Annotated in this window: 47 protein-coding genes, 1 pseudogene and 1 riboswitch (1 of these 49 cut by a window edge); of the genes and pseudogenes, 14 read left to right on the plus strand and 34 right to left on the minus strand. The window is 71.8% G+C overall.

Going from position 1 to position 48669, the window contains the following annotated elements:
- Positions 1–370, minus strand: partial view of a winged helix-turn-helix transcriptional regulator gene (locus AC5WRL_RS18535; protein ID WP_496089685.1) — the 5' portion only. The gene continues 14 nt to the left of window position 1, outside the view; only the first 370 of its 384 coding nucleotides appear in the window; its start codon is at positions 368–370; its stop codon lies off the left edge, out of view.
- 98 nt (positions 371–468) lie between these two features.
- Between AC5WRL_RS18535 and AC5WRL_RS18540 the strand changes: the two genes are divergently transcribed.
- Together AC5WRL_RS18540 and AC5WRL_RS18545 are read left to right on the plus strand one after the other, a co-directional pair.
- Complete coding sequence (locus AC5WRL_RS18540; RefSeq protein WP_496089686.1) at positions 469–1323, plus strand: SDR family oxidoreductase; 855 nt, start codon at positions 469–471, stop codon at positions 1321–1323.
- A gap of 219 nt (positions 1324–1542) precedes the next feature.
- Positions 1543–1959 carry an ATP-binding protein gene (locus tag AC5WRL_RS18545; RefSeq protein ID WP_496089687.1) on the plus strand — a complete coding sequence of 139 codons (417 nt, stop codon included), beginning with the start codon at positions 1543–1545 and terminating at the stop codon, positions 1957–1959.
- A 9-nt stretch (positions 1960–1968) separates the two neighbouring features.
- Here AC5WRL_RS18545 and AC5WRL_RS18550 read toward each other — a convergent pair whose 3' ends face one another.
- The 3 genes from AC5WRL_RS18550 to AC5WRL_RS18560 are packed head-to-tail and all read right to left on the minus strand — an operon-like array spanning position 1969 to position 5499.
- On the minus strand, positions 1969–2640 hold the full coding sequence (locus tag AC5WRL_RS18550) for a DUF1707 SHOCT-like domain-containing protein (protein WP_496089688.1): 672 nt from the start codon (positions 2638–2640) through the stop codon (positions 1969–1971).
- 9 nt (positions 2641–2649) lie between these two features.
- On the minus strand, positions 2650–4710 hold the full coding sequence (locus AC5WRL_RS18555; RefSeq protein ID WP_496089689.1) for an ABC transporter substrate-binding protein: 2061 nt from the start codon (positions 4708–4710) through the stop codon (positions 2650–2652).
- Positions 4711–4740: 30 nt separating this feature from the next.
- Complete coding sequence (locus AC5WRL_RS18560) at positions 4741–5499, minus strand: hypothetical protein (protein WP_496089690.1); 759 nt, start codon at positions 5497–5499, stop codon at positions 4741–4743.
- Positions 5500–5636: 137 nt separating this feature from the next.
- Between AC5WRL_RS18560 and AC5WRL_RS18565 the strand changes: the two genes are divergently transcribed.
- Complete coding sequence (locus AC5WRL_RS18565; protein WP_496089691.1) at positions 5637–6686, plus strand: aminotransferase class V-fold PLP-dependent enzyme; 1050 nt, start codon at positions 5637–5639, stop codon at positions 6684–6686.
- Between the two features lie 94 nt (positions 6687–6780).
- Here the strand turns inward: AC5WRL_RS18565 and AC5WRL_RS18570 are convergent, their stop codons facing one another.
- A complete protein-coding gene (locus AC5WRL_RS18570; RefSeq protein ID WP_496089692.1) occupies positions 6781–7470 on the minus strand; it encodes an endonuclease V in 690 nt (229 codons plus the stop codon).
- 19 nt (positions 7471–7489) lie between these two features.
- Complete coding sequence (locus AC5WRL_RS18575) at positions 7490–8932, minus strand: glycine hydroxymethyltransferase (RefSeq protein WP_496089693.1); 1443 nt, start codon at positions 8930–8932, stop codon at positions 7490–7492.
- Between the two features lie 22 nt (positions 8933–8954).
- Positions 8955–9051, minus strand: a riboswitch (ZMP/ZTP riboswitch).
- An 81-nt stretch (positions 9052–9132) separates the two neighbouring features.
- Between AC5WRL_RS18575 and AC5WRL_RS18580 the strand changes: the two genes are divergently transcribed.
- Positions 9133–9363, plus strand: coding sequence for a dodecin (locus tag AC5WRL_RS18580; protein WP_496089694.1), 231 nt, complete (start codon positions 9133–9135; stop codon positions 9361–9363).
- 26 nt (positions 9364–9389) lie between these two features.
- Here the strand turns inward: AC5WRL_RS18580 and AC5WRL_RS18585 are convergent, their stop codons facing one another.
- The 14 genes from AC5WRL_RS18585 to AC5WRL_RS18650 form a co-directional block, all read right to left on the minus strand.
- Positions 9390–10172 carry an enoyl-CoA hydratase/isomerase family protein gene (locus tag AC5WRL_RS18585; RefSeq protein ID WP_496089695.1) on the minus strand — a complete coding sequence of 261 codons (783 nt, stop codon included), beginning with the start codon at positions 10170–10172 and terminating at the stop codon, positions 9390–9392.
- 20 nt (positions 10173–10192) lie between these two features.
- Positions 10193–11341 (minus strand): cytochrome P450, encoded by a 1149-nt coding sequence (locus tag AC5WRL_RS18590; protein WP_496089696.1) that lies wholly within the window; start codon positions 11339–11341, stop codon positions 10193–10195.
- A gap of 267 nt (positions 11342–11608) precedes the next feature.
- The gene (locus AC5WRL_RS18595) at positions 11609–12982 is read right to left on the minus strand and encodes a cytochrome P450 family protein (protein WP_496089697.1); all 1374 of its coding nucleotides are present in this window, start codon (positions 12980–12982) and stop codon (positions 11609–11611) included.
- A gap of 8 nt (positions 12983–12990) precedes the next feature.
- The gene (locus AC5WRL_RS18600) at positions 12991–13581 is read right to left on the minus strand and encodes a GTP-binding protein (protein WP_496089698.1); all 591 of its coding nucleotides are present in this window, start codon (positions 13579–13581) and stop codon (positions 12991–12993) included.
- Positions 13556–13933, minus strand: a complete 378-nt coding sequence (locus tag AC5WRL_RS18605; RefSeq protein ID WP_496089699.1) for a DUF742 domain-containing protein — start codon at positions 13931–13933, stop codon at positions 13556–13558. Before AC5WRL_RS18605 ends, AC5WRL_RS18600 begins: the two co-directional genes overlap by 26 nt.
- Positions 13930–14331, minus strand: coding sequence for a roadblock/LC7 domain-containing protein (locus AC5WRL_RS18610; protein WP_496089700.1), 402 nt, complete (start codon positions 14329–14331; stop codon positions 13930–13932). The genes AC5WRL_RS18605 and AC5WRL_RS18610 overlap by 4 nt, the downstream gene beginning before the upstream one ends.
- Entirely contained in the window at positions 14328–15440 is a 1113-nt protein-coding gene (locus AC5WRL_RS18615; RefSeq protein ID WP_496089701.1) for an ATP-binding protein, read from the minus strand. Before AC5WRL_RS18615 ends, AC5WRL_RS18610 begins: the two co-directional genes overlap by 4 nt.
- Before the next feature lie 194 nt (positions 15441–15634).
- Complete coding sequence (locus AC5WRL_RS18620) at positions 15635–15868, minus strand: hypothetical protein (RefSeq protein ID WP_496089702.1); 234 nt, start codon at positions 15866–15868, stop codon at positions 15635–15637.
- 27 nt (positions 15869–15895) lie between these two features.
- Positions 15896–16813 (minus strand): carbohydrate kinase family protein, encoded by a 918-nt coding sequence (locus AC5WRL_RS18625; RefSeq protein ID WP_496089703.1) that lies wholly within the window; start codon positions 16811–16813, stop codon positions 15896–15898.
- Positions 16810–18243 (minus strand): glycoside hydrolase family 32 protein, encoded by a 1434-nt coding sequence (locus tag AC5WRL_RS18630; RefSeq protein WP_496089704.1) that lies wholly within the window; start codon positions 18241–18243, stop codon positions 16810–16812. Before AC5WRL_RS18630 ends, AC5WRL_RS18625 begins: the two co-directional genes overlap by 4 nt.
- Before the next feature lie 8 nt (positions 18244–18251).
- Positions 18252–19076, minus strand: a complete 825-nt coding sequence (locus tag AC5WRL_RS18635) for a carbohydrate ABC transporter permease (protein WP_496089705.1) — start codon at positions 19074–19076, stop codon at positions 18252–18254.
- Positions 19073–20017: a carbohydrate ABC transporter permease gene (locus tag AC5WRL_RS18640; RefSeq protein WP_496089706.1), complete on the minus strand. Its 945-nt coding sequence runs from the start codon at positions 20015–20017 to the stop codon at positions 19073–19075. The genes AC5WRL_RS18635 and AC5WRL_RS18640 overlap by 4 nt, the downstream gene beginning before the upstream one ends.
- Positions 20018–20113: 96 nt before the next feature.
- Positions 20114–21436, minus strand: coding sequence for an ABC transporter substrate-binding protein (locus tag AC5WRL_RS18645; RefSeq protein WP_496089707.1), 1323 nt, complete (start codon positions 21434–21436; stop codon positions 20114–20116).
- Positions 21437–21549: 113 nt separating this feature from the next.
- Positions 21550–22593 (minus strand): LacI family DNA-binding transcriptional regulator, encoded by a 1044-nt coding sequence (locus AC5WRL_RS18650; protein ID WP_496089708.1) that lies wholly within the window; start codon positions 22591–22593, stop codon positions 21550–21552.
- 197 nt (positions 22594–22790) lie between these two features.
- Between AC5WRL_RS18650 and AC5WRL_RS18655 the strand changes: the two genes are divergently transcribed.
- Both AC5WRL_RS18655 and AC5WRL_RS18660 read left to right on the plus strand, forming a co-directional pair.
- Positions 22791–23576: a hypothetical protein gene (locus tag AC5WRL_RS18655; RefSeq protein WP_496089709.1), complete on the plus strand. Its 786-nt coding sequence runs from the start codon at positions 22791–22793 to the stop codon at positions 23574–23576.
- 34 nt (positions 23577–23610) lie between these two features.
- A complete protein-coding gene (locus AC5WRL_RS18660; protein ID WP_496089710.1) occupies positions 23611–24549 on the plus strand; it encodes an alpha/beta fold hydrolase in 939 nt (312 codons plus the stop codon).
- Positions 24550–24635: 86 nt separating this feature from the next.
- Here AC5WRL_RS18660 and AC5WRL_RS18665 read toward each other — a convergent pair whose 3' ends face one another.
- The 3 genes from AC5WRL_RS18665 to AC5WRL_RS18675 form a co-directional block, all read right to left on the minus strand.
- Positions 24636–25343: a lytic polysaccharide monooxygenase auxiliary activity family 9 protein gene (locus tag AC5WRL_RS18665; RefSeq protein WP_496089711.1), complete on the minus strand. Its 708-nt coding sequence runs from the start codon at positions 25341–25343 to the stop codon at positions 24636–24638.
- 90 nt (positions 25344–25433) lie between these two features.
- Entirely contained in the window at positions 25434–26366 is a 933-nt protein-coding gene (locus AC5WRL_RS18670; RefSeq protein WP_496089712.1) for a Sco1979 family transcriptional regulator, read from the minus strand.
- Positions 26367–26484: 118 nt separating this feature from the next.
- The gene (locus tag AC5WRL_RS18675; protein ID WP_496089713.1) at positions 26485–26730 is read right to left on the minus strand and encodes a DUF397 domain-containing protein; all 246 of its coding nucleotides are present in this window, start codon (positions 26728–26730) and stop codon (positions 26485–26487) included.
- A 228-nt stretch (positions 26731–26958) separates the two neighbouring features.
- Between AC5WRL_RS18675 and AC5WRL_RS18680 the strand changes: the two genes are divergently transcribed.
- Positions 26959–27750, plus strand: coding sequence for an ATP-binding protein (locus tag AC5WRL_RS18680; protein WP_496089714.1), 792 nt, complete (start codon positions 26959–26961; stop codon positions 27748–27750).
- 296 nt (positions 27751–28046) lie between these two features.
- Here AC5WRL_RS18680 and AC5WRL_RS18685 read toward each other — a convergent pair whose 3' ends face one another.
- The 3 genes from AC5WRL_RS18685 to AC5WRL_RS18695 form a co-directional block, all read right to left on the minus strand.
- The gene (locus AC5WRL_RS18685; protein ID WP_496089715.1) at positions 28047–28748 is read right to left on the minus strand and encodes an SDR family oxidoreductase; all 702 of its coding nucleotides are present in this window, start codon (positions 28746–28748) and stop codon (positions 28047–28049) included.
- Between the two features lie 64 nt (positions 28749–28812).
- Positions 28813–29388 carry a TetR/AcrR family transcriptional regulator gene (locus AC5WRL_RS18690; RefSeq protein ID WP_496089716.1) on the minus strand — a complete coding sequence of 192 codons (576 nt, stop codon included), beginning with the start codon at positions 29386–29388 and terminating at the stop codon, positions 28813–28815.
- Positions 29389–29866: 478 nt separating this feature from the next.
- Entirely contained in the window at positions 29867–30748 is an 882-nt protein-coding gene (locus AC5WRL_RS18695) for a glycoside hydrolase family 19 protein (RefSeq protein ID WP_496089741.1), read from the minus strand.
- 285 nt (positions 30749–31033) lie between these two features.
- On the opposite strand from AC5WRL_RS18695, the gene AC5WRL_RS18700 reads away from it, so the two are divergent.
- A complete protein-coding gene (locus AC5WRL_RS18700; RefSeq protein WP_496089717.1) occupies positions 31034–31831 on the plus strand; it encodes an SGNH/GDSL hydrolase family protein in 798 nt (265 codons plus the stop codon).
- Positions 31832–31897: 66 nt separating this feature from the next.
- Here the strand turns inward: AC5WRL_RS18700 and AC5WRL_RS18705 are convergent, their stop codons facing one another.
- Positions 31898–33631 carry a cellulase family glycosylhydrolase gene (locus tag AC5WRL_RS18705; RefSeq protein ID WP_496089718.1) on the minus strand — a complete coding sequence of 578 codons (1734 nt, stop codon included), beginning with the start codon at positions 33629–33631 and terminating at the stop codon, positions 31898–31900.
- Positions 33632–33742: 111 nt separating this feature from the next.
- Between AC5WRL_RS18705 and AC5WRL_RS18710 the strand changes: the two genes are divergently transcribed.
- Positions 33743–34009: a hypothetical protein gene (locus tag AC5WRL_RS18710; RefSeq protein ID WP_496089744.1), complete on the plus strand. Its 267-nt coding sequence runs from the start codon at positions 33743–33745 to the stop codon at positions 34007–34009.
- Here AC5WRL_RS18710 and AC5WRL_RS18715 read toward each other — a convergent pair.
- Positions 33946–34941: pseudogene (locus AC5WRL_RS18715) on the minus strand (RNA-guided endonuclease InsQ/TnpB family protein). The gene AC5WRL_RS18710 and the pseudogene AC5WRL_RS18715 sit on opposite strands and share 64 nt — an antisense overlap.
- 252 nt (positions 34942–35193) lie before the next feature.
- Positions 35194–36123 carry a LysR family transcriptional regulator gene (locus AC5WRL_RS18720; protein WP_496089742.1) on the minus strand — a complete coding sequence of 310 codons (930 nt, stop codon included), beginning with the start codon at positions 36121–36123 and terminating at the stop codon, positions 35194–35196.
- Between the two features lie 114 nt (positions 36124–36237).
- Here AC5WRL_RS18720 and AC5WRL_RS18725 point away from each other — a divergent pair, with 114 nt between their 5' ends.
- From AC5WRL_RS18725 to AC5WRL_RS18735, 3 genes are read left to right on the plus strand one after another with little or no spacing between them, the layout of a single operon-like run.
- Entirely contained in the window at positions 36238–37680 is a 1443-nt protein-coding gene (locus AC5WRL_RS18725) for a CitMHS family transporter (RefSeq protein ID WP_496089719.1), read from the plus strand.
- A complete protein-coding gene (locus tag AC5WRL_RS18730) occupies positions 37668–39020 on the plus strand; it encodes an acyclic terpene utilization AtuA family protein (RefSeq protein WP_496089720.1) in 1353 nt (450 codons plus the stop codon). The genes AC5WRL_RS18725 and AC5WRL_RS18730 overlap by 13 nt, the downstream gene beginning before the upstream one ends.
- The gene (locus tag AC5WRL_RS18735; RefSeq protein ID WP_496089721.1) at positions 39017–39421 is read left to right on the plus strand and encodes an AtuA-related protein; all 405 of its coding nucleotides are present in this window, start codon (positions 39017–39019) and stop codon (positions 39419–39421) included. The genes AC5WRL_RS18730 and AC5WRL_RS18735 overlap by 4 nt, the downstream gene beginning before the upstream one ends.
- Before the next feature lie 644 nt (positions 39422–40065).
- On the opposite strand, the gene AC5WRL_RS18740 is transcribed toward AC5WRL_RS18735, so the two are convergent.
- Entirely contained in the window at positions 40066–40977 is a 912-nt protein-coding gene (locus tag AC5WRL_RS18740) for a ribokinase (RefSeq protein WP_496089722.1), read from the minus strand.
- Between the two features lie 211 nt (positions 40978–41188).
- On the opposite strand from AC5WRL_RS18740, the gene AC5WRL_RS18745 reads away from it, so the two are divergent.
- Positions 41189–42166 carry an aldo/keto reductase gene (locus AC5WRL_RS18745; RefSeq protein ID WP_496089723.1) on the plus strand — a complete coding sequence of 326 codons (978 nt, stop codon included), beginning with the start codon at positions 41189–41191 and terminating at the stop codon, positions 42164–42166.
- Between the two features lie 155 nt (positions 42167–42321).
- Here AC5WRL_RS18745 and AC5WRL_RS18750 read toward each other — a convergent pair whose 3' ends face one another.
- Genes AC5WRL_RS18750 through AC5WRL_RS18765 form a run of 4 tightly spaced genes read right to left on the minus strand, consistent with a single transcriptional unit; the run spans position 42322 to position 46892 of the window.
- Positions 42322–43758 (minus strand): glycoside hydrolase family 30 protein, encoded by a 1437-nt coding sequence (locus AC5WRL_RS18750; RefSeq protein WP_496089724.1) that lies wholly within the window; start codon positions 43756–43758, stop codon positions 42322–42324.
- Positions 43759–43789: 31 nt separating this feature from the next.
- Positions 43790–44680: a carbohydrate ABC transporter permease gene (locus AC5WRL_RS18755; protein WP_496089725.1), complete on the minus strand. Its 891-nt coding sequence runs from the start codon at positions 44678–44680 to the stop codon at positions 43790–43792.
- Entirely contained in the window at positions 44677–45576 is a 900-nt protein-coding gene (locus AC5WRL_RS18760) for a carbohydrate ABC transporter permease (protein ID WP_496089726.1), read from the minus strand. The genes AC5WRL_RS18755 and AC5WRL_RS18760 overlap by 4 nt, the downstream gene beginning before the upstream one ends.
- Positions 45573–46892: an ABC transporter substrate-binding protein gene (locus tag AC5WRL_RS18765; protein ID WP_496089727.1), complete on the minus strand. Its 1320-nt coding sequence runs from the start codon at positions 46890–46892 to the stop codon at positions 45573–45575. Before AC5WRL_RS18765 ends, AC5WRL_RS18760 begins: the two co-directional genes overlap by 4 nt.
- 317 nt (positions 46893–47209) lie before the next feature.
- Here AC5WRL_RS18765 and AC5WRL_RS18770 point away from each other — a divergent pair, with 317 nt between their 5' ends.
- Positions 47210–48562, plus strand: coding sequence for an SGNH/GDSL hydrolase family protein (locus AC5WRL_RS18770; protein WP_496089743.1), 1353 nt, complete (start codon positions 47210–47212; stop codon positions 48560–48562).
- Positions 48563–48669: the final 107 nt, after the last annotated feature.

Genomic DNA, 48669 nt, shown 5'->3' on the forward strand with positions numbered 1-48669 from the left:
CGCGGGCCCGGTCGTACCGCTGCTGGCCCTCCCGCACCTGCGGCAGCCGCTCCTCGACCCAGCGGGCGAGCCCCCACACATGGCCGGCCGCCTCCCGCCCCAGCTCGGTGAGCGAATAGTCCACCCGGGGCGGGATCACCGGCTGCGCCGCCCGGTGCACAAAGCCGTCCCGCTCCAGGGTCTGGAGGGTCTGGGCGAGCATCTTCTCGCTGATGCCGGCTATCGCCCGGCGCAGCTCACTGAACCGCAGCGACCCCTCGTCGAGCAGCAGCGCCAGCACCAGGACGCCCCAGCGGCTGGTGACGTGCTCCAGCACCGCGCGAGAGGGGCAGTCGGCGGCGTTCACATTGGGGGGGCAGCTCACATCCATGCCAGTAGCTTACTTCAAAGTGGGTACTTTCCCCAGGTTAGTTCCCTGCTTAGGGTGGGTTCCGGACGAGCAAGAACCCTCCCCAAGGAGTAGCGAGCATGTTGGTAGTCACGGGAGCCACCGGTCAGCTGGGACGGCTGGTCATCGAGGCCCTGCTGGAGTCCGTACCGGCGAACCAGGTCGCGGCGGTGGTGCGCGACGAGGCCAGGGCGGCGGACCTCGCGGCCCGGGGCGTCGAGCTGCGGATCGCCGACTACGACGACCCCGCCGCCCTGCGCGGCGCCTTCGCCGCCGGCGACCGGGTACTGCTGATCTCCGGCAGCGAGGTCGGCCGCCGGATCGCCCAGCACAACGCCGTCATCGACGCCGCCAAGACGGCGGGCGTGGCACTGCTCGCCTACACCGGCGTACTCGGCGGCCCGGCCGCCGACTTCACGCTGGCCGACGAGCACAAGGCCACCGAGGAGGCGATCCTCGCCTCCGGCCTGCCCCACACCTTCCTGCGCAACGGCTGGTACCACGAGAACTACACCGCCCAGCTCGCCCCGGTCATCGAGCACGGCCAGGTGGTGGCCGCCGCCGGCGCCGGACGGGTGTCCTCCGCCGCCCGCGCCGACTACGCCGCCGCCGCCGCTGTCGTGCTGACCGGCGAGGGGCACGAGGGCCGGGCGTACGAGCTGAGCGGCGACACCGCCTGGAGCTTCGCCGAGTACGCGGCCGAGGTCGCCCGCCGGACCGGCAAGGAGATCGGCTACACCGCCGTCACCCCCGAGCAGCAGCTGGCGAACCTGACCGCCGCCGGGCTGCCCGAGCCGTACGCCGCGATCCTGGTGGACGTGGACCTGGCCATCGAGCGCGGACTCCTGGCCGCCACCCCCGGTGACCTGGCCCGCCTCATCGGCCGCCCCACCACGCCGATCGCCGACGCCATCGCGGCGGCCCTCACCCACTGAGCGGTCGATTCCCGGTCAACTGACCGGCAGGCAGTGGCGTAATCCCGCCCCCGGGCATTCGCCACTGCCTTCGCCACTCATTCGAGTGATATGAACTCCACATGTGCGGCTGAATTCCTTGCGGACTGCCGGGAGTCAGGGTCTGTCGGACCGGGGCAGGGTGCGAGATCGTACGCAGCGCACGCGCTCACCGACCCGCCCTGAGCACATGGAGGCATCATGACGCTCACCAGCCGGAGCACCGACGCCGCCCGGCCCCTTTCCTACAGCTGGCTGCTGACGGCCAGACGCTCGGACCTCGCGCACTTCCGGCGACTGGCCAAGCTGGCGATGCGCGAATGGCAGCAGGACGACGCGGTGACCGAGGTGGTGCTGCACGGCGTCACCGAGCTGCTGTCCAACGTGGCCCGCCATGTGCCCGATCCCCGCTGTCGGCTGGAGCTGTCCCTGGAGGACGACGCGGTACGGGTCACCGTGCGGGACAGCTCCGCGACCCTGCCCAGGATCACCCTCCCCGACTGGACCGCCGAGGAGGGCCGGGGACTGTGGCTGCTGCGCGAGATGGCCGACAGCATCGGCTTCGAGCCCACCCCCGACGGCAAACAGGTGTGGGTACGGATCAGCGGCGGCCACTGACCGGCGGGGTCAGTCGCCCTTGCCGCCCTGCTCGCTCGTGTTCTCCTGGTCGCCCTTGCCCAGTTCGGGCCGCTTCTCGCCCTTGACCCGCTTGCGCTCCACCCCCACGCCGCCCCACAGGGCGAAGCCGGTGATCACCACCCGCGGCGCGTCGGGGCTCTCGGCCCGGCTGGTGCTCCGGTCGAAGCCGCCCATGATGCCGAACCCGCGTACCTCCACCTCGACCCCCGGCGGCACGGTGACCGATACGCCGCCCATGATGGTGATGGCCTGGACGGTGACCTCGCGCTCCTCGAAGTCGGCTTCGCGCAGATCGATGTTGCCGCCGCCCATGATGGCCAGGGCCCGGAAGCGGCGCGGCATGGTCCAGGCGCCCCGGCGGACGAAGCCGCCCATGATGGCGACGGCGCCCCGGGTGGTGGCGGGGCGGCCGATCCGCGCGGCCCAGCCGCCGGTGACGGGGGCGGCGGACGCCGGGGCGGGCGGTTGATCCACCCGGCCCGGCAGATCGCGGATGAGCGGCTCCAGTTCGCCACGGGTACGGGCCTCGTACACGGCGGTGAGCCGCTCCTCGAACTCCTCCATGACCAGCCGGCCCTCGGCCAGCCCCTGCCGCAGGATCTCGGCGTACTGCTCCCGTTCGGCGTCGGAGGCGCGGACTTCGGGCAACTCGCTCGTCATGGCGGCAGCTTACTCATCAGGGCTGGTCCGTGGGGCCGGCGCGGGACCCAGGAACCGGAACCGTCCGGCCTGCACCTCGTAGCGGTACCCGGCGGGGCCGGTGCCCGCGTAGTCGCCGGCGGTGTCGAAGGCGAGTGGGCGGGCGACCCCGTTGTAGGTCAGGGCGCGCAGCCGGGTCAGCAGGCCGGACCGGCTCAGGCTCTCGCCCTCCTCGACGGTGCGCTGCATGGCGGTGACCACCATCCGGGCGGCGTCGTAGCCCTCGGCGGCGTACGGTTCGGGGTCCTGGCCGAACCGGCGCCGGTGTACGGGGGCGAAGCCGCCGGTACGGGCGTCGGTGGCCGGGTCGGTGTAGCCGGCCACGAACTGCCAGCCCTCGGCGGCTTCTCCGGCGTCGGCGAGGAAGAGCGGGTCCATGGCGGCCTCGGTGCCGAGCGCGGTGCCGGACCAGCCGGCGGCGCGCAGGGCCAGGGCGAGCCGGGCGGCGCCGTCCGGGTAGCCGCCGTAGACGATGGCGTCGACGCCGTGCTCCAGCAGTTCGGCGGCGACGGGCGCGAAGTCCTCGGTGCCGGCGGGCAGCACCTTGGGCACGAGTGCGGTACGGGTACGGTCCACGGCGCCGCTGACGGCGCGGGTGGTGAGCCAGCTGTCGGCGTCGGCGGTGCGGTCGTCGATGAGGCCGATCCGGGTGGGCGGGGTGTCCGCCAGGTCCAGGCAGCCGGGGATGGTGAGGGCGGTGAGGGCGGTGCCGGGGCGGCCGTGCAGGAGGACGGGGTAGTCGGCCCGGTGGCTGAGGCTGCCGACGGAGAGGGTGAGCACCGGCAGCCCCGCGTCCTGGTAGACCCGGGCGGCGGTGTCGGCCACGGCGTCGCCGGTGGGGCCGATGACGGCGAGCACGGCGGGGTCGGCGGCCAGTTCGGCGGCGGCGCGGGCGGCGCTGGGCGGGTCGCCGACGTCGTCGTGGAGGGCGAGGGCCAGCTGGAAGGGGAGGTTGCCGTGCTCGTTCAGCTCCTCGACGGCCATGGTGATGCCGTTGTGCTGGCCCCGGCCGTAGCGGGCCTGCGAGCCGGACAGGTCGACGTGCAGGCCGATCGTCCAGCGCAGGCCCGCCGGGTCCGCGGCGGCGGGGGCGGCGCCGGCGCGCCGCAGCAGCCAGGCCCCGAGGCCGGCGGACCCGGCGAGCAGCAGGCCGCCCCCGGCGAGCGCGAGTAACCGCCGCCGTGAGGTGGCGGCCGGTCCCCGCGCGGGCGCGTCCGCCTCGGCATCACCCGTGGGGCCGTCCGGCGACGGCGCCGCGTCGTGGTGGTGGGGCGGGCCGGGTGGATGCTGCCGGCGGTGCTGGGCAGCGCGGGTCGCCACGTCGGTGGCCAGCGGGCCCGGGAGCCAGTTGCCGGACGCTCCTTCGCCCCGTTCCTCGCCGAGTTCTTCGCTCAGTTCGCGCGCCGTGGGGCGCAGCACCGGGTCCTCGTCCAGGCATGCCTGGACGACCTCAAGCAGGCTGCGCGGCACATCCGCCAGGTCGGCCGGGTCGTACGGTTCCCGGCCGGTCGCCGCGTACACCAGGAGCCGGCCCAGCGCATGGACATCGGCTGCCTCGCCGCCCGGGCGGCCGGCCGCCGGCCCCGCCGTGTCGGTGAGCCGGGGGCCGTCCGCCGCCAGCAGGACATTGCCCGGGTGCAGCGCACCGTGGGTGTGGCCGGCCGTGTGCAGCGCGTCCAGGGCCGCGGCCAGCATGCCGCCGAGCGCCCGTACCGTCTCCTTGGGCAGCGGCCCGTGCGCCGCGACCGCCTCCGTCAGGTCGGGTCCCGGCTCGTAGGCGTACGCCAGCCAGGTGCCGTCCTGATCCGTTCCGCCGCCCACCATCCGTACCAGGGCGGGATGATGGACCTGCCGGTCCGGGCGGCCGGTCCGCCGGTGCCGGTGGTGCCGGTGGTGCAGCACTTTGAGGGCCAGTGGCGTGCCGCCGACCGAGCGGGCCAGATAGACCAGGCCCGTGCTGCCTTCGCCGAGCCGCCCCAGCAGGCGGTTGCCGCCGATGCGCGGCGGGTCGGACGGTTGAAGCGGCTCCATCGGCCGCGGCCCCTTTCGATGTGTGCGCCCTCAGCGCAGCGCGCTCTCCACCCTGGCCAGCATGAGTTCCTGGGCGTCCGTCACGATCCGTTCGACGGCGGCCTCGTCGTACCCCTGGGTGCCCTTGACGGCGAGCGCCACGGTGACCGGGCCGCGCCGGGTGACGACCCACAGGTAGGGGTACGGGCCGCCGTACCGGTCGCTGATGAACTCCCCGCCCTCGTGGATCAGATCGTCGGCGCGCAGCCGGCTGTGTGCCCCGTCCCGCTCCACGGTGGAGAGCAGTCCGGTGACGCGCTCGTCGGATCGCAGTTGCTGTCCCGGGCAGCGCAGCACCTCTTCGAGGATGCCGGCCATCCGGGCGTCGGCGGCGGTGACCGAGTCGTGGACGGTGACCGAGGACATCACCTGGAGCGGCCCGGCGCCGGTGCGCTCGGCGGGCAGTTCACTGTTGCGGGTGAGGTTGGCCAGGACGTGCTCGGGCAGCGGCTCGCGGGTCCATACGCAGTTCTCGCCGAGTACCGCCCAGGTGGCCGGGTCCGCTTCGTAGGGGTCCTGCGGCCGGTAGCCGGGCCCGTAGTCGTCCGGGTCGGCGGTGATGGCGCGGGCCAGTGCCAGGGCGGCATCGGGCCCGGTGGGGAGGCGGGCCGGGTCGGGTTCCCAGCCGGCGGGTTCCTCGATGACCGTGGTGGGGACGGTGGGCGGGGTGGGCGCCGGGCCCGTACCGCCGTCCTTCTCGCCCGGGCCGCAGCCGGCCAGCAGTGGGGCGATGACCGCCACCAGTGCCACGGCACACGGTGCCGTCCCGCGGTGCTGCCGCAATCCCTCGCCCTCCCACACTCCGCCGATCGGGGCGGCATCACCCTAGCGTTTCCGGGCGGCGACCGGGAGTGGCCAGGAGGGACGAGCGGCGGCACACTGTCGCCATGGAGACCACACTGCGTGCCGAGTACGCGCTGCGGACGGTGTATCTGGACACGGCGAGCCACGGGGTGCTGCCGGCCCGTACGGTGCGGGCGCTGGAGGCGGCCGTCGCCGAGATGGCGGACGGCAGGACCGATCAGGCGGCCGGCTTCGAGCTGGTGGAGGAGGCCCGGCGGGCGTACGGGCGGATCGCGGGGATCGATCCGGGGCGGGTGGCGGTGGGGGCGAGTGTGGCCGGTCATGTCGGCACGGTGGCCAGGTCGTTGCCGGCCGGGGCCGAAGTGCTGTGTGCGGAGGATGAGTTCTCCTCGCTGGTCAACCCGTTCCATGCCCGCCGTGAGCTGACGGTGCGTGAGGTGCCGCTGGAGAAGCTGGCGGAGGCGGTGACGGCCGGTACGGCGCTGGTGGCGGTGAGCGCGGCGCAGTCGATCGACGGGCGGGTGGTGGATCTGCGGGCGGTGCGGGAGGCGGCGCGGGGGTACGGGGCGCGGGTGCTGGTGGACGGCACGCAGGCGGTGGGGTGGCTGCCGCTGTCGGCGGCGGACTTCGATTACACGGTGTGCGATACGTACAAGTGGCTGCTGGGGCCGCGCGGGGTGAGTTTCCTGACGATGCCGGTGGACGGGGGCGGCCTGGTGCCGGCCGGTCCCGGCTGGCTGACGGCGCGGGATCCGTGGGCGACGTGCTACGGGCGGGTGCGGGACCCGGCCGCCGACGCGCGGCGGTTCGACGACAGTTGCCCGCTGCTGCCGGGGATCGGGACGGCCGCCTCGCTGTCGCTGGTGGAGGAGGTGGGGACGGCGGCGATCGCGGCCCACGACCGGGGGCTGGCGCGGCGGTTCCGTACCGGGCTGGCCGCTCTGGGGTACGAGCCGGTGCCGGGTGACGCGCCGATCGTGTCGGTGCCGGGCCTTGAGGAGGTGGCGCGGGGGCTGGCCGAGCGGGGCATCCGGGTCTCGGCGCGGGGCGGCCATCTGCGGGCGTCGTTCCATCTGTACAACACCGAGGCCGATGTGGACCGGTTGCTGGACGCCCTGTCGGCGCATCGCTGAGCGGCGCGGCGGCACTCCGATGGACGGCGGGCGGACCGTCCTGGCCGGATGCGCGACCCGCGCAACGGGAGCCCGTACCGGTAGTGGTGTCCCGTCAGCCGCCGACCGCGGCCCTCAGGGCTGCCCGGCACAGCTGGTCGGCCGCCCTGGTGGTTTCGGGGAGGCGGTAGCGGCGGGCCAGCGACAGCACGTGGGCGCAGGCGGTGGGCAGGGTGACGCGGTGGCCGGTGGAGACGAAGACGGGTTTGACGCCGGGCTGGGTGCGCAGCGCGCGGCCGACCTCTTCGCCGTCGTCGTCCAGCAGAGGTGCGGAGGCTCCGCGTTCGGGGGCGGGCGGGTCGTGGTGGAAGGTGAAGGGGTTCTTGGCGACGCCGATGGACGGCAGGCCGGTGAGCACCCCCAGGTGGGCGGCGAGGCCGAAACGGCGGGGGTGGGCGGTGCCGTAGCCGTCGCACACCACCAGGTCGGGCGGGTGCCGCAGCCGGTCCAGGGCGTCGAGGACGGCGGGCAGTTCGCGGTAGGCGAGCAGTCCGGGGCGGTAGGGGAAGGCGACCGGTCCGGTGGCGGTGGCGCTCTCGCGGATCTCCAGGGTTTCCGCGTCGAGGGTGACGGCCGCGGCGGCGACGATGCCTCGGTCGTCGTCGTACGCCACATCCACCCCGGCGACCGTGCCGGGCGCGCCGGGGGCGGGTCCGGTGTCCTCGGGGCTGACCTGCTCGCGCAGCGTCAGCTGGCGGGCGATCGCCTCGGTCTCGGTGGCCGGGGTGGTGTGGTGGAGGTGCACGGTGGCCGCTGTCGCCGGGTCAGCCGAGGTCGACGCTGGGGTAGAGCGGGTGCTTGGCGAGCAGATCGGCGGACCGCTCGCGCACCTGCTCGGCGATCCCGTCGCCCAGGGTGTAGGCGGCCTTGGAGGGCTTGCCGTTCTTGGCGGTGCCGGGGGTGGTGGCGGCCAGCACGGTGTGGATCAGCTCGGCGACCTCGTCCATGCCGGCGGTGTCCACGCCACGGGTGGTGAGGGCGGGGGTGCCGACCCGGATGCCGGAGGTGTACCAGGCGCCGTTGGGGTCGCGCGGGATGGCGTTGCGGTTGGTGACGATGCCGGCGTCCAGCAGGGCGGCCTCGGCCTGACGGCCGGTCAGTCCGTAGCCGGAGACGTCGATGAGCGCCAGGTGGTTGTCGGTGCCGCCGGTGACCAGGGCACCGCCGCGCCGCAGCAGGCCCTCGGCGAGGGCATCGGCGTTGTCGACGACGCGCTGGGCGTAGTCGCGGAATTCGGGCTGCCGGGCCTCGGCGAGGGCGACGGCCTTGGCGGCCATGACGTGCGGCAGCGGACCGCCCAGGACCATGGGGCAGCCGCGGTCGACCTGGTCGGCGAGGGAGTCGTCGCACAGCACCATGCCGCCGCGCGGGCCGCGCAGCGACTTGTGGGTGGTGGTGGTGACGATCTGGGCGTGCGGCACCGGGTCGAAGTCGCCGGTGAGGACCTTGCCGGCGACGAGCCCGGCGAAGTGTGCCATGTCGACCATGAGGGTGGCGCCGACCTCGTCGGCGATCTCGCGCATGGTGGCGAAGTTGACCAGCCGGGGGTAGGCGGAGTAGCCGGCGATGAGGATGAGCGGGCGGAAGGCGCGGGCGGCCTCCCGTACGGCGGCGTAGTCGAGCAGGCCGGTCTCGGGGTCGGTGCCGTAGCTGCGCTGTTCGAACATCTTGCCGGAGATGTTGGGGCGGAAGCCGTGGGTGAGGTGGCCGCCGGCGTCCAGGGACATGCCGAGCATCCGCTGGTTGCCCAGTTCCTGGCGCAGGGCGGCCCAGTCGGCCTCGCTGAGGTCGTTGACCTGCCGGGCGCGGGCGCGCTCCAGGGCGGGGGCCTCGACGCGGGCGGCGAGGACGGCCCAGAAGGCGACGAGGTTGGCGTCGATGCCGGAGTGCGGCTGGACGTAGGCGTGGCGGGCGCCGAAGAGTTCGCGGGCGTGTTCGGCGGCGATGGACTCGACGGTGTCGACGTTCTTGCAGCCGGCATAGAAGCGGCGGCCGATGGTGCCCTCGGCGTACTTGTCGCTGAACCAGTTGCCCATGGCGAGCAGGGTGGCCGGCGAGGCGTAGTTCTCGGAGGCGATGAGCTTGAGCGAGGAGCGCTGGTCCTCGATCTCGGCTCCGATGGCGTCGGCGATGCGGGGCTCGACGCCGCGCACCACGTCGATGGCGGTGCGGAAGGCGGTGGATTCGGTGCTGGGCTGTGCGGTCATGCGGGGCCTCCTGGACGGATGTCGCGATGGCCCAGGCGCACGGCTCCCGATATCGCGCGACGGCGAAGGCCGCTCCCCGATGGTTGGTCCATCCCGACGCGCCAGTCACGGCCCGCGACGAGCCTAGCACTCGCGGATCGGGGCGGGCTGGGGCACGGTGGTAGGGGGGATCGTGCCCGCTGCGCCCCAGGGAGACGGTTATGTCGGATCACACTTACCGGGTGACGGAGATCGTGGGTTCGTCGCCCGAGGGCCTGGACGCGGCGATCCGCAATGGGATCGGCCGCGCGTCCAGGACCTTGCGCCATCTGGACTGGTTCGAGGTGACCCAGGTGCGCGGTCATATCGTCGATGGCGTTATCGAGCACTATCAGGTCGGTCTGAAGGTGGGCTTCCGGATGGATGAGTCCGATACGGACGCGGCCGGCTGAGGCCGCCGCTGGGGCCGGTCAGCCGCTCACAGGTGGCCCGGGGCACCGCCGTCCGTCTGCGCGCGGCCGGCGGCGAGCGCGCCGGAGAGCAGGTCGCCCTCCAGGAGGGTGGCGTCGGTGAGCCGGGCGACGGAGGCGTGCGCGTTCAGTACGGCCTTGGTGGTGCGCAGGGCACCACCGGGTCTGCGCAGCAGGGGGCGGATCCAGGCGTCGATGACGCCGTCGAGTTCCGCCTCGGGGGCGACCTTGTGCAGGACGGACAGTTCGCGGGCGGTGGCGGCGTCGAAGCTTTCGCCGGTGAGGATGAGTTCCCGGGTTCTGGCGGCGCCGGATTCGTGGAGCATGCGGGGCAGCGCGCCGCCCCAGGCCACGGGCAGTCCGACGGCGAGTTCGGGGAGCCGGAAGCGGGCGGTGTCGGCGCCGGCCCGCAGGTCACAGAAGACGGCGAGCGCGACGCCCGCGCCGATGACGCGGCCGTGGAGCCGGGCGATGGTGATGGCACTGGTGGTGGCGAGGGAGTCGCACACTCGGCGGGCCTTGCCACTGAGGGCGCGCATTCCGGAGCCGGTGGGGTCCTGGGCCATCAGCCGGTCGAATTCGGTGCGATCGGCGCCGACGCAGAAGTCGTCGCCGGCGGCGGAGAGCGTGAGGACCCGGACCTCGGGGTGGTCGTGTGTGAACTCCAGGACCGACAGCAGTTCGTCGAGCACCTCTTCGGTCACGAGGTTGCCGTTCTCGGGGGTGTTGAGGCTGACGCTCACCACCGACCCATCGCGCTTGACCAGCAGGCTGGTGAATTCACTGGACATGGGTAAGAGGTTCCTGTTCATCAACCGGTGGTCACGGGCAGAGCGGTGTAGTGCCGGAAGGCCACGCGGGACTCCCACTGGGGCGGGGCGCTGACGCGCAGCGTCGGGAAGCGGCGGATGACGGCGGAGAGCAGCAGTTGGGCCTCCATCCTGGCCAGGCCGGCTCCGATGCAGTAGTGGACGCCGCCGCCGAAGGCGAGGTGGGAGACGTGGCCGCCGCCCTCGCGGCGGATGTCGAAGGTGTCGGGGTCCTCGGTGCGCGCCGGGTCGTGGTTGGCGGAGGCGATCACCGTGTGGATGAGTTCGTCCTTGGCGATGGGGACGCCGGCGACGACCATGTCGTGGGCCGCGGCGCGGGTGGTCACATGGACCGGGGGGTCGTAGCGCAGCACCTCTTCGACGGCCGCCGGGACCTCGTACGGGTTCTCCAGCAGCAGGCGTCGCTGGTCGGGGTTCTGGTCGAGGGTCCAGATCAGGTTGGACAGCAGGGTGGAGGTGGTCTCCAGGGCCGCGCCGACGATGAACATCACCAGCAGATAGACGGCGTGGTCGGCGGCCTCGGGGTCGGGTTCCAACTGGTCCCAGCCCCTGATCCAGCTGGATATGACGTCATCGCCGGGGTTTTTCCGGCGGTCCTTCACGAGGTTGGTGAAATACTCGCGCATCCCCAGCATTCCGACATTCGCGGTCGCCAGCTGACTGGGGGTGGGGAGCAGTTCCTGCGCGTAGATATGGGCGTGACTCAGGGAGCGTACGAGGTCGTAGTCCGCCCGGGGAATTCCCAGCCAGTGGCCCATCGCGGCGATGGTGAGTTCTTCACTGACCAGAACGGAGAAATCGGCCTCACCCTCCTCGCGTATTCGCTCGGCAAGGTTGTCGAGAAGCTGCTCGATGGTGGCCTGTATCGGCCCGTTCAGCTTTTCCAGGGTGCGCCGGTCGAAGATATTGCCGATGGAGCGGCGGGCTTTGGTGTGCTCGGGCGGATTGAGCCCTTGCAGTACGGCGCCGAGCTCCGCGGCGGAGGGCGCCCCCCAGCGCCCGTCCGCCCGCCGGGTCCGCCATGCGTCATCGAGGGCCCGCCAGGACTTGGTGTCACGGAGTATCCGGTCGCACAATTCGTAGGAGGTGATCAACTGCGCCCCCCAGGGCGAGGGAACCACCTCGCCCATTTCCCTGATCTCCTTGAATATGGGATAGGGATCCGCCTGTCCACGCGCGTTGCGCAGACGTGAGAGCAGTGAGACAACTGAGCGTGGATTGATTACCGCATTGCGCTCGGAAAGTGCCACGAACACTCCTATGAGGTGCACTAATGGGGTCGCGTCATTCATGTCAGCCGCACTCGTCACGAGGCGGCCGACATGACCGCTGACACCATTACCCCCACCCTTGGCCATCTACGCATATGTCACATGAATAGTCCTCTGTTGCTTGCGTCACACCCGCCACCAGGACAGGAAGGAACTCCACAGACCTCCCTTGGCGGCCTGTGCTCCGGACTGTTTGCGCTGCGCGGCGGCCTCCTGCTCGGTCGGCGCCGCCTGCCGCTGCCGGCGTACCGGGGTGAACCGGGTGGGCAGCGTGCTCAGCGCCCGGTGAACGGCGCCCTGACGGAATTGCAGGCTCTCGGCGGGAACGGCCAGTTCGATGTCGGGAAGCTGGTTGAGCAGCCGCTCTATCGCGCCGACTGCGATCAGCGAGGCCGAGTCCTTGGCCGGGCAGGCGTGCGGCCCGGCGCCCCAGGCGAGGTGGGCGCGCCGGCTGACCACCTGGGAGGAGGCCAGGGCCGGGTCGGCGTTGGCAGCCGCGAAGCTGATCACCACCGGATCGTTGGCCCGCAGCGGAACACCGCCCAGATCGGTGTCGCGAACCGGGTAGTGGGTGGCGTAGTTGGCGATCGGCGGATCGTTCCACAGCACCTCGGTGAGGGCGTCCTCGACCAGGAGCCCGCCGCCACCGATGTCGCCGAAATAGCGCTCGTCGGAGAGCATCAGCATCAGGCCGGCGGCTATCAGGTTGCGTTCGGCCTCGATGCCGGCGCCGAGGGTGACGGCCAGTTGGTGGGCGATCTCCTCGTCGGTGAGCTGCGAGGGGTGTTCGATCATCCAGGAGGTGACGTCGTCGCCCGGCCTCTTGCGCTTCTCGACGGACAGCGCGTACAGCGTCTGGGACAGCACCTCGTTGGCGGCCACCGCGTCACCGGTGCCGTCGAACATGGCGGTGAAGCCGTGGATGATGTTGTCGCCGATCTCCGGCGGGCAGCCGAAGAACTCGTTGAACACCAGGAAGGTGAGTTCCTTGGCGTACTCGTTGAGGAGATCGACGCTGCCCCGGTGGCTGAACTGGTTCACCAGGTAGGTGGAGACCTTCTCCACGGTGCGGTTGACCCGGAAGGCGTCCAGCCGGGCGAGGCTGTCGGCGACCGGGGGCCGCAGCCGCAGATGCTGGGCACCGTCGGCGAACAGCGTGTTGGGCCGGTAGCCCATCAGCGCCATGATCGGGTGGTCCGGGGAGACCGTGCCCTCGTTCAGGGCACGCCAGCGGCGGGCGTCCCGCACGTAGGCGTCGGGGTTCTGCAGTACGTGCAGCGCGGCCGAGTAGTCGGTGACCAAGGTGGCGTCCACCCCGGGCGCCAGCTCGACCGGTCCGGCCGGACCGTACTCCCTCAGATAGTCATAAAAGGCGTGCGGGTTGGCGGCGAACTCGGGCCCGTACAGGGGCACCCGTTCCACGCCCTGCTGCTCGCCACCACCCCCCTGGTGGGCGGGGCAGCCGGGCGGGGGGCCGTCAAATCTGGGCTGGGGTTCCATTGATACTCCTAGCTGGAACGATTCTGTAGATAACGCACCAGGGCCACCAGCGCGTTGGCCGATGACTTCTCATCACGTGCGTCACAGGTGACGATCGGGGTGTCGGGCAACAGGTCGAGCGCTTCGCGGAGTTCGCTGTCGGGACGGTTCGGCTGGTCGTCGAATCGGTTGACCGCGATGGCGAACGGGATCCCGTACTTCTCCACCAGGTCCATGACCGCGAAGGACTCCTGGAGGCGTTCGGGGTCCACGAGCACCAGCGCACCCAGGGCACCCCGGCTCATGTCCTCCCACACCTGGACGAAGCGCTGCTGACCCGGCGTACCGAACAGATAGAGCACCAGGCGGTCGCTGAGGGTGAGGCGGCCGAAGTCCATCGCCACCGTGGTGGTGGTCTTGCCGTGCACCCCCTTCAGATCGTCGACATGCGCGGCGGCCTGAGTCATCGTCTCTTCGGTGCGCAGCGGGGGGATTTCGGACAGGGTGCCGATAAAGGTCGTCTTGCCTACCGCGAAATGGCCGACCACCAGGATTTTTGCGGCAATCTGCACACTTTCCTGGAGGTGGACGCTGTTACCCGAAACGTGCCTGGAGTCCATTGAGCACCTCCTGGAGAACCTGGACATCGGTCAGATGGGCACGCGGGATGGGGGCACGCATCATGATGCGTCCCTCTTCCGCGAGATCGGACAGCAGAACCTTGATGATGCCGACCGGAAGATCCAGATGACCGGCGATCTCGGCGACCGAGAGATAACCGCCTTCGCACAGCTCCATCACGCTGCGCTTCTCGGGGTCCAGGGGACCCTGATGCTGGTTTCCCTCCGTGGCGGTCACCAAAGTGATCAGCTCAAAACGATCGCTTTGGGGGAGACCACGGCCATTGGTGATCACATACGGACGTACTAAATCAGCTGATTCGGCGGGCAACTCGTCTGGGACATCACTCATGTGGGGATTCCGGAATTCTCACGGGGCGGGGTCGACAGTGCCTTGCCGAGCTGGTTGACCAGCTGCTGCATGCGGAAGGTGATGTCCGCCATGTCCACACGCGGCGAGGCGGAGACCGCGAGGTAGGCGCCCTCGCCGGCCGAGATCAGGAACACGAAGCCGCCGTCGAACTCCACCAGCGTCTGCCGCCAGCGCATGGCGCCGTTCCCGCCGAAGCCGGCCACCGTACGGCTGAGCGACTGCATGCCGCTCATCGCCGCCGCAATGGTGTCCGCGTCGTCCTTGGGGACGTCCTTCGAGCGGGCCATCAGCAGACCGTCGGCCGACACCAACAGGGCGTGCCGGGCCTCGGGCACCTCAAGGGCGCTCTCCAGCATCCAAGAGAGATCATGGTTCACTGCTGCTCGGGTCCTTCCGTGCTGGGAGCGTTGTTACGGCCGGCCTGGGTGCCTCGTTGGAAGGCGCCCATGATCGATGCGGTCTCTTCGCTGGAGCGGGCCGGCGCTTCCGCGCCGCGCGACTCGGGCTGCACGATGGACATCCCGCGACGCCTGCGCTTGGGCAGCCCGCCGGAGGTGGTCCCGGTGACCACGGCCGGCGCCTGGCCGGCCGGGGACGCGTCCGTGGTCGGCGTGGTCTCCGGCTCGGGCATGGTGGTAAGCAGCTCCTGGGGCAGAAGGACTACCGCACGCACACCGCCGTAGGGGGACGAGGAGTCCACGGAGACGTTGAACCCGTACCGCGCGGCGAGCACACCGATGACGGCGAAGCCGAACTGCGGCGGGTTGCCGAGCTCGGTCACCCCGGGCGGGGTGTCCCCGGACAGCAGCCGGGCCGCCCGGTTCTTCTCCTCCTCGTTCATGCCGACGCCCGCGTCGTCGATCATCACGATGACGCCCTTGGGCACCGTACGGATGTTGATCTCGATCGTGGTCTCGGGGGACGAGTAGCTCGTCGCGTTGTCCAGCAGCTCGGCGAGCGCCAGGGCCACCGGCTCCACCGCGCGGCTGACCACCGCGAAGTTGCTCTGCGAGCGCACCTCGACCCGGGTGTAGTGCCGGATGCGCCCCTTGGCGCTGCGCACCACGTCATAGACCGAGGCCACCGCGCGGGACCGGCCCAGCCACCCGTCGCACAGCACGGCGATGGACTGCGCGCGCCGGCCGAACTGGGAGTTCATGTGGTCGATCTCCAGGAGGTCCTGGAGAATGTGCAGGTCTCCGTACTTGTCCTGCACCTTGGAGATGGACAGCTGCTGCTCGTTGGCCAGACCCTGAAGGGTCCGCATGGCGGCCTTCAGCGCCGTCTTGGTGCCCTCCTCCGCACGGCTCTCGGCCTCGGCGACAGCCTCGGTGAAGGAACCCTCCAGCTCGGCGTGCCGGGTGGCGAGCTCCTCATTCTCTTCGCGTAGCTTTGCTCTCGCTTTTCGGCCGCGATAAATCACGGTGGCGGCGAGAGGAGTTCCGGCGACCAAACCCCAGACCGCTGGATCCTGTAGTGACGTCATGAGATTCTCTTTAAGCTAGACCGCATCTATTCGCTTCCTGGCACGGTTCTTTCACAAGAAGAGAACCGGCTTCACATGTAATCCTCAATTGGCCGGGCCGCGGGTGGCTTCATCGATGCGGTGCGAATCGGCATACCTGCGGCAGCCTTGAGGATTACCGGCACTCGGCCGGGCGCACACCGCATAACAGCTGGTCAGGTGGCCTGTTGGGTCCGCCCCCTGACGGCAGGGGTCGCCCTGCTGACGGCATAACGCTCCTCGGGGATGGCCCGCTCGGCTGATTTGCCTGATTGCCGTTCGCCATACGCGCCCACGGCTCGTTTGGCAAGCGCGGTGATCGTATCATCAGCAACACGGCTGACGCCTCTCACCAGGGCATCCTTCGAGTTTCCCTGACGTACTTTCAGCAGTCCAGTGGTCTTGGCCAATTGGACAACGTTGCTACGGCCCCCCGGCTATCGGCCGGCGGCAGCGGCGGCAGCGGTCAGCTCCGCCGTGGTCGGGGGATTCGCCCCGGTCCTGGTGCAGTTGATCGCGGCGGCCAGCGCACAGCGGGTCAACACCTCGGTCAGCAGGGCCGGTTCACGCGGCACCGAGCCGTGCCCGGCGATGGCGTCCAGCAGCGCGGCCTGGAAGGTGTCCCCCGCGCCGATGGTGTCCACCACCGTGATCGACGGGGCCGGCACCCGCACCTCGGCATCGGCGGTCAGGGCCAGACCGCCTTCCGCGCCCAGGGTCACCACCACCAGCTCCGGGCCCAGCGCCAGCAGTTCACGCGCGGCGGCCTGCGGGGTGAGCCCCGGATACAGCCAGCCCAGATCCTCGTCGCTGGCCTTCAGTACGTCCGCCACCCCCGCCAGCCGGACACCGGCCGCCCGGTAGGCGTCCCGGTCGGGCTGCACCGCGGGCCGCACATTGAGGTCGGCGACCACGGTGGCGCCGGCGCTCCGCTGCTCCTGGCACAGCGTCAGCACCCGTGCGGCGCCCGGCTCGACCACCACCGCCAGCGAACCGGTGTGCAGCACCGCTGTGTCCGAGGGCACCTCGATCCGCCGCGGGTCCCAGTCGGCGAGAAAGTCGTAGCGGGCTCCGCCCTCCGCGTCCAGATAGGCCAGCGCCACCATGGTGCGCTCGGAGTCGGCCGGGGCGCGGCGTACCTCCACGCCTATGCCGTCCAGATGCTCGCGCACCAGCGCGCCGGGCACATCGTCGCCCCAGGCGGTGATCAGGGTGACCGGGCGATCCAGCCGGTGCAGGCCGACCGCGACATTCGCCGGGCTGCCGCCGGGCACCGCCCGCAGCTCCCGCTCGCCGGCCCGCCACAGCAGATCGACCAGCACCTCACCGACGACGGTCACCCGGCCCGCGTTCATGCGCTTGCTCCCTCCGCACCGGACAGCCGGTACACCTCACCCGTAACGGATACATCATCCGTTGCCAGACCCCGGGACAGCAAGGTCCAGCTGCCCTCGGGTTCGGGATAAAACCGCAGGGTGAGGGCCTGACCGTCACCCGTGAACACCTCGGACACCGAGTGGTCGAGCAGCACGGTCAGCTCCACCGCGCCGCCGGGTACCGCCCCGGGCAGCGGCATCCGGTAGGCCCCGACATGGGCGCGCCGGTCACCGGAGGCACTCCCCCGGTCCACGGTCAGCCGCCCGTCGCGGATCTCCAGGTCGAGCCACTGCCCGGCGGGGCCGGTGGCGATCCGCAGCCCCCAGGCGGCGTCGGCGCCGAAGGACACCGCCAGCCGCAGCTCGGCGGCGCGCGCCAGCGGGCCCAGGGTGGTCACGGCGCCGGGGGACGCGGTGTGCGCCACGGTCAGCGGCGCCCCGGTACGCAGCCCGGTCAGCTCGCGGGCGGGCGCCTGGTGGACGGCGCCGCAGGGGGTGAGGGTCAGCTCGCGGGGCAGGGTGAGCAGCCCGGCCCAGCCAGCCTCCTCGCTCCAGGCGCTGTCCCTGGCCTCCCAGCACCAGCCCCACAGCAGCCACCGGCCGTCCGGGGCACGGAGCAGGGCGGGGGCGTAGAAGTCGGGGCCGTGGTCGAGGTGGACGGGGTCGGCGAAGGCGTACCCGCCGGTGGCCCGGGGGGTGCCGGTCCAGGCGGCGACCCGGTGCGGGCCGGTGCGCTGGTACCAGGTGCTGGTGAGCAGCAGGACCCGGCCGTCGGGGTAGGCCGCGAGCTGGGGGCACTCCCAGGCTTCGCCGGTGGGGACGCCGGGGCCGGCGTCGGCGCGGCGGTGCAGCGGGCCCTCGTACCGCCAGTGTTCGAGGTCGGTGGCGGAGTACAGCAGGGCGGCGCCGGAACCGTCGCGCAGTCCGGCGCCGACCAGCATCCGCCAGCCGCCGTCGGCGGCGCGCCATACATAGGGGTCGCGGTAGGTGGTGACCTCGGGCGGTGGTTCTTCGACGAGCAGGCCGGGGCGTTTGGTGAGGGTGCGTCCGTCGGCTCCGGAGTCGGCGGCAGCCACCGGCTGGTACCAGCGGCCGGCACGGTGCGCGGAGTAGAAGGCGGTGATCCGGCCGCCGGCCGAGACGGCGTTGCCGGAGTAGCAGCCGTCGGCGTCCTCGGCGGCGCCGCCGGACGGGGCGAGGGCGATGGGCAGTTCCTCCCAGCGCACCAGGTCGCGGCTGCGGTAGTGGCCCCAGTGCACCGACTCGTGCCGCGCGGCGGTGGGGTTGTACTGGAAGTACAGGTGGTACCAGCCGTCGTGGTGCACCAGACCGTTGGGGTCGTTGATCCAGCCGGTGGCCGGCCGGGGGCGCGCCGTGGGGTGGTGCGGGTCGGGGTGGGGGGCGTGCATGGTGTGGTTCACTCCTTGACCGCCTGGGAGGCGATGCCCTGGACGAAAGCGCGCTGGAAGATGAGGAAGACCACCAGGACGGGGAGGGTCATCATCGTGGCGAAGGCCATGATGTCTCCCCACTGGAGGGGCGGCAGGGTCTGGAAGACGGACATCCCGACCGGCAGCGGCCGTACGTCCTCGCTGCGGGTGACCATCACGGGCCACAGCAGCTGGCCCCAGACGGTGAGGAAGCCGAGGATGGCCACCGAGGCGTAGGCGGGCCGGGACAGCGGCACGATGATCGAGCGGAAGGTGCGCCAGGGTCCGGCCCCGTCCATCCGGGCCGCCTCCTCCAACTCGCGCGGCATGGCGAGGAAGAACGTGTAGAAGAGATAGATGAAGAAGGGGTTGGCGACGAACGGGATGATCTGGGCCTGGTAGGTGTTGTGCCAGCCCAGCTCGGTCATCATCAGCAGCAGCGGGATCGCCAGCGCTTCGAAGGGGATGATGATCAGCGCCACGACGGCGGCGAGCACCAGGTTGCGGCCGGTGAAGCGCAGCCGGGCCAGGGCGTACCCGAACATGCTGTTGACGATCAGTCCGGAGCCGACGGTGAGGACGCAGATCAGCAGGGAGTTGAGCAGCAGCCGGCCGAAGGCGGCGCGCTCCCAGGCGCTGCGGAAGTTGTCGAGGGTGATCCCGGTGGGCAGCAGGGCGCGCCAGCTGCCGCCCTGGGCGAGCACTTCGGCGTTGGGTTTGAAGGCGCCGGTGACCATGAAGAGCAGGGGGAGGACCATCACGGCGGCGATGGTGACGGCCAGGACGTAGTGGAGCAGCAGACGGTGTCTCATCGGACGGCACGCTCCTCGCGGCCGAGGCGGCGCTGGATCAGCGAGACCGCGAGGACGAAGAGGAAGAAGACGACGGCGATGGCGCTGGCCCGCCCGATCATCTGCCGGGTGTAGCCGGTCTGGAGGAGTTCCAGCATCATGGTGCGGGTGGCGTCCATGGGGCCGCCGGGGAACTGGGGCATCAGATAGACCTGGTCGAAGAGCCGGAAGGCGAAGATCGAGGTCACATTGATGACGAAGATCAAGGTGTTGCGCAGTCCGGGGAGTGTGACATGCCGGAACTGCTGCCAGGCGCCCGCGCCGTCCACCCGGGCCGCCTCGTACAGCTGGGCGGGGATGGCCTGGAGTCCGGCCAGGAAGATGATCATCTGGAAGCCGACGCCCTGCCACAGACTGGTGAGGACGACCGCGGGCAGCGCCCAGACGCTGGAGGACAGCCAGCCGGGCTGGAGCTGGCCGAAGGTGACAAAGCCCAGCACGCCGTTGACCAGGCCGCCCTCGGGCAGCAGCAACAGCTTCCAGATGACAGCCGCCACCGCCATGATCGTGACGGTGGGCAGGAAGTAGAGGGTGCGGAAGAGGGTGCGGCCGGGCAGCTTGCGGTTGACCAGGATGGCCAGGCCCAGGGCGGCGGCGGTCTGGAGGGGGACGATGACGGTGGCGAACAGCACGTTGTTGCCGAAGGCCCGCCAGAAGGCGGGGTTGGTGAAGATCCGCTGGTAGTTCTCCAGGCCGACGAAGGCGACGGGCAGCGGGGAACCCAGGCGCTGGTTGGTGAAGGACAGCACGACGGCGGACAGGAACGGGAAGATCAGGAAGAGCACCAGCAGCGCGGCGGCGGGTGCGGAGAAGAGGACGGCGGTGAGACGTTCTCCGACGGCGGGAGCCGTCAGCGGGCCGCGCGGTCGGCGCGCGGCGGGCGGGGCGGGGGCAGCGGGCATGGCGGAGTCACCTTGCGATGCGGGAAGTTGGCGGGGACGGTACGGCCCGGAGGCCGGGCGGTGGCGCGGTGCGGCTCGGCTCGGCTCGGTGAGCCGTCAGCGCAGGTCCGGGTAGCCGTCGTTGTCCTGGAGATCGCGGTCGATCCGGTCGACGGCCGCGTCGAGGGCCCGCCGGACGTCGGCGCCCTGAGTGATGTCGTCGACCGCCTGTGCGAACGCCTGGGTGATGGCCGGGTAGGCCGGGGTCTGCGGCCGGGGCACGGCCACCTCGGGGGCCCGGGAGAGGGCTTCGCTGGCGAGGGCCAGCGGGCCGCCGGCGGCGAAGGGCGCGGCGAGTTCGAGCCCGGAGCGGGTGGCCGGCAGGATGCCGGCGGCCTCGTGCAGGGCCAGCTGGCTCTCGGGGCGCAGCAGATGGGCCAGGAAGGCGGCGGCGGCGTCCGGGTCGGCGGCTTTGGTGGTGATGCCGAACTGCCAGGACCCCATGCCGGACTTGGCGCCGTGGCCGAAGTCGGGCAGCGGCAGCACCAGCAGGTCATCGCCGACCTTCTCGTGGTAGCCGCCGGCGTAGGCCCACACCCCGTTCCAGGACAACGGGCTGGCGCCGGACAGGAAGGGGGTGTCGTCCAGGCTCTCGGTGTTGATGTAGCCCTGGGTGAACCAGCTCTGGAAGATCTCCATCGCGGCGACGGACTCGGGGCCGTTGAGCACCCCGTCGGCGGTGTCGAAGCCGGTGCGGTCGATGAGGTCACCGCCGGCCGACTGGATGATGGGGCTGAAGGCGTAGCTGAACCACTCGCCCTGCCGCCCGTACCACAGCTGGGCGTCCATCGGGCGGCGGTGGCCGGCCGCCTTGAGGTCGGCGAGGATGCCGGTGAACTCCCGCGCGCTCCAGGCGTCGTCGATGCCGGCGGGGATGCGGGCGCCGATCTGTTCCAGGGCGGAGGCATGGGCGAAGATCACGGTGCCCGAGTCGTACGCCCCGACCCCGTACAACTGACCGTCGTAGGTGCCCTGTTCCACGATGGAGGGCAGCAGGTCGGCGACGGTCTCCGGCGGCAGGCAGCCGTCGAGCGGGATGAGGTTGCCGTTCCAGGCGTAGTTGTAGAGGTTGGGGCCGTCCAGGTCGAGGACTTCGGGGAGTTCACGGGAGGCGGCGGCGGCCTGCACGGCTTCGTTGTAGGTGCCCTCGGGCAGGCTCTCCACCACGACGGTGACCTGGTCCTGGCTGTCGTTGAAACCGGCCACCAGCGAGCGCAGCGCGTCCCGCTCGGGTCCGCCGGCGTGGGAGAAGAGGGTCAGCTCGTGCCGCCCCTCGATCACCCCGTCGCAGCGGGCCCCGGTGCCGCCGGGGCCGGCGGAACATCCGCTGGTCAGCGCCGCCATGGCCACCAGGGCTATGGGTAGGATCAGTTTGCGCATGGTTCAACCGTTCTCACTTCGCGAGGGGGATGTGCGGGCCGTGCGGTGGGGCCGGGTGGCAGCCCGGCCCCACCGGTTTCGTGGTACGTGGTGGGGGCTGGTGACCGGCGTACTCAGCCGGGGCGCGGAGGGCCGACGGAGTCGCGTACCCGCTGCGGCATGGGCACCCGGTGCACGGTGGCGGGCAGCGGTCCCGGCGACTCCTGACCGAGGATCAGTTCGACGGCGGCGCGCCCCAGTTCGAAGTGCGGCAGGGCGACGGTGGTGAGGGCCGGCCGCAGCCAGGAGGCGAAGTCCTGGTCGTCGAAGGAGACCACCGAGACATCACCCGGCACACCGAGCCCGGCCTCGGCGAGCGCCTGGTAGGCGCCGAAGGACAGCCGGTCGGTGGCACACACCAGGGCATGCGGCCGGTGTCCCGCGGCGAGCAGGGCGGCCACCTCACGCAGGCCGTCGCCGGTCTCCCACTCGCACTCGACGGTACGGGCCGAACCGGCGCCCGCCGCGCGCAGCGTCTCCTGGAGCCCGGCCAGCCGCTCCCGCCCGGCGAAGACACCGTCCGGGGTGGCGGGCAGCGCCTGCCGGCCGCCGATCGCCCAGATGCCGTCGCGGTGGCCGGCGGCCAGCAGCGTACGGGCGGCGGAGCGGCCCGCCTCCCGCTCGTCGGGGATGACGGAGGGGGCCGGGAAGCCGGGTGCCAGGCAGTTGAGCAGCACCACCCGGCGCCCGCGCAGTTGGGCGGGCGGGGAGACCTCGCGGGTGAACATGGTGGCGTAGACGACGGCGTCGGCCTGCCGGTCGAGCAGCGCGTTGACCAGGTCGGACTCGGTGTCGCGGGCGCCGTCGGTCTCGGTGATGAACAGCAGGTGGTCGCGCTCGCGGGCGGCCTGGAGGGCGCCGCGGATCACCTGACCGGCGTAGGGGGTGGTGGTGATGGTGTCGGAGACGAAGCCGATGGTCTGGGTGGACTTGGTGCGCAGCGAACGCGCCGTCACATTGGGGCGGTAACCCAGTTCGCGGGCGGCGGCGGTGACCCGGTCCCGGGCTGCCTGGGAGATCCGCATGTCGGTGCGGCCGGACAGCGCGAAGGAGGCGGTGGTCGGGGAGACGCCCGCGGCGCGGGCGACGTCCGCCATGGTCACGCGTCGTCGCGTCATCAGGGGTTTCCGCCTTGGCTAAATCGAATTAGCAGGTGCGTGCGACAGAATGCGCCCCGATGACCCCCGTGTCAATACTGTGGAAACCTCCTCCCGCACTTCGCCCGGATTGCCCGGAAGCTGCCGGGGGTTGGGGGCGTTGTGATCCCCGACACGGGCACGTTTCGGCCCCGGGCCCGGCTGGCAGGATCGCGCGTATGACGGCCGGCTTCACCGTGGACATCACGGGCACCCAGGGCATGCGGACAGGAGAATGGGCGCAGGGCGAGGAGTTCGCCATCCTGCCCGACCAGCGACAGCGGCACGCGGAGGCGGCCGGGCGGGTACGGCTGTACGCGCCCGACGACCCGGCGGTGCGCCACGGCGCGGACGGCGTCTCCCTGGTGAAGGCCGGGGCCGGCGGCCGGGCACCCGCCGCCGGGCCGGTCACGGTGGCCCAGGTGGAGGAACGGACCCGGAGCCGGCGCGGGAGGCCGCACCCCGTACTCGTCCTCCACGACCGCGCCGGGCAGCCGGCCGCCACCGTACGCCCCGAGCAGCCCGGGCTCGCGGAGCCCGGGCACTTCTCGGTGACCGACGCCGCCGGCCACCCGCTGTGCCGGATCACCCACGGCCGCTCCCGCTTCGGCCGGCGCGCCTACTGGCGGATCGACTTCCCCGACGACCGCCCGCCGCTGACCGGCTACCGGGGCACCTGGGCGGGCTGGCTGGGCTTCGCGCTGCTCCTCCCGCTGTGGGTGACCTTCTTCATCGGCTCCGTACTGGTGACCCTGCTGACCCTGGGTCATGTCGGCGAAATGCTGGTGTGGGGCTGCCCCAAGAACGTGGTGTGGCGGCGCCCCCGCTCGCTGCCGGGCCGCGGCCGGGCCATGACCTTCAGCTATCTGCGTACCGGCTACCGCTTCACCGACACCCTGCTGGACGAACGAGTCGCCCACAGCCAGGCAGCGCTGCACTATGTCACCAAGATGCACCAGGACTGAGGACCGTCCGTCCGGGAGATCGAGGGAGCCAGTGGTGGAAAGGGAGAGCGGGACAGTAACCGAGGAGATCACCGCGGCCGACGGCGTGACGGTGGTGGCGCACCGCTGGCTGCCGGCCGGCGGCGCCGGGGCCGTACGGGGGTGGGTGCAGCTGGTGCACGGGGCCGCCGAGCACGGGCTGCGCTACGACCGCTTCGCCCGGCGGCTGGCCGCGCGCGGCCTGGGGGTGGTGGCCTCCGACCACCGCGGGCACGGAGCGACCGCCGCGTACACCGGCGGCCTGGGGGTGGTCGGCGCGGACGGCTGGCGGGCGGTGGTCGATGATCTGCGGCTGGTCGGCGACCGGGCGCGGGCCCTGGCGCCCGGGGCGCCGCTGGTGATGCTCGGTCACAGCATGGGCTCCCAGCTGGCCCGCGACTACGCCCAGGAGTACGGAACCCAGCTGGCCGGACTGGTGCTGACCGGCACCTTCCGCTCGCTGCCCGGGTGCGATCCGCACACCGCGCTGCGCGAGCTGCGGGGGCAGATCGAGCGGGGCGGGCGGGCGGCGGCGTCGCCGTTCGTACCGGAGCTGTTCGGGGCGTTCAACGACCCCTATCCCTTCCGTACCGGCTTCGAGTGGCTGTCCCGGGACACCGCCGAGGTGGACGCCTATGTCGCCGACGAGCGGTGCGGGTTCCCCTTCAGCGCCGGGCTGGCGCTCGACTGGGTAACGGGGAACCGCAAGATCAACGACCCCGAGCAGCAGGGGCGGATCCCGCGCGGGCTGCCCGTCCATCTCGCGGTCGGCGACCGGGACCCGTGCCACGCCGGGATGTCGCTGGTGTACGGGCTGCTGGAGGACTTCCGCTACGCGGGCACCCGGGAGCTGAGCTGGCGGGCGTATCCGGGGGCGCGGCACGAGATCCTGAACGAGACCAACCGGGACGACGTCACCCGGGATCTGGTCACCGTACTCGAACGCTGGATCTGAGGAGAGGCGGCGCTCGGCGGCGCTCCGGTCTTGCCACCCCCTCCGTGGGGGGCGAGGAGGTGGCAAGCCCGTGCGTCACTCCCGCGTCAGCCGAAGATCACGTCGCTGCACAGGTAGTACGTCTGATCCATGTGCGCGGCCCGCCAGATGGTGTAGACCATGTGCCGGCCGCTGCGCCCGGGGGCGCTGGCGTCGATGCTCACCGTGACCCCGCCCAGCTGCGGCTCGGTGGACGGCGTGCCCTCGCCGGGGGCGTACGCGCCGGTGGTGCGCACCAGTTCCAGATCGCTCCACTTCAGCGCCTGGGTGGCCGGGTTGAAGCCCTGCCTGGTGACGTAGATCTGGTAGTACGTGGCGCCGTGCACCGCCGCGTCGTGCACCTGGACCCGGAAACTGGAGCTGGAGGCGATGTTCGTCGCCTGCCACGCGCCCACGGTGTCCATGGAGTTGTAACGGCCGCCCTCGGTGCGCCCGCCGCTGCACAGCTGGCCGTCGGGGATCGCGGCCTGGTGGTTGTTGTTGACGCCGTCGCGGTAGAGGCCGTTCCAGTTCCACATGGCGTTGGGGTTGGCCTGCCACGCCTGCCAGCACATGGGGTCCTGGGTGGCCATGGCGGGGTTCTGGAAGTCGTTGCCCCAGCGCTTCCAGCAGCCATAGTTGCGGGACATCGGATCGATGGTGGAGCCGTGCGCGGCGGCGGTGTCCGCCCACGGGATGAGACACAGCAGCGCGGCGGTCGCTACCGCCAGGGCCCGTAACAGCCCGGAACGCCGTTGGTGTGCAAGGGAATGCATGCCGACCCTCCATTGATGCGGCTCATGAATGGGAGCGCTCCCAGGGTAGGGCCGGGGCCGGGACCCGAACAGATGCGGAACCTGATCGACTCAGGCCGGTCCCGCGCCGGGGACGGGCGGGTCGGGGAAGGAGAGGCGGGAGAGGAATTCCGGGGTGCGGCTGTCGGGTTCGGCGCTCGCGCACAGGCTGTCCATGACCGCCATGTAGTCCTCGACATCGTCCCGCTTGTCGAGGTACAGGGCGCTGTTGAGCTGTTCGAGATAGACGATGTCCGGCAGATCCGGCTCCATGAAGCGCAGGATGGTGACCGGGGCGCCCGCCGTGGCCAGTCCGCCGAGATGGAAGGGAGCGATCTGGATGGTGACGTTGGGCAGTTCGGCCAACGCGCGCAGATGGGCGATCTGGGCGCGCATCGCCGCGGCGCCGCCCAGCGGCCGGTGCAGCGCGGCCTCGTCGACGACCGCCCACAGCTTGGGCGCGCGCGGCCGGTGCAGCAACCGCTGCCGCTCCAGGCGCAGTTCGACGCGCCGGTTGAGCTGCCGGGGCGTCTCGCGGGGGTGGCCGAGCGCGATGCAGGCCCGCGCGTAGTCGGGGGTCTGGAGCAGCCCGGGGATGAACTGCACCTCATAGGTGCGGATCACCGAGGCGGCTTCCTCCAGGCCGATCAGTGTTTCGAACCAGTTGGGCAGCACATCGCTGTACTTCTGCCACCAGCCGGGGTTCCCGGCCTGCCGGGTGAGCTCCAGCAACTCGGAGCGGCGCGGGGCGTCCACGACGCCGTACAGGGTCAGCAGATCGGCGACATCGCGTTCCTTGGCCGCCACCCGGCCCAGTTCGAGCCGGCTGATCTTGGCATGCGAGGCCCGGATGGCCCGGCCGGCCTCCTCGGGACGGATGCCGCGCTCTTCGCGCAGTCGGCGCAGCTGGGTGCCGAGCACGATGCGCAGTGCGGTGGGGCCGCCCCGGGTGTGGGCGAGCAGATCCGTCACCAAGGAGGCGCGGCCGGGTTCGGCTGAGGCCATCTGAGTTCCCCTGAGTGGTTGAATGTGCGCCCAGTGTCGCACTGTACGAGTGCGGAGTACAGCAACGGCGCCCCGCTCAGGAGCGTTTCGGGCCCGGCCGGGGCCGGGGCCGGGTGGCTCAGCCGGTGGTGTCGGCCAGGTCGTCGAAGTCACCGTCCTTCGCGCCGTGGATGAAGGCGCTCATCTCGGCGCGGGTGTAGATGAGCGCGGGGCCCCTGGGGTCACGGGAGTTGCGTACGGCCACTCCCCCGTCGGCCAGCCGGGCCACCTCGACACAGTTTCCGCTCGGGTTGCTGCGGGCGCTCTTGCGCCACACCGCGCCCTCAAGTCGCTCGGCTGAAACCCCGTTGGCGAACTGCGGCATAGCTCCTCCTCGGTCACCGTTCCGGCTCCGCCGCCCGATGGCGGCGGTCGCCGGGATCAAGGGCGATCCTTCCCCTCTCGGGGCGTGTTCTTGCATCTGTTCTTGCATCTGTTCTTGCATTCGTCCTTTCAGATGTACTTGCAGCGATACGCTCGGTTCAGTGAGGATAGACCCTGCGGAGTCGTCGCGCAGAGTCAGCTTTCGGAAACACAGTGCAGCGGAGGACGTATGCCAGCTCACTCGCCGTGGTGGACACCGGGGAATGCCCTGGGGGAGCGGGTGAGGGGGGCGCGCGGCGCGGCGGCGCTCAGCCCCGCGGCGGAGCGGGCGCTGCCCGCGCTGCCGCCGCTCGGTGGGCTGCCCGCGCTGCCGGCTCCGGACCCGGACGGCCAGAGCCCGGTGCGTGGTTCGGACGGGGCCGAGCCGGACTCGGCCGGCTTCGCGACGTTTCCCCTGGCCTGCTCCCCCGCCTCACCGGGCGGCGCGCGGGAGCTGACGCGCCGGACGCTGGAGGGCTGGGGGCTGGCGGAACTGGCGGACGACGCGACGGTGATCGTCTCGGAGCTGGTCACCAACGCGCTGCGGTACGGGTTGCCGCCCGGTGACTCCCGGGTTCGCCCGCTGCCGCCGGCCAGTCGTGACCAACCGTTTCTGCTGAGCCTGGTGCACTGCGGCGGCTCGGTGCTGTGCGCTGTCTTCGACCCGGGCAGTGACGTCCCGGTGGTGCGCGAGCCGGACTTCTGCCAGGAGTCCGGCCGGGGGCTGCACGTACTGGAGTCGCTGACACAGACCTGGGGCTGGACGGCGCCGAACGCGCACGGCAAGGCGGTGTGGGCACTGCTGCCGCCCGCCGAGCGGGCCGAGCAGGACGGGCCGGAGGACGGGACGCCGGAGGGCGGGCGGCCGGCGGAGCGGGAGGAGACCGAATGGAGCCCGCTGACGAGGCTGTTGCTGCTGCTGGAGCTGCTGAGCGGGCCGTCCTGGCTCAAGGAGCTGAGCGTGCCGGGTTCGGAGAACTAAGCCGTCCGCCGGGGGCGCGCAAGGGGAACAATGACGGGATCGTGCCATGACCTTCGCCCGTCATCGTCTCCCGGAGGCCCCGTGCGCGTGCCCCGGTGCGGTTACGCCCTGTTCGCCGTGTGGACCACGCTGTTGCTGCCCGGCGCGGCACCGGCCGCGGCGGCGGTCACCGTGACGGCGTCGGCGGGTCCGGTGGTCCGCGGCGGCGGCAACTGTGCGACGGGAGCGGCGCCTCGTACCATCTGCCGCCGATCCAGGGGCTGAACGTCTTCGGTCTGTCCCTGGCCTGAGCGGTATTACGGGGCCAGTTGCCGGTACATCTCGGTCAGGTCCTTGGCCAGCGTGCTCTTGACCCAGCGCGAGACGTCGTCGGCGAGCACCTCGTGGGCACCGGTCTCGATGCCGTCCAGCGCGGCGGTCGCGACATCGGCCGGATGGGACTTGGCGGACTCGACGGTGGCGGTCATGTCGGTGTCGACGTAGCCGACATGGAGTCCGGTGACCGCGATGCCGCGCGGGCGCAGCAGCAGGCGCAGCGAGTTGGTCTGGGACCACAGGGCGGCCTTGGACGCGCTGTAGGTGGTGCCGTCCGCCAGCCAGGAGAGCGCGGAGTGGACGTTGAGCAGGTGGCCGCCGCCGTTGCGCTCGATGACCGGCACGAAGGCGCGGGTGACCAGCAGCGGGCCGTAGAAGTTGATCTCCAGGTCGCGGCGGATGTCGTCCATCGCGCTGTCGAGGTAGTCGGCGCCGGTGAGGGCGCCGGCGTTGTTGATCACGATGGTGACGTCCCGGGCCGCGGTGGCGGCGGCCGTCACGGCGGCGGGGTCGGTGACCTCCAGCGCCAGGGGTACGGCGTCGGGGTGTGTCACGGTGCGCGGGTCGCGCGCGGTGGCGTAGACCTTGGCCGCGCCGCGCGCGTACAGCTCGGACACCAGTGCTTTGCCGATGCCCCGGCTGCCGCCGGTGACGAGCGCGGTGGCGCCCTTGATTTCCGTCATGACACGCACTCCTCCAACTGAAACCGATCGGTTTCCGCCACCGTAAACCGATCGGTTTCACAATTCAAGGCGCGCCGACCCCGCCGGCGTCCAGGAGGGTGCAGACCGTCGGCACCGCCAGTCCCACCGGCGAATCGGCCCCGACGCCGGCCCGGGCCGCCGCCCCGTCGAAGATCAGGATCAGCTGCCGCGCGAGCAGCCCCGGATCGCCCGACCCGCCGCGTTCGGCCTCGGCCCGGAAGAACGCCTCCAGTTCACCCTTCACCCGGCGGGCGACCCGGCTCGCGGGGTGACCGGGGTCCTTCAGCTCGATCTGCACGGCGAGATACGGGCAGCCCCGGTACTCCGGCCCCGCCGCCTCCTGCTCCAGCTGCCGGAAGACATGCAGGATCCGCTCCCGTGGCGAGCCCCCGTCGTCCGCCGCCGGCAGCAGCCGCGCTCCGTAATCGGGCGCCCGCCGCTCCAGGCTCGCGGCCAGCAGCTCGTCCTTGCTCTCGAACAGCTGATACATCGACCGCTTGGAGACCCCGGCCGCCCGGCACAGGGCCTCGACGCCGATGCCGACTCCGTCGAGATAGGACAGCGCGGCGGCGGCCTCCAGCAGCCGGTCGCGGGAGCTCGGTTGTGTCCTCGCACTCATACCGGCAGGGTAACGCCGCCCCGCCCACGAAGAAACCGACCGGTTTATCCGGTCGGGCCGCTCGGGGGGTGTCGTCGACGTGGCGCCGTCCGCCCGGAGGGCTGCCCCGCGGTGTCCGGTGCAGGGGGCACCTCCCGGCCATGGGGTATCCCCTGCTCGAAGAGCTTGGGGAAGGCGGGGGCGCATCGCACGGCGGAGGGGCGTCCTCGCTGGGGTATCCCCTGCCCGAAGAGCTTGGGGAGGGGTTGTTCGGGCGATGCGACAGCTCCGCTTCCCAGGTCCCTCAACAGAGCAGAGACGGAGCGAAGCGAAGTGCGGCGAGGCTCCCCCAGGCGCTTGGGGGCCTGGGAGGGGACCCCTGTGCCAGGCGGTGCGGGCCAGGCGGGACTCTGACGACACCCCCAAGGGTGGCCCCTCCTCCCGGCGGGCCGTGGGGGCCCGCCGGGAGGAGCGACCGTGGCGCCGTGGCGCCCGGAGGTCAGCAGTAGAGATTGCCGCCGGGGGTGGTGCCCAGCAGCGAGCTGAAGTGCTGGAAGGTGTTGATACGGCTCTGCACCTGGGCGGGGTTGCCGCCGTTGCACTCGATGCTGCCGTTGATGCTGCGGATCGACTCACCGAAGCCCGCGCCACTGACAATGGCCTGGTGGCCGCTCATGTAGCCGGCCCCGGACTGGGTGTTCCAGAACCACAGCGCGGTGCGCCAGGCGATGGCCGAGTCGTTCTGCACCAGCCAGGGGTTGCCGAGCAGATCGATGCCGAGGGCGTCACCCGCGGCCTTGTAGTTGAAGTTCCAGCTGAGCTGGATCGGCCCGCGGCCGTAGTAGGCGGCCTGGCCGGCGGGGCAGCCGTAGGGCTGGTTCCAGTCGCAGTAGTGGGGGTAGTTGGCGGTGTTCTGCTCCACGATGTGGACCAGACCGCCGGTCTCGTGGCTGACGTTGGCGAGGAAGGCGGCGGCCTCACGGCGCTTCACCTCGTCGCTGCCGGTGTTGGCGAAGCCGGGGTAGGAGCTGAGCGCGGCGACCAGCCCGCTGTAGGTGTAGAAGGAGTTCCGGTGAGGGAACATCTGATTGAACTGGGCCTCGCTCACCACGAACCCGCCCGGGGTGCCCGGGTTGCCGCCGCCACCGTCACAGGTGTGCGGGTGCCAGTACCAGTAGCTGATGACCGGGTCGTAGCCCGGGTTCTCGTGCTCCGCGCGGTAGTAACTGCCGTTGTAGCGGACGATACTGCCGGCCGGATACCAGGTGCCGGCCACCCAGTCCGTCGCCGTCGCACAGGTGGTGCCGGTGGCCTGGACGGGGGCCGCGTTCACCGCGGGCACCAATGCGGCACTGAGTCCGGTGGCGAGGAGGACGGCCATCAGTAATGTGACGATGCGTTGTCTCAGCACGCGGTATCTCCTTGGGAGAGCGACAGCGGGGTCACAACCTCGCCGCGCCGTGGGGGTGTTGCGCACACTGAAGCGCGCTCGGGACACCTCCGTCAAGGTCTAGACCAAGCCGATGGGTTCCGCCGTACCTTTCTGACCTGGTTCGCTCTCCCCCATTCGTTCTCCGGGACTTCTTCCCGATTTTGGCATGGACACTTCCTTCAACGCGCGTAGCTTGCTACAAGTACGGCAGCACAAAAGCTCGTTGGAGGTCCTGTGAGACTGACCCGATCCCTGTCGGCCGCATCCGTACTCGTCTTCGCCCTGCTGCTCGCGCTCCTGGGCATCACCCCGGCCCAGGCGGCCGGCCCGGCCTATGTGGCCCTGGGGGATTCGTATTCCTCGGGCAACGGCGCCGGAAGCTACATCGACTCCAGCGGTGACTGTCACCGCAGCAACAACGCCTACCCCGCCCGCTGGGCGGCGGCCAACGCCCCCTCCTCGTTCACCTTCGCCGCCTGCTCGGGCGCGGTGACCACGGATGTGATCAACAGTCAGCTGGGCGCCCTCAACTCGTCCACCGGACTGGTGACCATCACCATCGGCGGCAACGACGCGGGCTTCGCGGACGCCATGACCACCTGCGTCACCGGCTCCGACAGCACCTGCCTCAACCGCCTGGAGACCGCCAGGAACTACATCAACAACACCCTCCCCGCGCGGCTCAACTCGGTCTACGACTCCATCCGCAGCCGGGCCCCCAACGCCCGGGTGGTGGTCCTCGGATATCCGCGCATGTACCTGGCGTCCAACCCCTGGTACTGCCTGGGCCTGAGCAACACCAAGCGCGCGGCCATCAACACCACCGCCGACGTCCTCAACTCGGTCATCTCCTCGCGCGCCACGGCCGCCGGCTTCCGCTTCGGCGATGTCCGGCCGACGTTCAACACCCATGAGCTGTGCTCGGGCGACGACTGGCTGCACTCGCTGAGCGTGCCGGTGTGGGAGTCGTACCACCCCACCAGCAAGGGCCACCAGAGCGGCTACCTGCCGGTGCTGAACGCCAACTCCTGACGATTCGCGCACAACAGCGGCGCCCGCCCGGCTCACAGCGAGCCGGCCGGGCGCCGTTCCCCGTGGTCAGCCCAGGGTGCCGGTGACGGTGCCACCGCTGCGACGGACGGTGTACGCCACTTCGGCCCCGCTCCAGAAGTGGAACGTCAGCCGGACCATGGAGCCGTCCCTGATCTCCGCGAAGAACCCGGAGGTCAGCGTGATCCGGCCACCCGAGTAGTCGGGGGCGAAGGCCGCGCCGAACTCCTTGTAGGACGTCCAGTCGTGCGGTCCGGCGTTGCCGCCGTCCGCGTAGACCGCCTCCATGGTGGCCAGCCGGTCCCCGCGGAACGCGGTGGGGATGTGCGTACCGGAAGTGGCGCCCGTGGTGTCCGAGAGCACCGGGGGCTCGTACCTGATGATGTGCACATCCCAGGGCAGGCCGCGGGCGAACGCGACGGAGAGCACCGCGCTGACCCCGTGCGGGCGGTCCGCCGTGAGCCGGGCCAGGGTGGCGGCAGAGATCGTGAGCCGGTCGCCCTCGATCGTGTAGTCGGTGCCGCGCGCCAGTTCATCCGCGCCGTGCCGTACCGCTGTCACGGTGGTACCGGCCGGCGAGAGCGTGACGGTCGCCGCCGCCGGGCTCCCGGTCGAGGGGACGAAGATCTGGTCGGTGGACCCGGTGGCGGAGTCGACGGTCCAGCTGGAGCTGATCTGCCGGAACAGCGCCGGATCCCGCCAGGTGAGCGCGGTGCGGTCGAAGTGCTGGCCGTTGTCCCACCACATGGTGGTCAGCCGCTTCGCGCGGGCGTAACCACCCAGGAACTCGAAGAACTTGAGCTTCTCGCCCTGCTGGACGGTGTCGGTGCTCCGGTCGAAGCCGAGCAGCCCGTACTCCCCGACGATCACCGGGACACCCCGTGCGGTGAAGGCGTCGTGCACCCGGTCGAAGGTATCGGTCAGATCCCGCTGGGCGGTGGCGTCGAAACGGGTGCCCCCGGCGACATTCACGCTGAACGGCCAGTAGCCGTAATAGTGCACGGTGGCGACCAGCTGGGGATCGTCCAGAAGGGCGATGGTGTCGGCCAGTTCATTCACCCGCTCCCGCTCGGGTGAGGCGTGCAGCGTGGTCAGCACGAGGGGGCGGGTGGCGTTGGTCCCGCCGGTGCCGCGCACTCGGTCGACAAAGGTGCTGTTGAGTTCGTGCAGCAGCTCCGCGTTCTGGGCGTCACCCGAACTGCCGGTGAACGCCGGTTCGTTGATGCTCTCCAGCAGAAGCCGCGGCGAGGCGTCCCGGAAGGCGGCGGCGATCTGGTCCCAGGTCGCGGTGAACCGCGCCAGGACGGCGTCGTGCCGGGTGGGCATCTCCATCACCCACTGCCAGGAGTCGTGGTGCACATTGAGCAGGACGTAGAGGTCCTCCGCCAGGGCCCAGTCGACCACCTCGGCGACCCGGGCGAGGTGGCCGGGGGCGATGGCGTACGCGGGAGCCGGGCCCTGGTGCTGACTCCAGGTCACCGGAATCCGGACACTCTTGAAGCCCGCCGCGCGGATGGCCCGCAACTGCTCCCGGGTGACCCGGGGATTGCCCCAGGAGGTCTCGTCGGATCCGGTGGCATCCAGGGTGTTGCCCAGATTCCAGCCGGGCTGCATGGCGGCGACCACGTCGGCCGCCGGCTCCTGGGCCGTGGCGGCCCCGGGACCGGGGGCCCTCGCCGATGCCCGCTCCGTCGCCACCGAGACCGGGCCGGCCAGCCCGAGGGCCAGCATCGTCAGCGCCGTCAGCGCGGCGCACCACCATGATGTACGTCTGTTGACCATCGCACTCTCCGTTCGTTCGCTGCCCGCCCCGGACAGCGGCGGCTCGCACGGGAACAGTGGGTGGGAGCGCTCCCAATCGGATGCTAGCGAGGGGACCCCCAGTCGTCACCGGTGCGCGCGGCAGTCGACCGGTTCGCCGCGGCCCTGCCCACCGCCGGCTGGGGCGACGCGGCGGCGATGGAACGGCTCACCCACATCCACCTCTGGGCCAATCACTCGGTGGACGACGACGTCGTACCGTGCCGGGAGGGGCGGTTCGGCAACCCCGGCACCTGGACCCTGTTGACTTCCTCCCTCTCGTGTTCGAGGGGGGCCTACGGCTCGCGCCGTGGGGTTTTCCGCTTCGACGCCGGTTGCCCGCCCGGAGTGCTCCGTTGAGGTCTTGCACCGGCTCCACAGACCGATGCCGCCGGCCCGGCGGCCTTGAGGTCACGCGCCGCGTTCACGTCCCCGTCATGGGACGCGCCACAGCCCTCGCACGTCCAGGTGCGGACGTGCAGAGGCATGCTCGCGGCGAGGGTGCCGCAGGCGGAGCACAGCCTGGAGGAGGGGAAGAAGCGGTCGACCGTGATCACTTCCCGGCCGTACCAGGCCGCTTTGTACTCCAGCATGTTCCGGAACTCGCTCCAGCTCGCATCCGAGATCGCCCGGGCGGGCGTGTGGTTCTTGACCATGTTGCGCACGGTTCTCACGAACGAGCCGAGTGGTCAGCTGTGCAGGTGGTCCCGCCTGCGGTCGGCGATCCGGGCATGGACCCTGGCCACTTTCCGTCGGTCCTTGCACCGGTTGGCGCCATCACCTCTGGCCTTACGGGCGAGGTTCCGCTGGGCGATGGCGGGCCGGGCGCGGTCGCGCCGCTCATGCCTCGGGTTGGCGATCTTCTCCCCGGTCGACAGCGTCAGCAGATGCTCCAGGACGACATCCACCCCCACCACCGTATCCGTGGCCGGCAACGGCTTCACCGTCCGGTCGTCGCACAGCAGGGACACGAACCAGCGCCCGGCCCCGTCCTGGGAGACGGTCACCGTGGACGGCGCCGCGCCCTCGGGCAGCGGACGCGACCACAGGATGTCCAGCGGCCCGGACATCTTCGCCAGCGTCGGCCGCCCATCCCGGAACCGGAGACCCGAGGTGGTGTGCTCGGCGGACTTCCGCGACCTCTTCCGCGACTTGAACCGCGGATACCTCGCCCGCTTGCCGAAGAAATTGCCGAGGGCCCCCTGCAAGGCCCGCAGCGCCTGCTGCAACGGCACCGACGACACCTCAGTGAGGAACGCCAGCTCCTCCGACTTCTTCCACACCGTCAGCATCGCCGAGGTGGCGTCGTAGTTCACCCGCTCGCCACGCGCCCACGCCTCCGTACGCGCGGCACCTGCTGCGCCGGGCCCGGGCGAACGGCAGCCACACGCTGTTCACCAGCTATCCGGCCGGCACCACCTTGGGCAGCCCCCATCTGTCGTGGGCCCAGACCTACGAGAACGATGTGGTGATGGACTGGCTCTTCGAGCAGTCCCGTTAGCGGGCGTCGCGCCCGAGGCCGAGGGCCCGCCCGAGGCCGTGCGTCAGGGCGGCGCCCAGCGCGCCCCGGCGGGCAGCGGCACGCCCCCGTCGCCGCCCCGCCGCAGCGCCGTCATCAGCGCCCGCGCGGTACGGGACATCGGCCGGCGCGGATCGTGGACGAGGTGGATGTCGCGTTCCACCAGGGGCCGGTCCAGGGCACGGTGCCGCAGCCCGGCGAAGTGCATGAGCGGCAGCGTCAGCCCCGGGGCCACCGACACGCCGAGCCCGGCGGCCACCAGGCCGGCGACGGTGCCGATGGTACGGGCCTCGGTGACCGGCCCCACCTCGACGCCGCCCTCGCGCAGCGTGCGGTCGACGTAGCCGCGGATGCTGGTGTGCCGGTCGAAGGCGACGAACGGCTCCCCGGCGAGGTCGCCCCAGCTCAGCCGCCGGCGCCTGGCAAAGGGGTGGCCGGGCGGGAAGACGCACACGAACCGGTCCAGGGCGATCCGGTGGCCGCGCAGTGAGGCTGGCACGCCGGGTGCCACCGTGACGGCCATGTCCACGGCGCCGGAGGCGACATGGTCGAGCACCTCGTTCGACAGCCCGTCGCGCAGGGTGACGGTGAGCTGGGGCCGCTGGGCGCGGAAGGCCGACAGGACGGGCGGCAGCACGCCGGCGGCCAGGGAGGGCAGCGCGGCGATGGACACCGCGCCACGGGTGCCGTCCAGATAGCCCTGGAAGTGGTTGACGCCCGCGTCGAACTCGGCGAGCACCCGGCGGGCGACCGCCAGGAACTGTTCCCCGTCGGGGGTCGGCGCGACATGACGCGTCGTCCGCTCGAACAGCGGGACGCCCACGCGCCGTTCCACCTCCAGCACGGTGCGGCTGAGGGAGGACTGGGCGAGGTGCAGGGTACGCGCGGCCCGGCTGTAGCCGCCGGCGTCGGCGACCGCGACGATCGCCCGGAGCTGGCGGACGGACAGATCCATGCTCACAGGGCATGAGTCTATGCGGAACTCATGACGTCACGACAGTGGCGGGAGGGACGAAGGCCGCCCCACACTCGGGGCCGACCGGCAACGTCGCCACACAAGGGGGTCGCCATGGAAGGCGCCGTCGGATTCCTGACCATCGGGGTGATCCTCGCGCTGCTGCTCACCAACCGGGTGGCGGCGGTGGTGGCACTCGCCGGGGTGCCCGTGCTGGGCGCCCTGGTGCTGGGCTTCTCGCTCTCCGAGATCGGTGCCTTCGTCGGCTCGGGGCTCGGCGGAGTGGCCGGGGTGACGGCGATGTTCGTCTTCGCCATCGTCTACTTCGGGATCATGCGAGACGCCGGGATGTTCGACCCGATCATCGCCCGGATCACGGCCTTCGCCGGAACCGCGCCGGCCACGGTGTGCGTGGCGGCCACCGCGCTGGCGGTCGCCGCGCACCTGGACGGGGCGGGCGCCACCACCTTCTTGATCGCGATCCCGGCGATGCTCCCGGTCTTCGACCGGCTGGGCATGAGCAGACTGGCGCTCAGCACCTGCGTCGGGCTGGGCGCGGGGGTGATGAACGTACTGCCCTGGGGCGGGCCCACCGCCCGGGCCGCCGCGACGACCGGGGTGGAGGCCAACGAGCTGTGGGTGCCGTTGATTCCGGCGCAGGTGGTCGGGGTGCTGGCGGCTCTGGGGTGCGCCTGGCTGATCGGCCGCCGGGAGGGGCGCCGGCTGGCGCTCGCCGTCCCCGCGACGGCGACGCCGGTGCGGGCCGCGGCCGGATCGGCGGGGCCGGGGGCGGCCGGGGCGGCGGGCGGCGCACCGACCGCACCGACGGCGCGGGGCCAGGCGCCGGACGCGGACGCGGACGCGGACGCGGACACGGACGCGGACGCGGACACGGACGCGGACACGGACACGGAGCGCCCCCGTCCGCCGGCGGTGGTCTTCTGGTTCAACGCCGTACTCTCCATCGCCCTCATCGGCTGCCTGGTGGCGGGCGTCGCACCCCCCGAGACGCTGTTCATGGCCGGCGTCGTGATCGCGCTGGCCGTCAATCACCCCGGCACCAAGCGGCAGAGCGAGCAGATCGAGGCGCAGGCGCGCGGCGCCATGCTGATGGCCACCACGCTGCTGGCCGCCGGCGCGTTCCTGGGCATCCTGGAAGGCACCGGGATGATCGCGGACATGGCCACCACCGCGGCCGATCTGATACCCGCGGGGGCCGCGCCCGCGCTGCCGCTGATCGTCGGGCTGCTGGGCGTTCCGCTGAGTCTGCTGTTCGGCCCGGACGCGTACTACTTCGGGGTGCTGCCCGTCCTCATCGGGGTGGGCGAGCAGTTCGGCGTGGAGGGCACCGCGATCGCCCAGGCGTCGCTGCTCGGGCAGGAGACCGTCGGGTTCCCGATCAGCCCGCTCACCGGGTCCTTCTTCCTTCTGGTGGGTCTGGCCCAGGTCGACATCGGCCGGCACATCCGGCACCTGATCGGCTGGGCCTGGCTGGTCAGCGTGGTGATGCTGGCCGTCGCCGTCGCCACCGGCACGATCCCGCTGTGGGCGTCGTGACCGGGCCCCGGCGGCGTACGGTACGTCTGGGGGCCGGCGCCGGGTTCGCCGGTGACCGCATCGATCCGGCGGTGGATCTCGCGCGCCGCGGCGATCTGGACTATCTGGCGTTCGAGTGCCTCGGGGAGCGTACGGTGGCCGCCGGCCAGCTCCGCAGGTCGCGGGACGCGGGCGCCGGCTACGACCCGCTGCTGGCGGCGCGGCTGCGCGCGGTGCTGCCGCACTGCCGGCGCGCCGGGACCACCGTGCTCACCAACGCGGGGGCGGCGAACCCGGAGGCGGCCGGCGAGCTGGCGCGCCGGCTGCCGGGAGAGCGCACCCGGATCGCGGTCATCATCGGCGACGATGTCCTGGCGGCGGTGCGCCGGCTGGATCCGCCGCTCTGGGAGACCGGGCAGCCGCTGTCGGCCTGCCCGGAGGAACTCATCGCCGCCAACGCCTATCTGGGGGCCGAGCCCGTCGTCGAGGCACTGGGGCTGGGCGCCGACCTGGTGATCGCCGGGCGGCTGGCGGACCCCGCGCTGTATCTGGGGCCGCTCATGCACGCGTTCGGCTGGCGGCCCGACCAGTGGGAGCTGCTGGGCCGTGGCACGCTGGTGGGCCATCTCCTGGAGTGTGCGGGGCAGCTGACCGGCGGCTACTTCGCCGACCCGGTCACCAAACCCGTGCCGGGACTTGCCCGGCTCGGCTTCCCCTATGCCGACGTGGACCCGGACGGGCAGGCGGAGTTCGGCAAGCTCCCGGGCACCGGCGGGCGGCTGGACACCCGTACCTGCGCCGAGCAGTTGCTGTACGAGGTGGAGGACCCGGCCGGCTACCTGACCCCCGATGTGGTGGCCGATGTCAGCGGGGTGACGTTCACCCAGCTCGCCGAGGACCGGGTGCGGGCCCGGGGGGCCACCGGCCGGCCACGGCCCGACAGCCTCAAGGTCACTCTCGGCTTCCGGGGCGGCTGGCAGGGCGAGGGACAGATCAGCTACGCCGGCCCGCGCTGCCTGGACCGGGCGCGGCTGGCCGCCGACATCGTGTGCGAGCGGCTCGCCTCGGTGCACGGCCTGGATCCGGCGGCGGTCCATGTCGAGTACATCGGTGCCGCCGCCGCGTTCCGCGGGCTGCGGGTGGTGGCGGATCCGGCCGAGGTGCGGCTGCGGGTCTGCGCCCGGGTGCCGACGGCCGCCGAGGCCGAACTGGTGGGGTGGGAAGTGGAATCGCTGTACACCAATGGCCCGGCGGGCGGCGGCGGGGCGCGGCGCGACCACCGTGAACTGGTCACCGTGCGCTCCTGCCTGATCCCCCGGGATCTGGTCACGCCTTCGGTGCGGCTGCTGGAGTCCCGATGAGCGGGCCGACCGTGGACGACCTCGCGGATGTCCGGGCCGGCGACAAGGGCGACACGCTGATCATCGCGGTCCTGCCGCACGACGCCGCCGCGTTCGCGCTGCTCGTCGAGCGGCTCACCGCGCGGGCGATGGCGGACCACTTCGCCCCGCTGGTCACCGGGGAGGTGACCCGGCATGTGCTCCCGCTGCTTCCGGCGCTCACCTTCCGGCTGACCGGGGCGCTGGCCGGCGGGGTCACCGGCGCGGCGACGCTCGACGGGCACGGCAAGGCGCTCGGCTACCACCTGCTGACGCTCGGTCTGGACGGGCCGGCGGGCGCCCGGTGCGATGAGGTCGGCTCTCCCGGATCTTCGCGGGGCGGCGCCGCCGGACAGCGGGGGCGCCTGCCGGCCGAAGGCTGATCCACAAGAGAGGACCCGGCCCGTGACGGTGTCCGCCCCGCCGCCCGTCAACGGAGGTGCCCGTCCCGCCGTGAGACGCCTCGTCCTCGGTGCGACGGGCCGCATCGGCCGCCCTCCGGTCGGGCCGGCCCTGCGCTCGGGCGACTCGGTCTCCGCGCCGGCCGGTGACCCGGCCAGACCATCTCGGCCGCCGGCATCGCCGCCGGGCACGGCCACGCCGCCGGGACGCGGCGCTCGGCGCCGGGAACTCGCTGCTGGCCGGGGCCTCTTCGCGCGGTCGCGACCGGCGCCACCGAGGGCGCGCGGCGGGCCGGGGGCTCCCGGCTGGTGTGGCTGTCCTCCTTCGGGACGGGGGGACCGCTTCGCGTCGGCGAGCCCCGCCCAGAAGCTGACGTACCGTACCGTACCGGTGCCGCGTCCGCTTGTCGCCGACCAGCGGATCGCCGACGAGTGCGTGGGGTCCGGCGGCCTGGAGTGGCCCCTGGTGTATCCGATCCGGCTGACCGACGGTCCCGCCCTGGACCGTTCCCGGGCGCAGGAGCGGCTGCCGATGCGGGGCGACCCGGCGATCGGGCGCCAGGATGTGGCCGCTTTTCTGCACCGGGCCGCGCACGGCGACGAGTGGATCCACCGCGCGGCCGTGCTCACCGGCCGGGGACGGCCGTGTCGATCTCGGCGCGGGTGGGCATGGCGCAGGTGGCACCGGTGCGTTGTACGGAGAGGGCGGCGGCGGCCGTCGCCCAGGCCAGGGCGGCGGGCATGGGCCGGCCCTCGCCGCGGGCGACGGCCAGCGCGCCGACGAAGGTGTCGCCGGCGCCCGTGGTGTCCACCGCGCGCACCGGAGCGGCGGGCACGGTGCGCGGCTCGGCGCCCCGGGCGAGGTAGAGGCTGCCGGCCGCGCCGAGGGTGATCACCACCTCCGGGACCCGCGCCAGCAGGGCCCGGCCGGCCCGGAGCGGATCGTGGTGGCCGGTCAGGGCCGCCGCCTCGTGCTCATTGGGCACCAGCAGGTCGGTGTGGGCGAGCAGTTCGTCCGGCAGCGGGACGACGGGCGCGGGGGTGAGTACGGTGCGTACGCCGTGCGCCCGGGCCGCCGCCGCGCCGGCCAGCACGCCCGCCATCGGCAGTTCGAGCTGGAGCAGCAGGGTGCCGGCGGCGGCGATGCGCTGCTCGTCGCCGGGTGCCAGGCCGGTCACCGTGGCGTTGGCGCCGGGGACGACCACGATGGAGTTGCCGCCTTCGTCATCGACCACGATGTGGGCGGTACCGCTGCTGCCCGGCACGGTGCGCAGCCCGTCGGTGTTCACCGCGCGGTCGGCGAGCGCGGCGCGCAGCCGGGGGCCGAAGTCGTCGTCGCCGACCGCGCCGATCATGGTGACGCTGCCGCCGGCGCGGGCGGCGGCGATGGCCTGGTTGGTGCCCTTGCCGCCCGGGACGGTACGGAAGGCGTGGCCGGTCACGGTCTCCCCGCGCCGGGGGGCGGTCGGCACATAGGCGACCAGATCCATGTTGGCCGAGCCCAGGACGGCGATCACCGGAGCGGGCTGATTCGGCATGGCACAGGTCCCTTGCGGCCGGGGGGGTTGCTGATCGCGGTCCACGATGACAGATCGCGGTGCGGTGCGGGGCCGTGTCCCTCCCCGGCACGGCCCGGCCTGGCTGCGCGGTGTACGGCGGGGCACGGTGGATGGCGGGCCGCCTGCGTGGGTTTGCGGTGACGACAGCGCAGACTGGAGCGGTATATCGCCACAGAAGGAGCAGAGCAGGATGAAGTACATCAAGCTGCGCGATCTGGAGGTGTCCCGCATCGGCCTCGGCGCGATGGGGATGTCGCACGGGTACACCGACTCCGGCACCGATGAGGCCGAGTCCATCCGTACGGTGCACCGGGCACTGGAGCTGGGCGTCACCTTCATCGACACCGCCGAGATCTATGGCCCGTACACCAACGAGGAACTGCTGCGCAGGGCGCTCAAGGGCCGCCGCGACCAGGTGGTGCTGGCGACGAAGTTCGGCATGATCGCGCACGGCGGGGCCGGGCCCTGGCATCTCGACAGCGGCGCCGCCAACATCCGTACCGCCCTCGAAGGCTCCCTCAAGCGGCTGGGCACCGACCACGTCGACCTCTACTACCAGCACCGGGTCGACCCGGACACCCCCATCGAGGAGACGGCCGGCGCGGTGGGCGAACTGGTCGCCGAGGGGAAGGTCCGGGCGTTCGGGCTGTCGGAGGCCGGGCCCGACACCATCCGCCGGGCGCACGCCGTGCACCCGGTCACGGCCGTCCAGTCGGAGTACTCGTTGTGGACCCGGGGGCTCGAAGAGCGGGTGCTGCCCGTGCTGCGCGAACTGAACATCGGCCTGGTGCCGTTCTCCCCGCTGGGGCACGGCTTCCTCACCGGCACGATCCGCTCCACGGAGGACTTCGCGGAGAGCGACTTCCGGCACGGCAATCCACGCTTCACCGGTGAGAACTTCCGGCGTAATCTGCGGATCGCCGACGAGGTCCAGGCCGTGGCCGCCGAGGCCGGCGCCACCCCGGCACAGGTCGCGCTGGCCTGGCTGCTCGCCCGCGGCGACGACATCGCGCCCATCCCGGGCACCAAGCGGGTGCACCGGGTCGAGGAGAACACCGCCGCCGACGGCATCGAGCTGACCGCCGGACAGCTCGACCGGCTCAGCAGCCTGCCTCCGGCGGCCGGCGAGACCCACACCGAGGCCGGCCGGCGCATGCTCGAACGCTGACATCCCGCAGGTCCGCGGGCCCGCACGAACGGATCACTCCGGGCGAACCGTCACCCTCGGCAACGGAGTCGGGATGCCGAGCCTCTGCTTCGGCGTGCACCGGATCGCAGCCCAAGCCCGCGCCGTCGCCCGCCCGGCGGACCGCCCGCCGGGGGTCACGGGGCCAGTACCACCGTGGTCAGGGAGCGGGCGGGCAGTTCCACGGTCAGCCGGCCGCCGGTGAGGTGGGCGCGGCCGGTGCGCTCCAGGGAGTGGGTCTGATCGGTGAGATAGACCTCGCCGTGGGCCGGTCCCCGCACACCCGCCACGTCGAAACGCTGCCGCACCGGCGCCGTACCGGTGTTGAGGATCTCGATGACGCGGCTGCCGTCGGCGTTGCGGAAGGCGGTGGTACGCACGCGCCCGTCGCCGGAGTCCGCCGCGACCCGTACCGCGTCGGGCCGGATGAAACGGCTGTAGGCGCCGAGCGCCCACAGCCGCTGCGAGACCCGGTAGTCCGGCCCGTCCAGCAGGATGGGTGCGCGGGTGGTGCCGATCGAGGCGCCGAACCAGTAGATGTAGGCGTTGGCGTGGCCGTCGGCGAGCGCGGTGTGGATGTCCCCGGCCAGGGTGATCCCGTCGTAGACGGTGCCGTCGTCCCAGCCTTCGGTCCAGGCGTCGCCGGTGGGGTTCCACTCGGACAGCCACACGGTCTTGTCGGTGGGCAGCGGGCTGTCCGCCTGGCTGCGGTACGGGTGGCCGGTGTGGATGTCGACGAGGTCGGCCGCCTGCGGGTGGTCCTCGATCGCCCGGGTGTAGGCGCGCTGCTGCTCCCAGCCGGCGGCGTCGCAGCAGGCGACGTTGAGGTGCGCGAGGTCCTCGGAGTCCGCGACCGTACGGCCCAGGACCGCTGCCATGTCGGCGGCCTGCTCGGGGGTGAACTCCATGGAGGCGTAGGAGGTGGCGAGATCGGGCTCGTTGGTGAAGTTGAGGTCGGTGACCGTGATGCCCTCCCGGGCGTAGAAGCGGGCGTACTGGAGCAGGTAGTCGGCGTACGCCTGGCGCCAGTCGCCGCTGGGGCAGTGCGTGCCGGGTACGCCGCACAGCGCGCCGCCGTCCGCGTCGGAGCCGTTGGTCTTCATGTAGCCGGGGGCGCTCCAGGCGTTGGCGTAGAACCGCTGAACGCCGTACTCCTTCGCCTGCTGGGCCAGCCACACCTGGCCCCCGTCGTCGCCGTCCCACTCGTAGCGCGGCTCGGCGCCGGGGCCGCCGGGGTCGGTCGGCTGGATGGAGCGCATGTGGTCGTACACGTCGTCGGAGGAGGATCCGATGCCGAGCCGCAGGATGCTCAGTCCGGCGCCGGTCTCGGGGTCGAGCAGCAGGTCGAGCACTTCCCGCTGGTGCTCGGGGGTCAGGCCGCGGGCGCCGTGCATGATGTCGGCGCGCTGGAACGCCTGGGAGAAGCCGAAGCCGTCGATGTGCTGGAGTTCGTCGCCGAAGTCGATGGTGCCCCGGGCCGGTTGGCCGGCGGCGGGGTCGGCGGAGGCGGCGGTCAGCGGGATCAGGGTCGCGGCCAGGGCACCGGCCAGGACGGCATGGATGCGTGACGTCACGGATTCCTCCGGGGGTTGGGGGTGCGGGGGGTCAGCCCTTGAGGGCGCCCACGGTGAGGCCGGCCCGCCAGTACCGCTGCATGGCGAAGAAGACGACGATCAGTGGCAGGGTCGACACGAGGGAGCCGGTGATCACCAGGGTGGTGAGCTCGGGCAGTTGCATGGATTGCTGCTGCCAGCCGTACAGGCCGAGGGTGACCGGCCACAGGTCGCGGTCGGTGAGCATGACCAGGGGCAGGAAGAAGTTGTTCCAGATGGAGACGAAGGAGAACAGATAGACCGTCACCAGGGCGGGGCTGAGGATGCGGGAGGTGACGGTGAGGAAGATGCGCAGTTCGCCGGCGCCGTCGATGCGGGCCGCTTCGAGGACCTCGTCGGGGACGGCGGCGGCGCTGTAGACCCGGCAGAGGTAGACGCCGAAGGGGTTGGCGAGGCTGGGGAGCAGGACCGCCCAGTAGGTGTCGGCGAGTTGGAGCCGGCTCAGCAGCAGGAAGAGCGGCAGGGCGAGCACCGTGGCGGGGACGAGGACCCCGCCGAGGATGCCGGCGAAGACGGCGTCGCGGCCGGTGAAGCGGAACTTGGCCAGGGCGTAGCCGGCGAAGGCGGCGATGGCGGTGCTGCCGAGGGCGCCGAGTCCGGCGTAGAGGGCGGAGTTGAGCAGCCAGCGGGCGAACCGCCCGTCGTCCTGGGCGAAGAGGGCGTGGAGGTTGTCGGCCAGCTGGGCGGGGAAGCCCGCGTCGGCGAACCAGAAGCCGGAGGTGGTGGTGAGTTCGGCGGTGGACTTGGTGGCGGACAGCAGCAGCCAGCTGAGGGGGAAGAGGAAGTAGGCGGTGAGGGCGAGCAGGAAGAGCAGGCCCAGGGTCGCGGGGAACATCCGGCGGGCGGTGCCGGGGGTGGTGGAGCCGTTGGCGGGTCGGCTCATGCGTCGACTCCTCGCTGGGCGGCGCGCATCAGGCCGTAGCTGAGGGTGAAGGCGACCAGGGCGAGGCTGACGGCGATGGCGGCGGCGTACTGGGGGTCGTTGACACCGAACGCCTGGGCGTAGGCGGCCATGTTGGGGGTGTACGAGGAGGTGACGTTGGCGCTCAGGGAGCGGACGACCATGGGTTCGGCGAAGAGTTGCAGGGTGCCGATGACGGAGAAGAGGCCGGTGAGGACGAGTGCGGGCCGCACCAGGGGGATCTTGATCCGGTGGGCGATGGTCCAGCCGCTCGCGCCGTCGGCCCGGGCCGCCTCGTACAGCTCCCGGGGCACCGCTTGCAGTGCGGCAAAGATGATCAGCATGTTGTATCCGGTCCACTGCCAGGTGGCGATGTTGGCGATGGACCACAGGACGGTGCCGGGGCCGAGGAAGTCGGTCTCCAGTGGGGTGTTCTCCAGCAGCGCGACGACGGGGCTGATGCCGGGCACGTACAGGTAGGCCCACAGGACGGCGGCGACCACGCCGGGGACAGCGTGCGGCAGGAAGGCGGCGAACTGGAAGAGGCGCCGGGCGCGGGTCACTCCGGCGTCGAAGAGCAGCGCCATGGCGAGCGCGAGCAGCAGCATGACCGGGACCTGGACGGCCCCGTACAGCAGCATGCGCAGCACGCCGGCGAGGACGTCGCTGTCGGTGAGGACCCGCTGGTAGTTGGCGAGTCCGGCGAACCGGACGGTGGGGCCGCCGAGTCCCAGGCCGCTCCACTGCTGTTCGCGCAGGCTCTGCGCGACGGCGAAGCCGATGGGTACCGCTTGGAAGAGCAGGAAGAGCGTCAGGAAGGGTGCCAGGAAGGCCCATCCGGGCCGGGTCTGGCGGCCGAGTTCGCGACGGATTCTCATGTCAGGACCCCCAGCCCTTTGTGCCGGAGGGTGGCCACGGTGCTGTGCTGGGCGCGTTCCAGGGCGGTGGCCAGGGGTCTGCCCCGGCTGCGGGCTTCGGTGAAGGCGTCGACCAGGTCGTCCCGTACCTGGTCCATGGTCGGCCCCCAGGTCATGGGCCGGGCGACTTCGGCGGCGGCTCGGAAGACGGCGTCGACGCGCTGTCCGCCGATGGCCGGGTGCGGCCGGGAGAGCGCCGGGCGCCGCTGGCCGGCCAGCGAGGCGGGGAACAGTCCGGCGACCTCCGGGTCGATGACCAGGTCGGCGGCGCGCGGGTCGGTGTTGAGCCAGAGCGCGAACGCGGCGGCGGCCTCGGGGTGCGCGGAGCCGGTGACCACGGCGGTGCCGGAGCCGCCCCAGAACCCGGAGGCGGGCCGGTCGGGTTCGGCGGCCGGCAGGGCGGCGACCCGCCACACGGCGCCGGGCTCGGTGGGCGGATGCGCGGCGAGGGTGGCGGTGCCCCAGGCGGGGCCGAGCCAGGCGGCGAGCGTGCCGTCCTGAAGGTCCTGGTACCAGGCGGGGTTCCAGTGTTTTCCGGTGGTGACCAGGTCATCGGCGAGCAGAGCGGTCCAGTGGTCGGCGGTGGCCCGGGCGCGGGGGTCGTCGATGCTGACCCGCCAGGCGTCGCCGACGGTGGCGAACCACTGGGAGCCGCGGGCGGCGGCCAGCGCGGCGAACCAGTAGGCGTCGCCCTCGGGGAAGGCGGTGAGATAGCGGCGGGGGTCGGCGCGGCGCAGTCGCTGTGCGGTGGCGCGGAACTCCTGCCAGGTGGCGGGGACGGTCAGGCCGTGGGTGTCGAAGAGGTCCTGCCGGTAGTACATGGCCATCGGCCCCATGTCCTGGGGAACGGCCCAGATCCGCTCGTCGATGAGGACCTGGCGCCAGGCGGTGTCCAGAAACCGGCTCCGGTGGTCGGCGGCCTGGCGGGTGATGTCCTGGACATAGCCGGCGACCGCCAGGGTGGGCAGGTTGTTGTAGTCGACCTGGACGAGGTCGGGGGCGCCGGAGCCGGCGGCGATCGCCGAGGACAGCCGTTGGAAGAGGCTTTCGCCGCCGGCGGGTGAGGAGACCTCCACCCGGATGTCCGGGTGGGTGCGGTTCCACAGCTCGACGGCCGGGGTGACCGTTGTCCAGGACCAGAACCGCAGCGTCACGGCCGCTTTGGTGTCCTGGCCGGTGCCGCAGGCGGCCGTGGTGGCGCCGGCGGAGGCCAGCAGCAGTCCGGTGAGCGCTTGTCTGCGGGAGAGGGATCGTCGAGGAGAGCTGGCTGGGTGCACGGCGTCCTCCGGGCATCAGCGCGATGGGGAGAGGAGTCCGAGAAGTTTTGGTGTTCTTCCGGAACATCAGGCGGGGGCTCGGGGTTCAGACTCCAGATCAACCAAGGGACCGTCAATCCCTCGCGCGCGCCTTTCTCCTCGCCTCTTGCTCCGGCTCTCGAAAGATGCCGGAGTTCTTCCGGAGCCGCCCGGCACATCCGAAGGGCCGTCAGCGGTCGTTGCCATGACGGGCGTGCTCATGTCACGATCAGCCGACGGGTCCGCTCCGAGGACGCCGCGGCCGGGCCGCCCGGGCCGCCGAGGAGGACAACATGTCCATGCCCCAGCAGGGCAGAACCCCCAGAACCGGACCGATCGGCCTGCTCATCACCGCCGTGCTGCTCGCCCTCGCCGTAACGGTGGCCTTCTCCGCCATCGCCACCGCCGGCCGGCCCGGCGCCCCGCCGGCCGCCGGCCTGCCGGGCCCCGACGGCCGCTGGGTGCACAGCTGGACCGCCATGCCGCAACTCACCGAGCCGGGCAACATGCCGCCCCCGCCGTTCACCGGGGACAACGCCGTACTGGTGGACACCACCCTGCGGCAGACCGCCCGGATCACCACCGGCGGAGAGCGACTGCGGCTGCGGTTCTCCAACGCCTTCGGGGACACCCCGCTGCCGCTCACCGCCGTCACCGTGGCACTGCCGCTGGACGGCAGGGCCGGAGTCTCGGCGATCGAGCCGGACACGGTGCGCCGGGTGACCTTCGGCGGACGGGAGTCGGTCACCGTACCGACCGGCGCCCAGATCGTCTCCGACCCGCTGGACCTGCCGCTGCCCCCCGGCACCAATGTGACGGTCACCGCCTACCTGGCGCAGGGACAGCCCTCCCTCGCGCTCACCTCGCACCCCGGCTCCCGCACCACCTCCCATCTGCTGACCGGCGATCACACGGCCGCCGCCGAGCTGCCCGGGGCGACCCCCGTCAATCACTGGTACCTGCTGAGCGGCATCGAGATGTACGCGCCGGCCTCCGCAGCCGCGCTCGCCGTGCTCGGCGACTCGCTGAGCGACGGCCGGGGCTCCACCACCAACGGCAACGACCGGTGGCCCGACCAGCTGTTCGACCGCTTGCAGGACGGGCGGGACACCCGGGACGTGGCCGTGCTCAACCAGGCGGCCGGCGGCAACCGCATCCTCAACGACGGACTCGGCCCGAACGCCCTGGCCCGCTTCGACCGCGACATCCTGGCGCACACCGGCGTCGCCTGGCTGATCGTCTTCGAGGGGGTCAACGACCTGGGCACCGCACCCGCCACCGCTGCCGCCCAGCAGGCGATCGCCACCGAACTCATCGCCGCCTACCAGCAGTTCATCATCCGGGCGCACGCCCAGGGCATCCAGGTGTACGGGGCCACCCTGCTGCCGTTCGGCGGCCACACCGGGTACGACGACCCGGCCGGACACCGGGAGGCGGCCCGGCAGACCGTCAACGCGTGGATCCGAACCGGCGGCGGCTTCGACGCCGTCCTCGACTTCGACCGGGCGGTCCGCGACCCGGAACGGCCCGAGCGACTGCACCCGGACCTGCACGACGGCGACTGGCTGCATCTCAACCCCGCCGGCTACCGGCTGCTCGCCGAGGCGGTGCCCACCGAACTCTTCCCGGGGCCGCCGTACCCCCACCGATGAGGAGGACCCCTTCGATGGCAGTGATGCGCAAGACCGTTCTTGCCACCGCCGCAGTTCTGGCGCTCGGCACAGCCGTGGCCCTGCCCGCGCAGGCCAGTCCCGGCCCG

The organism is Streptomyces sp. NTD107 (assembly GCF_059510435.1).

Coding starts and splice junctions, on each gene's coding strand:
- AC5WRL_RS18540 (WP_496089686.1), top strand. CDS start 469: ATGTTGGTAGTCACGGGAGCCACCGGTCAGCTGGGACGGCTGGTCATC.
- AC5WRL_RS18545 (WP_496089687.1), top strand. CDS start 1,543: ATGACGCTCACCAGCCGGAGCACCGACGCCGCCCGGCCCCTTTCCTAC.
- AC5WRL_RS18550 (WP_496089688.1), bottom strand. CDS start 2,640: ATGACGAGCGAGTTGCCCGAAGTCCGCGCCTCCGACGCCGAACGGGAG.
- AC5WRL_RS18555 (WP_496089689.1), bottom strand. CDS start 4,710: ATGGAGCCGCTTCAACCGTCCGACCCGCCGCGCATCGGCGGCAACCGC.
- AC5WRL_RS18565 (WP_496089691.1), top strand. CDS start 5,637: ATGGAGACCACACTGCGTGCCGAGTACGCGCTGCGGACGGTGTATCTG.
- AC5WRL_RS18575 (WP_496089693.1), bottom strand. CDS start 8,932: ATGACCGCACAGCCCAGCACCGAATCCACCGCCTTCCGCACCGCCATC.
- AC5WRL_RS18580 (WP_496089694.1), top strand. CDS start 9,133: ATGTCGGATCACACTTACCGGGTGACGGAGATCGTGGGTTCGTCGCCC.
- AC5WRL_RS18585 (WP_496089695.1), bottom strand. CDS start 10,172: ATGTCCAGTGAATTCACCAGCCTGCTGGTCAAGCGCGATGGGTCGGTG.
- AC5WRL_RS18590 (WP_496089696.1), bottom strand. CDS start 11,341: ATGGGCGAGGTGGTTCCCTCGCCCTGGGGGGCGCAGTTGATCACCTCC.
- AC5WRL_RS18595 (WP_496089697.1), bottom strand. CDS start 12,982: ATGGAACCCCAGCCCAGATTTGACGGCCCCCCGCCCGGCTGCCCCGCC.
- AC5WRL_RS18600 (WP_496089698.1), bottom strand. CDS start 13,581: ATGGACTCCAGGCACGTTTCGGGTAACAGCGTCCACCTCCAGGAAAGT.
- AC5WRL_RS18605 (WP_496089699.1), bottom strand. CDS start 13,933: ATGAGTGATGTCCCAGACGAGTTGCCCGCCGAATCAGCTGATTTAGTA.
- AC5WRL_RS18615 (WP_496089701.1), bottom strand. CDS start 15,440: ATGACGTCACTACAGGATCCAGCGGTCTGGGGTTTGGTCGCCGGAACT.
- AC5WRL_RS18625 (WP_496089703.1), bottom strand. CDS start 16,813: ATGAACGCGGGCCGGGTGACCGTCGTCGGTGAGGTGCTGGTCGATCTG.
- AC5WRL_RS18630 (WP_496089704.1), bottom strand. CDS start 18,243: ATGCACGCCCCCCACCCCGACCCGCACCACCCCACGGCGCGCCCCCGG.
- AC5WRL_RS18635 (WP_496089705.1), bottom strand. CDS start 19,076: ATGAGACACCGTCTGCTGCTCCACTACGTCCTGGCCGTCACCATCGCC.
- AC5WRL_RS18640 (WP_496089706.1), bottom strand. CDS start 20,017: ATGCCCGCTGCCCCCGCCCCGCCCGCCGCGCGCCGACCGCGCGGCCCG.
- AC5WRL_RS18645 (WP_496089707.1), bottom strand. CDS start 21,436: ATGCGCAAACTGATCCTACCCATAGCCCTGGTGGCCATGGCGGCGCTG.
- AC5WRL_RS18650 (WP_496089708.1), bottom strand. CDS start 22,593: ATGACGCGACGACGCGTGACCATGGCGGACGTCGCCCGCGCCGCGGGC.
- AC5WRL_RS18655 (WP_496089709.1), top strand. CDS start 22,791: ATGACGGCCGGCTTCACCGTGGACATCACGGGCACCCAGGGCATGCGG.
- AC5WRL_RS18665 (WP_496089711.1), bottom strand. CDS start 25,343: ATGCATTCCCTTGCACACCAACGGCGTTCCGGGCTGTTACGGGCCCTG.
- AC5WRL_RS18670 (WP_496089712.1), bottom strand. CDS start 26,366: ATGGCCTCAGCCGAACCCGGCCGCGCCTCCTTGGTGACGGATCTGCTC.
- AC5WRL_RS18675 (WP_496089713.1), bottom strand. CDS start 26,730: ATGCCGCAGTTCGCCAACGGGGTTTCAGCCGAGCGACTTGAGGGCGCG.
- AC5WRL_RS18680 (WP_496089714.1), top strand. CDS start 26,959: ATGCCAGCTCACTCGCCGTGGTGGACACCGGGGAATGCCCTGGGGGAG.
- AC5WRL_RS18685 (WP_496089715.1), bottom strand. CDS start 28,748: ATGACGGAAATCAAGGGCGCCACCGCGCTCGTCACCGGCGGCAGCCGG.
- AC5WRL_RS18690 (WP_496089716.1), bottom strand. CDS start 29,388: ATGAGTGCGAGGACACAACCGAGCTCCCGCGACCGGCTGCTGGAGGCC.
- AC5WRL_RS18695 (WP_496089741.1), bottom strand. CDS start 30,748: ATGGCCGTCCTCCTCGCCACCGGACTCAGTGCCGCATTGGTGCCCGCG.
- AC5WRL_RS18705 (WP_496089718.1), bottom strand. CDS start 33,631: ATGGTCAACAGACGTACATCATGGTGGTGCGCCGCGCTGACGGCGCTG.
- AC5WRL_RS18720 (WP_496089742.1), bottom strand. CDS start 36,123: ATGGATCTGTCCGTCCGCCAGCTCCGGGCGATCGTCGCGGTCGCCGAC.
- AC5WRL_RS18725 (WP_496089719.1), top strand. CDS start 36,238: ATGGAAGGCGCCGTCGGATTCCTGACCATCGGGGTGATCCTCGCGCTG.
- AC5WRL_RS18735 (WP_496089721.1), top strand. CDS start 39,017: ATGAGCGGGCCGACCGTGGACGACCTCGCGGATGTCCGGGCCGGCGAC.
- AC5WRL_RS18740 (WP_496089722.1), bottom strand. CDS start 40,977: ATGCCGAATCAGCCCGCTCCGGTGATCGCCGTCCTGGGCTCGGCCAAC.
- AC5WRL_RS18745 (WP_496089723.1), top strand. CDS start 41,189: ATGAAGTACATCAAGCTGCGCGATCTGGAGGTGTCCCGCATCGGCCTC.
- AC5WRL_RS18755 (WP_496089725.1), bottom strand. CDS start 44,680: ATGAGCCGACCCGCCAACGGCTCCACCACCCCCGGCACCGCCCGCCGG.
- AC5WRL_RS18760 (WP_496089726.1), bottom strand. CDS start 45,576: ATGAGAATCCGTCGCGAACTCGGCCGCCAGACCCGGCCCGGATGGGCC.
- AC5WRL_RS18770 (WP_496089743.1), top strand. CDS start 47,210: ATGCCCCAGCAGGGCAGAACCCCCAGAACCGGACCGATCGGCCTGCTC.